Genomic DNA, 57,671 nt, shown 5'->3' with positions numbered 1-57,671 from the left:
TATCAATACTTGGATGGTTTGAATCATCAACTTGTACACGATGGGGATCGCTTTTTTATCGGGAACTTGCTATTTGAAGTCATGCATACCCCTGGCCATACACCCGAAAGTATCTCCTTCCTTTTGACAGACCTCGGGGGGAATGCAGATCGCCCAATCGGAATCTTCACGGGAGATTTCGTCTTTGTCGGCGATATCGGAAGACCGGACTTGCTCGAAAAAGCAGCGGGAATGGAGGGTACGTCCGAGTCAGGTGCAAGAGCCATGTTCCAGTCCCTCCAAAAATTCAAGCAACTGCCGGATTATATGCAGGTATGGCCAGCTCATGGCGCAGGAAGTGCTTGCGGCAAAGCACTGGGGGCCGTGCCGTCTTCTACCGTTGGTTATGAAAAGCTGTTCAACTGGGCGCTGTCACACGCCAGTGAAGAGGAATTCGTCAAGGTACTCCTGGATGGACAACCAGAGCCACCAACGTATTTTGCAGTGATGAAACGCGTGAATAAGGAAGGCCCTGCCTTGCTTAAGGAACTCCCTGTTGTTCAAGAGTTCAACTCGTTTGAACAGGTAAAGGAATCGCTGGAAAACGGACAGATTATTGATACGCGTCCTTTTCAGAAATTTGCGAAGGGGCATCTGGCGGGAACACTTCACATTCCTTTTAACAAGTCATTTGCCAACTGGGCGGGCTGGATTGTCGATTACGATCGCCCGGTTCACATCCTGGCCACCCCAGATGATAGGGACGGGATTTTGCAAGCCTTGCATTCCGTAGGGATTGATTATGTCACAGGCTTTATCGACAGTGGCAAGTTAATGGAAATGGAAATGTCTTCGCTCGAGACAATCGCAGAGGTAACACCTTTGGAGATTGCAGAACGGGTGGAAAAGGGAGAAGTACACGTAGTAGATGTACGGAATCTGGCTGAGTGGAAGGAAGGACACATTCCGGATGCACAGCACATCATGCTCGGTACGCTCGCCAAGCGGCTGGATGAGATTCCTCTCGATAAGCCGCTTCTCGTACAGTGCCGTTCCGGTGCCCGATCCGCTATTGGCGCAAGCATTCTAAAAGCAAACGGATTCAAGGATGTCATGAATTTGAGCGGCGGAATCTTGAAATGGCAACTAGACGGCTTAGCAATCGTAGAACGAGGATAAAACGAAGCGAGGTATTGCAAAGGGTGAGCGTATGACTATCGACCTTGTGATCACACTGTTTGTTATCGGTTTCGCGGGATCATTTATCTCTGGTCTCGTCGGAATCGGGGGCTCCATCATCAAGTATCCGATGCTTCTGTACATTCCGCCCGCCCTTGGATTCGTTGCTTACACAGCTCACGAAGTATCCGGAATAAGTGCAGTCCAAGTATTTTTTGCCACCCTAGCTGCTGTTTGGACTCTGCGCAAAGATAAGCTTATTCATTACCAGCTCGTTGTGTATATGGGAAGTGCCATTATTGTCGGGAGCTTACTTGGAGGGTATGGAGGAAAATTTCTTTCGGCAGATGCTATCAATATCGTTTACGCCATCTTGGCCACCATTGCTGTAATCTTGATGTTTCTGCCAAAAAAGCGGATGGACGGACGTGAACAGACCGAGGTTATCTTTCATAAACCAACAGCCGTATTATCCGCTTTGATTGTCGGAGGCGCCTCCGGAATTGTCGGGGCAGCTGGCGCTTTTATTTTGGTTCCCATCATGTTGACCATCCTCAAGATTCCGACAAGAGTTACGATTGCTTCATCTCTTGCCATCACTTTTCTCTCTTCCATCGGTTCGACGATAGGGAAATGGATGGCGGGGGACATATTGCTGTGGCCATCCGTGATCATGGTAATCGCCAGCATCATGGCAGCGCCACTCGGTACGAAGGTCAGCAAACGTTTGGGCACCCGGATTCTCCAGACCATTCTTGCCTTGTTGATCCTAGCTACCACAATTAAGATTTGGGCTGACATCCTTATATCCACACGTGTGTGAAGATTTACTTTTTCCATAAATTATAAAGAAAAATCAATTGTCATTGAACAGCATTGACATATCCGAGTAAAATGATAAGATAAAAAAGAATTTTACAGTGAAATTAAATTTCATAGAACATTCTTATCGAGAGTGGTGGAGGGGCTGGCCCGATGAAACCCGGCAACCTTGGTCTTATTGACCTTACGGTGCTAATTCCTGCGGAGTTATTCTGCGAGATGAGAAGGTGGGAACCGTGCAATCGCCCCTCTTCTTTTCGGAGAGGGGTTTTCTATATTTACAATCCTTAGTATTCATATCTTTTTACTGTGTGTTATGTAAAGGAGGAAACAACTTGCTTCATTATGCGGTCAAGCGTGGCCTTCTCATGATCGTTACGCTGTGGATCATTGTCACGGTGACGTTTGTGACCATGCACCTGATTCCGGGTGACCCGTTCGCGTCTGACGCCAAAATGCTTCCAGAAGAAGTGGTAAAGAACATGCGGGCGGAGTACAACCTGGATCAGCCAATCACGGTACAGTACCTGCTCTATCTGAAAGGATTGCTGCAATTTGACTTGGGGCCCTCTATCCAGTCAAAGACAAGGGATGTGAACACGTTGATTGCAGAAGGATTTCCCGCATCGGCTGTTCTGGGATTCCAGTCGTTTATTGTCGCGCTAGCAGGTGGAATCACACTGGGAATCGTAGCGGCACTCTATCACAATCGAACGCTGGATTTCTTGTCTATGTTTGCAGCCATCATCGGGATCTCCGTCCCCAGTTTTATTCTGGCGCCACTGTTGATCAAGTACTTGGCGGTCAAATGGGAGCTGTTTCCCGTTGCTGCGTGGGGGAGCTGGGAACACTCAATTCTTCCAACGCTTGCGCTCGCTATCGGTCCGCTCGCCATTATCGCTCGTTTCGTACGAGCCAGCATGCTTGAGGTTTGGCAACAGGAATACATAAGCACAGCGGAGGCGAAAGGGCTTGGCACCTTTTCCATTGTCGTTAGACACGGGATGCGCAATGCCATATTGCCGGTTCTTACCTTTATCGGTCCGCTGTTTGCCAACCTGATGACCGGAACCTTTGTGGTGGAAAAGATTTTTGCCATTCCCGGGCTCGGCAAATACTTCGTGGAAAGTATTTTTAACCGCGATTACCCTGTTATTTTGGGCACCACAGTATTTTACAGCTTTGTCCTCATTTTTACTTTGTACATCATCGACCTGCTGTATCGGGTGATTGACCCGCGCATCAGATTGACGAGTGGAGGGAAGTAGCGTTATGGCCAATCAGGCAACTCAACTGGATTCGCTGTTTCGACCAGTAGACCGAACCCGGCTATCCGAGGAAATTCGGGAACGTCCCAGTCTTGGGTATTGGCAGGAGGTATTGCAGCGAGTATTCCGTAACAAGCTGGCAATGCTCGGGTTCTTCCTTCTCTTGGCAGTGGTGACCCTCTCGATTATCGGGCCGATGCTCGTTCCCCACAGCTCGCATGAACAGTCATTAACGAAGGGAAATCTGCCACTGTCGGGCGAGCACTGGTTTGGAACGGATGACTTGGGTCGGGACATGTGGGCACGTACCTGGGTAGGCGGTCAAATCTCTTTATTTATTGGTGTGGCGGCAGCTGCTATCGACCTAGTGATCGGTGTATGCATCGGCGGGATATCCGGTTATATGGCAGGGAGGAACAACCTGGGCGACCGTGTGGACAACATCCTGATGCGATTGGCTGAAATTCTGTACAGCATTCCGTATCTCCTGGTGGTAATCCTGCTGATGGTGGTTCTGGAGCCTGGACTCGCAACGATCATTATTGCCCTTTCACTAACCGGCTGGGTCGGCATGGCCCGTCTGGTCAGAGGACAAATCATGCAGATCAAGCGTCAGGAGTTTGTGCTGGCTGCAGAAAAGCTGGGTACCTCTCATGCCAAAATCATCATGAAACATCTGTTGCCGAATACGATCGGCGTCATCATCGTGAACTTGACCTTTACGATACCACATGCGATTTTCGCAGAATCGTTTCTCAGTTTTCTTGGGCTGGGAGTGCAGGCACCAACCGCCAGCTGGGGAACCATGGCCAACGACGCGCTGGCGGTTATGCTGAGCGGACAGTGGTGGCGGCTGTTTTTTCCGGGATTCATGATTTCCCTTACCATGTTCGCGTGCAACGCGCTAGGGGACGGTTTGCAGGACGCACTGGACCCGCGGATCAGGAAATGAGGAGGAGTACATCGTGAAGCCATTGTTGGAAGTAGATCAGTTGCGCGTCTCCTTTCGCACGTACGGTGGAGAGGTGCAGGCGGTAAGAGGGGTTTCCTTTTCTGTGAAGGAGGGGGAGACATTGGCAATTGTCGGAGAAAGCGGCTGCGGAAAAAGTGTGACCGCCCGGGCATTGATGGGAATGATTCCTCCGCGATCCGGTCAGGTAAAAGGCGGCAGCATTCGGTTTCGCGGGCGTGAACTGACTGGGCTGACGAAGCTGGAATGGCAGCAGGTTCGCGGGTCGCAGATCGGTATGATCTTCCAAGACCCGATGACCTCGCTGAATCCAACGATGAAAATCGGCCAGCAGATTGCGGAAGGCCTGATCAAACATCGAAAGCAGACGAAGACAGAAGCAAAGGAAGAGACGCTGAAACTGCTTGCAAGGGTAGGCATTCCGGAGGCGGCGAGGCGATTTGAGCAGTATCCTCACGAACTAAGCGGAGGCATGCGGCAGCGTGTCGGAATCGCCATGGCGCTGGCCTGCCAACCGCAGTTGGTTATCGCTGACGAACCGACGACGGCGCTCGACGTGACCATTCAGGCACAGATCCTTCGTCTGATGAAAGAGTTGCAGGAACAATTGAACACGTCGATCATTTTGATCACCCATGATCTGGGCGTCGTCGCAGAGGTGGCCGACCATGTAGCGGTCATGTACGCAGGCGTAGTGGTGGAAAGCGGCCCGGTGGGAGAGATCTTTGACAATCCACGCCATCCCTACACACAAGGGCTATTGCAGTCTGTGCCACGTCTCGATGCAGGTAAAAAAGAGCGGCTGATCCCCATCGAAGGGACACCGCCGGATCTGTTTCGTCCGCCTGCCGGTTGCCCGTTCGTTGCCCGTTGCCGGTCTGCCATGGAAATTTGCCTGGAGCATATGCCGCAAGCGAATTCGTTTTTCAATCAGCATGAGGCAAGCTGCTGGCTGAACGACCCGCGTGCCATGAGAACAGAAGCGTGGATGATGGCAGGGAGGGAGACACATGATTGACAACATTGTTGGGGTGGAGAATCTCGCTAAATCGTTTGAGATTGGCGGGGGACAACAGGTAAGAGCTGTTGATCGAGTCTCTTTTGAAATCAGACGAGGGGAGACGCTCGGAATCGTTGGGGAAAGCGGCTGCGGCAAGTCTACCCTGGGCAGGACTATCGTGGGCCTGTACCCAGCTAGTGCGGGGCGCATCCTGTTTCAAGGCAAAGACATCGCCAGGATGGATAGACGTGAGCGACGGGAAGCAAACCGCCACATGCAGCTGATCTTCCAAGATCCGCAAGCCTCACTCAATCCGCGTTTACGAGTGGGCGACATTATCGCAGAAGGAATCGACTCCTATGGATTGGCAAAAGGAAAAGAGCGAGAAGAACGCGTCTATCGGCTGCTGGAGCTAGTAGGATTGCACCCAAGCCACGCAAAACGCTTTCCGCATGAATTCAGCGGCGGACAGCGGCAGCGTATCGGCATCGCCCGCGTGCTTGCGGTGGAGCCTAGTTTTATCGTGGCAGATGAGTCCATTTCTGCACTGGATGTGTCCATCCAAGCGCAAATCGTCAATCTTTTAGCCGATCTTCAGGCAGAGCGGTCTATCACCTATCTGTTTATCGCCCATGACCTGTCGATGGTGAAGCACATCAGCGACCGGATCGGCGTGATGTACTTGGGACAGATGATGGAGCTGGCACCGAGCGAGCAGTTGTTTGCCACACCGCTGCATCCGTACACGCAGGCCTTGATCTCGGCTATGCCGGTTTCCCATCCAGCCCAGCGCGCCGAGCGGGAGCAGATAGTACTGACGGGAGAACCGCCCAGCCCCATTCATCCGCCAAGTGGTTGCCCGTTTCGCACCAGATGTCCGGTTGCACAAGGTGTTTGTGCCGAAACAGCGCCGGTCTGGAAGGAGGTGAGGCACGGACACTGGATCGCTTGCCATCTTGTACAGTAGATAGAGGAGAACAAGGAGGAAATCATAATGAAAAAGGGATTACTCGCTATTGCCGCATTGCTGGTGCTCGTTGTGCCTGCGCTTTCTGCGTGCGGCAGCAATAAACAGGTTGCGTCTTCCGAACAACAGACGGGAGCAGCCGTCAAACAAGTCATTACCACTAACCTGCGGGGCGAACCGTACACATTAGACCCGGCATTCGCTTCCGATACCACTTCGTACTGGGTGATAGACCATCTGTATGAAGGATTGTACCGTTACAGCGAAAATGGAGACATCAGCGAAGGCGCAGCAGAAAAGGTGGACGTCTCCCCGGACGGAAAAACCTACACGTTTACCCTGCGCCCCGAAATGAAATGGTCGAACGGCGATCCGTTAACGGCACATGACTACGAATACTCCTGGAAGCGCGTGCTGAATCCACAGACCGCCGCCTATGAACCATCCGCACTCTACTACATACAAGGCGCGGAGGCATACAACACGGGCAAAGGCAGCGTGGATGACGTTCAGATCAAGGCAAAGGATGACCGAACACTCATCGTCGGACTGAAAGACCCGATCACCTATTTCCCGAAAATCATGATGAGTCGCGCCTATCTGCCGGTGAACAAGAAAGTCGTGGATCCAGACAAAAACTGGGCGGCCGAAGCGAAAGGCATCGTGACCAATGGCCCGTACACTGTAGAGAGCTGGGACCACAACAGTCAGCTGACAATCGCCAAAAGCCAGAGCTATTGGGAGAAAGAAAAAGTAACGATGGACACCGTCCACTTCAAGATGGTAAACGAAGCAACCACCTACTACCAGATGTTCAAAACAGGAGCGCTTGATCTGATTGACTCGCTGCCGATCGACGTGATTGAGCAGGAAAAAGAAAAAGAAGAGTACAAATCATTCCCGGACTACAGCATTTATACGTACACGTTCAACGTAGAGGAAAAGCCGTTTACTAATGCAAAAATTCGTCAGGCCTTTTCCTACGCGATCGACCGGGATATCCTGACGAAAAACGTGACCAAGGGAGGCCAGCTCCCGGCGTACGGTTATACGCCATTCGGGGTGAAAACTCCTTCGGGCAAGGACTTCCGAGAAGAAGTGGCACCTTACTATCAGTTTGATCCAGCCAAGGCGAAGCAACTTCTAGCTGAAGGCTTGAAGGAAGAAGGCTGGACAGAGCTTCCTCCAATTACACTGAAATACAGCACTGCGGAAAACCACAAGAAGATCGCCGAAGCGCTGCAAGAAATGTTCAAACAATGCCTGGGCGTCCAAGTGAAGCTGGAAAATCAGGAGTGGAAAACGTACATCGATACGTTCAAGCAGAAAAACTTCCAGATGGCCCGCATGGGTTGGGGCGGCGATTACCTAGATCCGCTCGCGATGCTGGAGCTGTACACAGGGAAAAGCTCCCGCAACTTCACCAACTGGGCCAATCCGAAGTTTGACGAGCTGATCGAAAAAGCGAAGGTCGAACAAAACGAGGAAGTACGCATGAAGCTTTTGCACGACGCTGAAACCATTTTGATACAGGACATGCCCGTCATCCCGGTTTATTTCAATAACGAAAACTACCTCAACAGCAAAAAGATCGAAGGCATCCGCTTTAGTGTAACCGGGACACCGGACCTGCGCTGGGCGAAAAGAGTCGCAGAGTAACGTAATCTACTAAAACAAGGAGCAGCTTGCCTAATGCAACTGCTCCTTGTTTTATGGACTCAATAATAGCTTTATTACGAAAGTCGTTTCCCAAATGATGAAAGTATCCTAAAATATAGAAGAACGGAGGAGATATGACGACCTATCAAAAGTGAAATCGGCAGATAATTATCAGACTATACTGAACTCTAAGGCAAAGGGGTATAAAACAAATGACAATAACCATGGATTCAAAAGAGTTCATCAATCGCCGTCAAAAACTCGCAGAAAACATGCCTGATCACAGCGTGCTTGTACTATTTTCAGGTGTTGTCAAGACACGCAGCCATGACGATAAATATCCGTTTACCCCGAACCGCAACTTCTATTATCTAACTGGCATTGCGCGCAGTAACCTCATTCTCATGATCACGAAACGCGCTGGCATCGTGACCGAAACGTTATTTCTTCAGCGCCCAAATGAACTGGAAGCGAAATGGACAGGGGCAGTTTTATCGGATCAAGAGGCGAAGGAGCAGTCTGGTATCGAACACTTCGACTATCTCGATGAGTGGCTAGAGTCATTTGGAACCTTTATGAGGCGCTGCGAAGGCAAGTACTCCCTCTATCTTGACTTGTATCGCTATCTGTGGAGCGATGAGGTGACCCCTGCAGAGACTTTTGCCGAAGACGCGCAGAAGAAATACCGGAACCTGCAGATTCACGATGCGGGACTATGGCTGAAAGAACTGCGCAAGGTGAAGAGCCCGGCTGAGATCGAAGAAATTAGACGGGCGATTGCGATCACAGATGAAGCAATCCGACGCATGTGGTTGCATGCACGTCCTGGAATCATGGAATATGAGCTAGAGGCGCACTATGATTTCGCGTTGAAATCGCATGGTGTTCGCGAGTTTCCTTATTTACCCATTATTGCTAGTGGGATCAATGCTACTATCTTGCACTATGAAGCAAATAATCAGCGTTCGGAAGATGGTGACTTGGTCCTCCTCGACCTCGGTGCAACATCGAACTACTATGCGGCTGATATTTCGCGAACGTTTCCCGTGAACGGTCGCTTTACAGAGCGTCAGAAAGCGATCTATCAACTCGTACTCGAAGCAGAAATCAAGACCATCGAAGCAGTGAAGCCTGGTGTCACACTTCCACAACTAAATGATGTCACGAAACATGTCTTGACAGATGGCCTGCTACGTCTCGGTCTCATCCAAGAGAGCAGTGAGCTGTCCAAATACTATTATCATCCCGTGTCTCATCACCTTGGACTGGATACGCACGATATCCCGGATTACAATGTTGCTTTGCAACCTGGTATGGTAATCACGATTGAACCAGGTCTGTACATAGAGGAAGAAGCGATTGGCATTCGGATTGAAGATAATGTGTTAGTAACAGAAGACGGCTGCGAGGTGCTCTCATCTCAGATCCCGAAGGAAATCGAAGAAGTGGAATTGTTGATCGGGAAAAAGGAATAGGGAACGCTTGGAGCAAATGAGTTCATCCATTACGGTCACTAGCTTCAATTCCGAACTCTCGTAGTTTCCAATTTAAGGTACTTCCCACAGTCCCAAGAATCTGTGCAGCCGCACACGCTCACATGCAAATAACCATAGCAATCTCTGTTATGGTTATTTGCATGTGAACATCCTCTTACAAAAACGATTAAAATGATAAAGAAATATTTCGTGCACCTTCCATAATAAATGATTTGATTGTAAAATAAAGGAAAAATAAGAGGGTGATCCATTATGGGGGGACTGCTAGGGACAATGCACCAGTCGCTGCGGTCAGAAATCGAACAACATCGGCGAGCGCGCGGTTATACGTTGAGCAAACTAGGGGATCTAACTGGAATTAATCCGGGAACATTGAGCGAGATTCTAAATGGAAACCCGCCTCGGGCTATCACCATTGGTCAATTAGACGCACTTGCTGCCGTGTTTGACTACGAGCCTGGCTGGTTGTATGAATTATACCCCGATGAATGTTTATATGAAGGGAAAATCTCGCGCCCCCGATTGATACCATACTTAATTCGAAGCGCCGAGAATGGACGAAAGGATTGCATGGAAGCAGTTGCCTCCCAATTGCTTGAGAATCCCAAAAATATCTCCATCCTTTTTACTGTGGCAGAGCAATTATACGAGGATGGGAAACTGGGAAAGGCGGTGCCATTCTATGAGTACGTAATTGAGAACGAGAAAGATAGCTACTCTACCCAGTTTGTGATAAGTCACTACCGGTTATTTCAGGCAATACTCGGGACAAATGCTGATGAAAATGAGAAGGCTGTTATTCGCTTTTCCCCATATCGAAAGCGATTACCAGAAACGGATCAATTAGACGCTTTACTTAATTTGGCTAAGGTTTGTTTCACTTTGCAAAAATGGAGTGAAGCGGAAACTTATGCAGATGAGCTAAGAGTGCTTTCCAAAATTATCTATCAAGATGAGCTGCAAAAACGTAGAAAAAATCGAGAGGCAGAGTTGATAAAAACAGAACGTCCGCTCGTCTACTACTATGGAATGGGTTATTTATATAAAGGCTTGGTCCTACAGATGCAAGGCGGTTATTCCCAATCCAAAGAATATGTACAAACATACGCCGATCTACATTGGTTTGAACTTCTTGACGATGAAGGGAGAAGAATCGTTGAGCGGTTTGCAGTCTTTGCGAAGGCGAATTGTTACACACTGGAAGTATTAATGGGGAATGAAGAAATCATTAAGGAATATACCGACTATCTAGCGGAACAGCCTGCTGAAATACTTCCGGGCCTCGTTACGATTATGGAAGCTGCTAATAAATATCATTTTTGCGTGGATGAAGTTTTATTACGTCTCTCTAAAGATATTGCTAGATTTCATGAACGAACATTGTTGGTTAATATGGTTCAGCACCTCCAATATCGATATCAAAAAGCAAAATATGATTTTACAAAGGGACGCATTGAAAGTGGACTCAATGAAACCCTACACTGTTTAGTTCAATCGGATTTGATGAATCGCCATTATGATGCTCTGCAATGTGTGCAGTTATTTGAAAAATATCGCCATCTTGCCTCGCCATCACACATTCTCCAATATCAAGCCATTGTAATTGGAGAGAAGAAGGCCGAAGCTACATTTATAAACTAGTTGTAGGATGATGTATCAACAATCACTAAAAAGATGATAAGTAGAGAGGATGAAAAAGAATGAAATATGTATTCCTAGCAGTTCTTCTAACGTTTGGGTTGAGCAGTGGCATCGTTTACGAACCCCAAAAGTCTGGCACACCACACGTTATTAATTATCAGCATGGTGCAGATTTTTAGAAAGAGTTGATAAGACAAACAAAAAACATCCTTTCGATAGGATGTTTTTTTCTATTCAATTTTTTCTTAGTCGGTGAATTCTTGCATATTCATTTATAGTTATTAATGTCATATTTTGTAAATCATAGGAGGTGCTTAACATAAAGGCTACCGCAAGTTCATTAGAAAGGGACGTTCTTGTGCACCCAGGAACATCCCCGAAAAGCAAGAGTAAGATCTGGGGCGCGGGAATAGAAGCAAGTCGCCACCACTTAGATCTAGAAGCAAGCATCGAACAACTACGACAGCAAATGATTGAATTGGCAGGAAAACATGGACTTTCAAGTGACGTAGTTTTGGGTGTAAGCCAGCAATTGGACAAATATATTGTAATGGCGCAAAACAACCATAAAGCGGATAGCATCTGGTGAAGGATTCACTATCGGCCTACTAAAAATGACTACAAAAGAGGAACCCTTAAGATAAATGGGTTCTTTTTTACATTCATTTTTACCGCTGGGTGGATGCTGATTGCTACCGAAGAACCACCGCAGGATGAAAAATCCAGTGCGGTGGTTCTTTTTTTCTCTCGTCTCTCATGCCATCATTATAGACGGGGGCGATGAAGGATGTTCCAGGATTTCAAGCTTGTTGGTGACCGTCCAGTCGCGATACAAGTGAAAGAATACGTCAAACGTTTAATAATCAAAGGCGCGCTTCAGGCGGATCAAAAGCTGCCCTCCACACGGGAAATGAGCAGTCTGCTAAAGCTGAGTCGCAATTCGGTGATTGCAGCCTATGAAGGCCTAGAGGATGACGGATTTGCGTATGCGATTCCCGGCAAAGGCAGCTATGTTACCGCTATGGAGGGCCATTTGGCTGTGGATAAAGGAGGAGCTGATGGCTCCGACTCCTGGCAGATCGACTGGAAGGCACGAATGAACGAATATGCTGTATCCGCTGCAGAGCTGGACATGATGAAGCAGGGCATTCGCGCCAAAAAAGGAACTATTTCGTTCACAAGCATCGCGCCGGATGAGCAGTTGTTTGATCTGGGGGATGTAAGGCGAGCCTTTATGGATCGGATGGCAATCGAAGGGCAAGTGCTGCTCAATTATGGGTATGCCAAGGGCTACAAGCCACTGATCGATTACTTGATGCGTTATATGGAGAATAAGGGCGTCGATGTAAGCGGCAAGGATATGCTGATTACAAGCGGGTTTACAGAAGGTTTTGACATAGTACTGTCGGCACTGCGCCCTTCTACTCGCCGTGGGGCAGCCATTTGTGAAAATCCGACCCACCATACAGCAATCAAGAATTTGAAGCTGCATGGATTTGAGATTACCGGCATTCCGATGGAGAGTGATGGTATAGATGTGGAGCAGCTCGAGGCAGTTTTGCACAAGCAGACAAACAGCTTCGATCTGGCCTATTTGACTCCTTCCTATCACAATCCGACAGGCATAGTCATGTCGCCAGCGAAGCGCAGTGCCGTTATGAAATTACTGATGCGCTTTCAGATTCCGGTGATCGAGGATGGATTCAATGAAGAGCTGCGCTACTCAGGAGCGCATGTTGCGCCATTAATCGCCACAGCAGGAAAAGGGAACGGAGTCATCTATATTGGTAGCTTCTCCAAGGTACTGTTCCCTGGATTACGAGTGGGCTGGGTGCTTGGAGACAGCGCACTGATCGACAACCTCGAAAGCATTAAGCGTGCACGCACCATTCATACATCTACCATCGATCAATCGATCTTATATCAATATTTGCTGAACGGAAACTTTGATAAATATGTAAAAAAAGCCCGCATGGAATATAAGCGCAAATATGAGCTGACGAAGGCATCCTGTGAAGCACATCTCCCTCTGGCGCAGCTGTCTGGCGATGGAGGCTTGCATTTGTTTCTTACCTTTCCGTCAGGCGTAAATACACGCGAGCTGCTAGAAGCTTGCACAGAACACGGTGTCATTTTTACACCGGGGGACAAATTTTTTATTCAAGAAGGAACAGGGACGAATACGTTGCGACTTGGTTTTTCACGAGTAACGGATGAAAATATCGAGCGGGGGATTCAGATCATCGGCAAACAGGCGCGTCGCTTTCTTGAGACATAACGATTACAAACCGCACAACCATTTGAAAAAAATGAGGTGTCATCATGAAGATAGGCGTTATTATGGGTGGTATTTCTTCTGAGCGTGAGGTTTCTCTGAAGACTGGCCAAGAGATGATCAATCATTTGGATCGCAGTCGCTATGAGGCAGTTCCCATTGTCGTTACGCACAGAGCGGATTTAATCACACAGGTTCAGCAGGCAGGCATCGATTTCGCGCTATTGGCGCTACATGGCCAATATGGCGAGGATGGCACGGTACAGGGAGCGCTGGAGACACTGGGTATTCCATATACAGGAAGCGGTGTCCTGGCAAGCAGCCTATGTATGAATAAGCAACTGTCCAAAATGCTGCTGAAGGAGGCAGGCATTCAAACGCCTGCAGGGCTTTATTGGAAGGACGTTTATGATCCTCAGGCGGTAGAGCAATTGAGTTACCCGGTGATTGTGAAGCCGAATACGGGAGGATCCAGCATCGGTGTCCAGCTCGTGCATTATGAGAAGGAGCTGCTGTCGGCTGTTCAGGAAGCCAGCCATTTGGATCAGGGGATCTTGATTGAGCCCTATTTGAAAGGGACGGAGATTACCTGCGCGATTCTGGATGGCGAGGTACTACCGATTATCGGCATTCGTTCCGCGCATTCAGAGTGGTTCGACTACCGAGCGAAATATGAGGACGGCTGTGCGGAGGAGAATGTGATTGAGTTTCCTCCCGTTATTCAGCAGCGTGTGCGCGAGGCGGCGATTGCTAGCTATCGACTGCTGCAGTGCAAGGTCTATGCAAGGGTCGATATGATTTTGTGTCAGGATATGCCTTACGTGCTAGAAGTAAACACCTTACCGGGGATGACCGCCAACAGCCTGTTTCCAAAGAGTGCAGCTGCAGCAGGTATGACCTTTTCACAGTTGCTGGACCGTATTATTGCGAGCTCGCTCCATGAACGGAAACAGGAATGGGGGGAACAATGCTAACGGATAAGATCTATACAAGTGTCTAACGGAAGAGAAACCCTACATGTAGTGGGGTTTCTCTTTGTTTTCATTGACTCGAGTAGTGAATGACTACGGAACACTTTACGATATGATCTCCATTGTTGCGATAAATGTGTGGCCTGTCTGCTTTAAAAATCAGAGTATCCTCAGGTTCAACGATATAAACTTGTTCATTGACAACAACCTCTAACGTGCCTTCATTTACGAGAATGAATTCCTCAACCCCAGTTGTATGCGGTTCTGCTATATGCTCGCATCCTGGTTCAAGGGTTACTGAAAAGATCTCAAACTGTTGTTCAGGATTATAGGGGACAAGTGGATACACACGATATTGTCCGTTATTTTCAATAATGGGATTTACTTCTTTCTTTTTTACGATCGTAACATTCGGCTTGTATTGACTAACGAGTGAAGAAAAGGATAAGCGCAACCCACTAGCTATTTTCCAAAGGGTTGTGATTGTTGGAGCAGACTTGCCTCTTTCAATTTGTCCTAACATCGTTTTGCTAACTCCTGTTAATTCAGAAGTTTTATCCAAGCTCAAGTTTCTTTCCTTCCGAATACGCTTTATGTTCTCTCCGATATTCGTGTGAAATTCTTCCATCAAAATGCCCTCCATAGAGTTTGGACGTTATATTGCACGTATGTACGTTATACTTTACAATTGAGCTATATATAGTTTGAAGCAGACACTATATAGTCCAAAATATACGAAAAGAGGCGCTGTGTCTATGGAGAACACGATTTTATCAGGCGTTCATCAAGCGATTGGTAACACTCCCATGGTTCATCTTTCTAGGCTAACGGAAAATCTCACTGGAAATATTTTCGCCAAATTGGAATATGTAAATCCAGGCTTTAGCAAGAAGGATAGAATCGCTTTGCAGATTATTGAAGAGGCTGAGGAGGCTGGAATACTAAAACCGAATGACACCGTTGTGGAATTAACGAGTGGCAATACAGGGACTGGGCTTGCGATTGTTTGCGGAGTCAAAGGGTATAAATTCGTTGCTGTTATGTCAAAAGGAAATTCAATGGAAAGAGCGAGGATGATGCAAGTGCTCGGAGCAGAAGTTGTTTTAGTAGACCAAGCGCCTGGTTCCCCTGTAGGGCAAGTTTCTGGTGAAGACCTTGCTAAAGTGGAAGAAGTAGCGCAGCAAATCACAAAAGAAAGAAATGCGTTTCGTGCTGACCAATTTCATCACATTGGCAATCTTCATGCTCATGAATTTCACACGGGGGAAGAAATTTGGAAACAAACGAATGGAAAAGTAGACGTTTTCCTTGATTTTGCTGGTTCTGGTGGCACTTTTACTGGTTGTGCAAAAACGTTAAAAAAGTATAATCCCAACATTCGTTGTTATTTAGTTGAACCTTACACCGCACCGTTCTACTCTGGTAAAGCTGCTACTAACCTCAATCACAAGATCCAAGGTGGGGGATATTCCATGGATTTACCTCTTCTGGATAAGAACTTCATTACAGACTACATCCATGTTACAGATGAAGAAGCGACACAAGTTGCTAGAGAACTGGCAAGAAAAGAAGGAATATTCGCAGGATTTTCTTCGGGAGCAAATGTTGCGGCTGCCTTACAGCTTTTGAAAGGGAAAGAAAAAGGGGCCAATATTGTGCTAACGATTAATGATTCAGGTCTCAAATATTTAAGCACAGATCTCTATGAATAACTTCAACCGTCCAATCATGCGAGTTTATGAAGCCAAGTGTCAACAACCACCTGGCTTTTTCATGTTCAAATTACACGACGGTGAACGCATGATCATCAGTTGGCATATTGCCTCTTGAATCTCAAGTTACTAGAGGTTTTATAATTGGCTAGGGGGTGTTGTCACGTGCACGGAAAGGCGAGGAACAGATTAGACACCACACAAAATCAACAAACTGATCGAACAATGAAGGACGTGAAGTTCTTCATCGGACAAGTGGCGAAAATGACAGGTTCTTCTGTACCCACTGTTCGTTATTATGACGAGATCGGCCTGCTTTCACCTGCTGAGATAACTTCTGGAGGTCATCGCATGTATACGGCAGAGGAAATCTGGCGGTTAAAACTGATCCTAACCCTTCGCTATATAAACTTTGGTATTGATGAGATTAAGAGAATGTTAGCTGGGGATATACCTGTTGATATGGCGATAGAATGGCAAATCGAAGCTTTGGACATCCAAATGCGTACTCTTGCCAGCATGAAATCCATTTTGGAACAAACAAAGCAGAGTAAGGGTAACAGTGATTCTTTGAGCTATATGCACGATTTAATTGAATCAATTTCTACAGATGCATTGGAACGAGAAAAGTTTGTTTTGGAAAAAATGATTTCGTCCGTTTTTCCTGAACAATTCCCGGTTGAATGGCGAGAGATATTTTTATTAGGGGTTAACGTCTCCTCGTTGCTGGAAGGAAAGCTTTCGGCAGCACAAACGGCTGCATTAGATGAGTTGGAGGAAATGTTTAATGATCCAGAGATTGTCTGGGAGATGAAGCAAGATGTTATGTCCTTCCTAGAAATAGTTCACCTGCCTAAGATCAGTGTGGAGATGTGGAGCGCCAGAATGCTTAAAAACCTTAAACAGTTGTTAAAAGCAGCTGAGCAACATGCAACTCCAGACAGTCCTGTCGTACAGGCGAATGTTCAAGAGTATGTCTTGATGTTTGCCGATGTTGACGAACTCCCTGTCTCGCAGTCATTTTTCCGTCGGTTTGCTGAAAAGATGCTTTCAAGCCAATCAGAAAATCTCGAACGTTTCAGAAGAATTTGCTCAATCCTGTATCCTAGTTTGCAATCGTATATGAAAACAAATGAATTATTCTACCAAGCATTACAGTGGAAGCTTCAACAAATGGATAAAGAGTAAAGGTACTCTTTGTTACAGCTTGCGAAGGAGGTGAAATCATCTGTCATCATCGGAAGCTCTTTCAAAAAGAAAAGGGAAGGAGGTGGCATGCTGACATATGAAGAAAAACAAGCGAAAAACGTACAGTGTCTTTTGGCGGGGATTTGTCATTCTATGTATGTTCTTGGTGGTTGGTTGCAGCACGCAAACAACTGGGCCAGCCGAGCAGCAGGAGGGTGCTGAATCCAAAACAGGCGGAACGATTACAGTAGCGTACCCCTTTGAACCGGATACGTTAGATGCTCACATGTCTGTTGCATCTGCTGGGGTCTATACCTGGTTGCTCGGTGGATCACTGCTATATAAGGATCCTGCCACAAACGAATACAAGCCCTCTCTTGCTAGTGACTATAAAATTTCTGACGATGGCAAAACGTGGACCTTCACGATTCGTTCCGGGATTACCTTTCACGATGGGACAGCTCTTACTGCAAAAAGTTTTAAGGAAACCGTCGATCGTGCTCTCAATCCGCAGACAAAAGCAAAAACAGCTGCTGAATTAATGGCTCCAATAAAAAGTGTGAAAGCGCCAGACGATCAGACTCTCGTTTTGGAACTACAAGAACCCTATGCTGCCTTTCGCGATGCGCTAGGGAATTATTTAACGCAGCCGTTATCGTTGAAAGCGATTGAAAAGGCTGGAGAGAGCTATGGCCGGAATCCTGTGGGAGTAGGGCCTTGGAAGCTTGAGAGCTGGAAAACAGGCGAAGGTGTCACCTATGTTAGAAATGAAGCCTTTCAGTGGGGAGAGCCATATTATGAAAACCTAGGTCCTCCTAGAGCCAACAAACTTATCATAAAAGCAATTGCTGACAGCCAGCTCAGAATGTCAGCGCTAGAGAGTGGTGCTATCGATGTAGCAACGGAAGTACCTGTGAAAGACGCGAATCGTTATCGGAATAATCCGAAATATCAAGTGTTGGAATACTTACGTCCTGGAGTGGGTTTAATGTTGGAAATGAATCTGACAAGACCGGAGTTCCAGGATATTCAGGTACGTAAAGCAATTCATATGCTCGTCAATAAAGAAGCCATTGTCCAAGCGGTTACGAAGGGAGAAGGCGAAGTAGCCCATACGCCGTTATCTCCATCTACGCTAGGGTATGACAAATCCTTAGAGAAGTACGGGTACCAGTATCATGTGAACGAAGCAAAGAAGCTGTTGGACGAGGCTGGTTGGAAAGTAAACGGAAGTGGTGTGAGAGAAAAGGACGGAAAAACATTTAGTCTGAATTTGCTGAGTACCGCAGATCTAGACAAAGAAGCCCAATTGCTTCAAGCCATGCTGGGAGAAGCGGGTATCAACATGAAGATTCAGAATCTAGAAATAGCAGGGTACATGCAGGAAGTCGTCAAAGGAAATTTTGATGTAACGTTGATATCGGGCGCCTATGATGACCCTGATATTTTATACTTTTATTTTCATTCCAGCGGTGCCTACAACCTGTCTGGTGTACAAGATGACAAGCTGGATGCCCTCCTTTTGAAAGGGCGTACTACCATGCAGACTGATGCCAGAAAGCAAGTGTATATGGATGTACAGAAGCATCTGATTGAGCAAGCGTATGTTGTCCCTATCTATTACGATAAGGCCTTTACTGTCATCAATTCTCGAGTAAAAGGAGTCAAGTGGACATCTGTCATGCCAACATATAATGACAGCTGGATCGAGAACTAACTACATGTCAACAAAGGAGAGAAGCGCATGCCAAATAACGGATGGATTGAGTCTTTTGAAAAATACGCTCAAAAATGGATAACAAAAGGTCAGGTTCCTGGTGTTTCTATGGGAATAGCAAAAGATGGTCAAATCTTCTATAGTAACGGATTTGGCTTCCGTGATGTGGAACGGCAGTTAGGAGTTACAGTCGATACGGTATTTGGAATTGGATCCATCACAAAATCCTTTACTTGTGTGGCGGTCATGCAATTACAAGAAGCTGGTAAGTTATCCGTACATGACCCTGTTGTCAAATACTTGCCGGAGTTTCGACTGAAAAATAATGATGTGGGACAAATCACGATTCATCATTTTATGACGAATACGAGTGGGATTCCTCCCTTGCCAACGTTTTTTGCAAGTGTGATGCGAAGTTTGGAAGAGAATGAGGCAGAAGACTATCCATTTCTGCAAAACGAGACAGATGTTACGGTACCAATCGATACGTACGAAGACCTGATGAGTGTTATCGCTACATTAGATTTAGAGCTTTTAGGGCCACCGGGTACAGAGTTCAGTTATTCCAATGATTGTTTTGCCTTGCTGGGAGCGATCATTGAACGCGTCAGCGGGAAGTCGTATGAGACTTATGTCAAGGAGCATATCATAGATCCAATCGGGATGGAGCACACGAGCTTTTTTCTGGAAGAGCTGAATGGCTATGAGAATATTACAAATCTTTATATCATGCGAGACAGAGGCGATCACAAGGAAGTGGTCCCATCTCCGAATTGGTGGGATACTCCCACTTCTCGGGCGGCAGGATTTATAAAATCAACGGTGCGGGATATGTTGCGATATACGGACATGTTCTGCAAAGGTGGGCTTACAGCAGGAGAAAATCGTATCCTGACACCTGAGAGTGTACAACTCATGATTACCCCTTACTTTCCAACTGACTTGGTACCTGGTCAATTTTACGGGTACGGCTTGCTCATAACTTCTGACTACTACGGGAAAAAGTTAGTTGAACATAGTGGTGGTATTAAAGGGGTTACGGCTCAAATGTGCTTCTTTCCCGAAACAGGACTGGCCGGAGTGGCACTGTCCAATCTAGAATTGTCGCCGATTTTGGCGGTAATGTTGGGTGCGCTAAATAGTCTGGAAAACCGCCCTCCTGAAACCTCTCATCTGGTTAGCAAGATTGATTTTCTAACCGAGGAAGCTATGAATCAATTCGTGGGGGATTATCAATCGAGTGAGTTAGGGACATTGCCGATCAGATTAGAAAATGGTCAACTGATGCTCTCCTTTTTGGGAGAAAATTACGTAATGAGACCATTTGCTGAAGATCTCTTTGTAGTACAGGCGTTTGGAACAGATTTCTCGGCACGGTTTATCAGATTGAGAAATCATGAGATTGTTCGAGTGTCTTTTGCGGGAAGACAATTTTATAAAACGAGTGGGGGAAACGAAAAATGACCCAACAAGCCAATGTAAGCGATGCGAGATGCCGCCAGCTTGATGAGCTTTTTTCTACGCTTGCCGAACAAAACAATTGGAGCGGTAACATCTTGATTTTGGAAGAAGGGAAACCTTATTATCAAAATTCCATAGGATTGGCCAATCTGGAAACGGCTGAAAGATTGTCACCAGATTCGGTATTTGAACTCGCTTCGGTTTCCAAGGCGTTTACAGCAATGGCAGTCATGATCTTGCAAGAGCAAGGGAAGCTCGACTATTCAGATAAAGTTGACGACCTCCTTCCAGATTTTCCTTATGCCGATATGACTGTAGAGAATCTACTCGTACACACATCCGGTTTGCCTGATTACATGGAGTTGTTTTCGCAATATTGGGATAAAACGCAAGTGGCTACGAATCAAGACATACTCGATCAGCTAATCAAGCATCGACCCAACGTCTTGTTTCAACCCAATGAAAAGTATGCGTACAGTAATACCGGCTATGCTTTATTAGCATCTATCGTAGAACACGTAGCTGATACACAATTTGCCGATTTCTTGCAGCAACAGATATTTCAACCACTAGGTATGCAGCATACGAAAGTGTACAACCGAAGATATTCGCCTGAGTTGATCCAGCATTACGCGTATGGATACGTGTATTCCGCTCAATCTGAAGCATTTGTGTTACCGGATGATTCAAGTGAGCACGATTTTGTCATTTATCTGGATGGCATTCAGGGAGACGGCGCGGTCAGTTCAACACTGGATGACTTGCGTAAGTGGGACAGAGCTCTTTACACAGAAAAGCTGGTAAAAAAAGAAACGCTAGAGAGAGCGTTTTCCCCCGTTCAGCTTACTGACAACAATTTATCAAATTATGGTTATGGCTGGCGGCTGCGTGAAAATCAGGTGACAGGAAAAGTCGTGCATCACAGTGGAGGCTGGCCGGGGTATCGAAGCTACTTGATACGATATATTCAAACAGATAAAACGATTATTTATCTTACAAACGTGGATCAGGAACGTGATTTGACAGAAAAGGCTGTAGAGGCAATCGAGAATATTTTATTTGAACGACCATATGACATTCCGTAGCCATTTAAAAAGAGGAGCCGCCATCGACGGTTCCTCTTTTTTCGTCCTACACAAGCATTTTTTTCACCAACTGTGTCCGGTTGCTGACATCCATCTTGTCAAAGATTGATTTCAAATGTTTTTTCACTGTGACTTCGCTCAAATACAAGCGGGCAGCGATTTCCGCATTCGTCAATCCCTCCAGCACAAGGCTGGCTACTTCCTGTTCTCGTACCGTCAGCGTACTCATTTCTATCGTTGTGACTATGCCAGGTGATGTCGGTGGAGCAGCAGCTGGAGTCGCTTCTTCTTCCAGGCGAAAATCCGCATCCAATCCGGATCGTTTAAGCAGTTTTTGCAAATAAGCGGGAAGATGCTCGCCTTGCGTATCACGGAAAAATACGAGGGTGGGTGTTACTCCGTCATAGTTGGTGTGGGTGGCGAAATCGGCTATATCAAACCCCAAACTTTCGTGGGCAGCTTTGAAAAAAGGAAATGGTGAAGGTGAACACAACAAAAACTCTCCGGAGAACATCAAACCGTGCAACATATGGCCAATAGCTGTATGTTGGGAAACATCCTCGTAATCATCTTGATGAATGGTGTGGATGAACCAGCCAGCGCGTGTGTGTTCCGGCACGCGAAACCGTTCTAGCTCTTGTTTGGATAGAGCAGTGAAATAGGAACGAGAACCGGAATGTTCCATCAGGTAAGGAAGGGTTTTTTCGTTGATGGGAACAACTGCAGCAAGTGCCGAGATCGCTCCGTTATCATTGCGCAAAACGCGAAGCACGTCGTATCCCAGCGAGAATAGACGGTTATGATCAAGCCAATTCAATGGGTACAAGGTTTGCTCCGCTGTCAGGTGAAAATCAAAATGTCGGTTCGTGTGCGGATCAAATAGCTTGATCGTTTTAGGGGAGGGACAGTGCCGCTGATTGCGGATATACTCCAGTAGTTCTTCCCGATGACCAGTGTGGATTGATTCGAACGGTTTGGGTAATGGGTCGAACCAATTTAAAAAGGCTCGGATGAGTGCGTCACCTAAAAAGAAGGTAAGCTCTAAAGCTTCTGGTGTACGGACCGAATGAGCTGACTTGGTGAACTTCTCATAATAGTAGTGAACGGCCCGCTTTTGCAAATCTGCAAAATGAAGCGGAGTCCGTGCCCGCATATCCTGGGCAATAGATTCTCTCATCAAGGAATGAATCGTCCAGCCGCTGTCCACTTTCCTTACAAACGAAAATCGGATCAATTGGAAAAACTCGGACGCGGTGATTTCCCTTTTTAATAAAAAAGACAGATTATCCTGATTAAAGTGTCGCAATACGGCTGCTGCTTCCACGAGAGGACGCAAATGCTCGCCGGGAACTTCGCGCAACCATTGGCTTACGACAAACGGAAGCGTGTCCATTTCCTCATGAAAAGCCCCGTTTCCTTCCTGATCTTTCGGCTGCAAGGTAAAGGACAGCAATGACAGGGTAAGGGGATGCCCTTTGGAGCGCCGCCACATTTCTTGGATGATAGTCGGTTCAAAAATGTGACAGTAATGCGCATACCGCTCGACAGCATCGTAAGGAAGATGGGATAAAGGGACCCTACTGATGAAGTGCCGCCAACCGGGCGAAAGAAGCCAAGCTTCAGACAGCGGATGCCTCCCTGCGATCACGATCAGGATATTCGCGCTTAATCGTTTGAAAAAATATTCGCGCAACCAATGGTCCAAGCCGTCCAAGTTCTCGTAAATGTCGAGAAAGAGCACGAGTCTTTGATCGGCCGCTTTTTCATTCAGCTTCGAAACGCATTCCTCCAACAATTGGGATGGATGCTGCTCTTTTCCCTTATGATAGACATGCAATGCCTGCAAAATATGCAGGCAAAAATCAGAGGGCGTGTGCCAAAATTGCTCGCTGTCCAAAGAGAGAGTAGCTGCTTGCCGCAGATGAGCTTGCCGCCTGAGCTCGTCGAGCAAATAGCTTTTTCCTACGCCTGCGGTTCCGAAGAGATTCATGATTTTTTTGGAGCGCCGCTCATCCGCAAGCAACTTCAAAAAATGAAGGACTTCCTCGGTTCTTCCTACCATCAGACGACTTTCCAGCTCTTCAAGGCTATCCTGATAATTCATAGCATCACCTGCTCCATCACAAGGTTTTTCCTTTTTCTTCCTACGATTTTACTACGCTTCTTTTATACTGGGTACTCATATTTATCGCACGGGTATCCTTTTGGATGTATCCTTTCGAGTAATATCGAGCCCCGTATAGTCGGTGTTAGGATGAAACAGGCGAGTCAATACGAACGGATGGAGGGAACATGTCAATGCTAAGCCGCATGGGTCACATTTCCTTATACGCGCATGATGTTCGCAGATTGGCCTCTTTTTATGAAACCGCACTTGATCTTGCAGTGGTGAACCATAGCGACGAAACGGCATGCTTGGCGATTGATCCGCAATCGGGCAGGCACGATTTGCTCATCCTGAATAATCCGCATCATGTGCATCTGGCATTTTGGGTAGATACGTTGGATCACTTCAAGGAAGTGTGGAGGAGGCTGACGGATCACGGAATTTTGGCACATGGTCCATATGTGGAGAGCGAATATGCACGTTTTTCTTTTCTTGATCCGGAAGGCAATCATGTGGAGATCATATGGGCGCATCGAGGAGAAACACCACATCCACAAAGAAGAAAAATCAGCTTTCGGGAGTTAGAGGAATTCGGCGTAAGCCAAGAATGATTCGTCCGTGCAATGGAGACTGGCTCGCACAAACTATTTCATTCATTGTGATAAGGGAGAGGAAAAAAGAATGTCAACTTCTACAAACACTTTCAATGCAGGGGGAAATACGCTCGGGATTACGACCATGGCTGTGAATCCGACAACCTTCCAAGCAGCCCCCCAAATGGTTCAGGATCGAATGACGTATCACAAAGCGGTGCTGGAGTCATTCGGAATTACATCCCTGTCTAGTCTGGGGTCGCTTAAGATCCGTGGGACGGTAGTACCTCAGTCGGGATTAACGAAACCAAGCCCAACTCTCGTCAGTGGGAATACCATGATTCAGTCTGCGTACCGAATCGACTCAGCTAAATCTTCACCAACGTTGCAAATGTTGAGTGGAAAAGCAGAACTGTTGCAAACCATTCCGTTTCCTAAAAAAATGACGGCTACATTAGCTGTACCATCTCCTGTTTCGGCCTTGAATATATCGGTGGACACTGCCTATTGGGCCGCATCGGAAATTTATATCGAGGATGGAACCAATGTTATTTTGAAATATCCGCAGCGCTACTTGATCATCATCGCCGAAAAGTTGACAGTCGGACAAAATGTTACGTTTACATGGGAGCGCCCTTACCGCTATGTTCCAGCCAAACGCCAAAAACCAATAACACCACCTGATGCACCGATGTCCTCGACGCTCTCCGGCATTCCGGGGACACCTGGAACACATGGATTGCCCGGAGACCGTGGATTCGACGGCGCTGCTGCTCCTGAACTCGAATTATGGGTCCTTAATCTGGCGGGACGTCCTCATTTTGACTTGAAAGGGCAAGATGGCACACAAGGTGGGCCTGGGCAAGACGGTGGAGATGGTGGCAGAGGAGGAAAAGGCAAGCCAGCTGAATTGGATTGGGCAGGTTTCTGCAAAGCCGGAGCGGGAGCCGGTGGAAATGGAGGGCGCGGCGGTGCAGCAGGATACGGAGGTCCGGGAGGCAATGGAGGCGCTGGTGGTCGGTTGACCCTGTACGCGCCACAAACCATCATCCAAAATTATTCGCAAGGCTTTGCGATCACAATTGAGGGGGGAAGCCCGGGGGCAGGTGGAATTCCTGGCAATCCTGGAGCAGGCGGACCGGGTGGAGCCGTGGGTGACACCAAGAATGGAAAATTCGGTACGGCATGCGGTCCAGGGCCAAGAACAGCAGGTCAACCGGGTGAACAGGGTTCATTTGCCGATGCTGGTCGTGTCGGATATGCGGGAGGCCGATTGTCTGAACCTGTCAGCTTTCGAGCCATCGACGCAGATGAATTCAGACGCAAGCTCTTGGAGCCATCGATTAGCCATGTATCTCCGCTCTATGCATTCGCAGGTGATACAGTGACGCTGGAAGGAAGTCGTTATACCAAAACCGATGTCGTGCTGATCGATGGCACGGAAACGAAAACCCAGGTAGTAAGTGATACCATGCTCCATTTTGTCTTGCCTTTCGTGACAGGGGGCTCCCGCACGCTTCAAGTACGACAATCAGATATGACTCTTTCCAACAAGGCATCCGTCTTCGTGAATCCACGAGTTATTTCCGCCCAACAAGAAAATCAAGTGAAAACACGGGTGAGGCCCGGACAAAAAGTGATTGTGAACGGAAGCGGCTTTTCCGAAGGGACACTTGTCTTGGTAAACAACCAAGAAATGCCCGATGTACGGATGTTAAGCTCGACTCAAATGGAATTTACCTTGATTCGACCGGCCGATGTTGCGAGCAATCCAGCGGGTGAGCAGGTGACCCTGAAAGTGCGGCTTTCCGATGGGACACCTTCGAATGAAATTCCACTGACCCTAGAAACTTTCCATATGCTCGTGATGGGTGATTCCGTGAGCTGGGGGCAAGGCTTGCAGGAGCATGAGAAGTTTTATTCCATCGTGGGTGCAGCCGTTCAGGCCAGAGAAGGAAATATCAAGCAATATACACAAGTACTCGCTCATTCCGGCGCCATTATTGGAGAGGGTAAGGATGATGTAGTGGCCCCCGTAGACGGCGAGGTACCTAAATCGTTCCCAACGATCCTGCAGCAATGTGCGTTCTTCAAAGGCGAGGCTGACTTGGTGGATTTGATTCTTTTGGATGGAGGTATGAACGATGTCGATGTTCGGACAGTTCTGAATCCTTTCCATCCAGCCGATTTGGGGAAATTACATTATGACTATTTCTTTGTGAGCATGAAGAAATTGCTGGTCGAGGTGACGAATAAATTTACACAAGCCAAGGTCATCGTTACCGGTTATTATCCACCTGTGTCTGAAAAGAGCGATATGGCTGTGGTAGAAGCACTATTGATTGGCGTAGGGGCCATTGTCGGAGGTGTCGGCGGCGGTGCAGCCGGAGGAATTCTGGGTGCAGCTGAGTTGGAAAAGGTATACAAACGCTGTGCCCAGCTTGAAGCAGAATCAAAGGTCTACTTGCGGAAAGTCATCGATGAGAGAAATGCGGAGCTCGATAAACCGCGTATCTTTTTCGCCGATCCGAATTTTGGTCCGGAGCATGCGGCGCTGACGGATGATCCCTATGTATTCGGCATCAATTTGGACCTGACTCCTCAAGACCTGATCGCAGCCGAGCGCCTCGTCTCCTGCACAGAAGCAGGGTGCACAGGCTTGGATTTCGAGATTTGCAAGCGTGCCTCGATCGGTCATCCCAATCAAAAGGGAGCCCAAGCGTACGCAAACGCAATCTTGCCTCTTCTGTAAGCAGTAGAATCATAAGATGATTGACACAGATACGCTGTCGGAGGAACTGATGTTCCCTGACAGCTTTTTCATGTGCCCAATCCTTCCATAAAAAAAGTTGGATTTCCATGTAGATCCGGTGATATAATGTTGCCGTAGCTGATCATAGATGGTGAGTAATGACGAATTGCTCAATCATCCTGATCTCACCCATAGATATGTTGGGACGGATAACGAGTATCATTGGATGCTTCGGAATTAGCCCACCATCAAACGATTTGCGCATGGCCATGTGTTCATGCTCAGGTTGTTTGATGGTGGGCTTTTATTATTTTCTTGGAGGTTTTAGAGGGTATGCAAAAAATTAGCTTTGAACTAAATGGAGTGAAGCATGAAGCGGAGGAAGGAACCCGTATCCTAGATTATTTACTGCAAAAGGAAATAGAGCATCCTCACATTTGCTACTCACCCATATTAGGGCCCATTCAAACTTGTGATACATGCATGTGTGAAATTGACGGGAAAATGATGCGGGCATGCTCGACTCCTATCGAGGAAGGGATGCATATCCTTACATCCTCCGAACGGGCAAAAGGTGCACAGACAGAAGCAATGGACCGGATCTTGGAAAACCACATGCTGTATTGTACCGTCTGCGACAACAACAACGGAAATTGTCGGGTTCACAATACGGCAGAGATGCTCGAAATTGAGCACCAAACACGCCCGTTCCGAGAAAAAAAGGAAGAAGTGGATATGTCGCATCCCTTTTATCGCTATGATCCCGATCAATGCATTCTCTGTGGCCGTTGCACGGAGGTTTGTCAGGATTTACAGGTAAATGAAACGCTCACCATCGATTGGGAACGAGAGATTCCTAGAGTGATCTGGGATGATAATAAATCGATTAATGAATCATCTTGTGTGTCATGCGGTCAGTGTGTGACAGTCTGTCCGTGCAATGCACTGATGGAGAAATCTATGCTCGGCGAAGCTGGCTTTCTGTCAGGGATGAAAAAAGACCTGTTGAATCCGATGGTCGATCTCATTAAAGAAGTCGAGCCTGGCTACAGCAGCATTTTTGCTATCTCTGAAGTAGAGGCGGCGATGCGGGAAACAAGGACCAAGAAAACGAAAACCGTATGTACGTTCTGTGGGGTAGGCTGTTCATTTGAGGTATGGACCAAAGGCCGCCACATTCTAAAAGTAGAACCAACGGAAGATTCTCCAGTCAACAGTGTCTCTACTTGTGTAAAAGGGAAGTTCGGTTGGGATTTTGTTAACAGTGATCAACGTTTGACTACACCTTTGATTCGAAAGGGAGACGCATTTGTGCCAGCTACGTGGGATGAGGCGCTTGCACTGATCGCCGAGCGAATGGGTTCCATCAAGCAAAACTACGGAGGCAACGCGCTTGGATTTGTAAGCTCATCCAAAACGACCAATGAAGATGCCTACCTCATGCAAAAACTGGCGCGGCAGGTATTTGAATCAAACAATATTGACAACTGCTCCAGGTACTGCCAGTCACCTGCCACCGATGGGTTGCTTGCAACGGTAGGATACGGTGGTGACTCGGGTACCATTCAAGATATCGCAAGTGCCGGATTAGTCATCATCGTCGGTGCGAATCCAACAGAGGGTCATCCCGTCTTGGCAACCCGCGTGAAACGGGCACAGAAATTATACGGTCAAAAACTGATTGTCTCAGATCTGCGCAAGCATGAAATGGCCGAACGTTCCGATCTGTACCTGCATCCAAAACAAGGGACCGATTTTGTCTGGCTGACGGCAGTTGCGAAGTACATCATCGATCAAGGCTGGCATGCCGAAGCCTTTCTCCAAAACCGGGTAAACGATTTTGATTCTTATCGGAAAATGCTTGAAAAATACACGCTGGAGTATGCTGTGGAAGTAGCCGGGCTGACAAAAGAACAGTTGATTGAAACAGCCACAATGATTCGCGAAGCAGATGGTACTTGCATTTTGTGGGGAATGGGTGTGACGCAGAATATCGCGGGTTCGCATACGTCAGCCGCTATCTCTAATCTCTTGCTGGTAACAGGAAACTACGGTCGATCAGGTGCAGGAGCCTATCCATTGCGTGGACACAACAACGTACAAGGCGCTTGCGACATGGGGACACTCCCTACCTGGCTGCCAGGGTATCAGCCAATTACGGATGATCAGGCGAGGGCCAAATTTGAAAAGGCGTATGGCGTAACGATCTCGAACAAATCAGGCTTAACCAATATTGAAATGCTGGAAGCGGTGGAGAAAGGCGAACTGAAAGCCATGTACCTGATGGGGGAAGACATGGCTTGGGTCGACTCCAACGCCAACCACGTGCATGATACGCTCAGCAAGCTTGATTTCTTTGTCGTACAAGACATATTCCTGACCAAGACGGCTCAATTTGCCGATGTCGTTTTACCTGCGTCTCCATCCCTGGAAAAAGAGGGTACCTTTGTGAATACGGAAAGACGCATCCAACGGTTGTATCAAGTAATGGAACCACTGGGAGAATCAAAACCTGACTGGTCGATCATCCAACTAATCGCACAACGAATGGGCGCAAACTGGAGTTACCAACACCCTGGAGAGATCATGGACGAAATTGCGAGCCTGGCACCGATTTATGCTGGAGTCTCTTACGATCGTTTAGAAGGATGGAGCAGCTTGCTTTGGCCAGTGCAACAAGATGGTACCCACGAGCCGCTTCTGTACAAAGATCAATTCAACTTCCCAGACGGAAAAGCAAGACTTTCGCTCGTTGAATATGTTCCGCCTATGGAGTATCCATCGGAATTTGATCTTACTTTAAATAATGGACGACTACTGGAGCATTTCCATGAAGGAAATATGACGAATAAATCAAAAGGCATCCAATATAAGCTACCGGAAGTATTTGTGGAGGTTTCCCCTGAGCTTGCCCGCGATCGGGGGCTAAAAGACGGTTCGTTGGTTCGGCTCGTCTCTTCATACGGAGCCATTAAGCTTCGTGTTCTCGTGACAGATCGAGTCAGCGGTAAAGAATTGTATGTACCTATGCACTCTGTTAGCCATGAAAATGCCATTAACCTTTTAACCGGCAGCGTCGGGGACGTTCGCACGCAAACCCCTGCCTACAAGCAAGCAAAGGTACGTATGGAGTTTCTCAAAGAAAAAGGAATGACTCCACTGCCCATGTACAATCCCCGCTATGCGAAGCGAAACCCTCAGATGGGTGTCCAAGTAGAGCGCAAATGGGCGAGAGACGATTACGAACCGATTGCAGATGTAAACATGGTGGGAGGTAAAAAATAATGGCAAGACCGATTTCAAAAGTGGCAGAACCTGTTCTTACTGAAAGAGAAAAACAAGATCAATCGGTAGAAAGTGTCATACAAGCGCTCGCCAAAAATCCGGAAGGGATCCAGGCAACGATCAAGCTGCTCCAGGAACTCCATGAAAGGGAACCTGACAAATGTTGAAAAATTTATGATTCTGTCTGATGAAGGCAAACGAATGGTACACGATGCACGCACGAAGCTCGTGAAGAACATTTATAACGACCCTGCGGTAGTATCAAAACTCGAAGATATCATCCACGCAAAGGTCTTGCGGATTTTTTCAGATATTAGCATTGAAGAGGATATTGCCATGACCGTCTATGTTTTAGATAGATCAATTTCTTGATCAGGATGGGAGGGAAGGAGAAAAACTCTCGTGATTCAACCGATGTGCGTTTTATCACATGTCCTGCATGATGAATATGGTACTTTGAAGGAAGTGGAAGATTCCATCGTGACAGAATCACCGCTCGAAGTCAGCTCCTACTGAATTGGCTCTTCGTCTGGAGCAGGATCTTGGCATTTCCACTGTTGGTTTTATTCGAAATCAGAAGTTTAATGTGTACACGTGGCCCGAACGAATTGCAGAGGTTGAAAGGGGGAAGTCCAGTGATTCCAAGTGAATTGGTGGACGCTTTTGGTCGTGTCCATGACTATCTACGCATATCGGTAACGGATCGTTGCAACTTGCGGTGTGTTTACTGCATGCCTGCTGATGGGATGGAATTTGAACCTGATGAAAATATCTTGTCTTTGAACGAAATAACCGAGGTTGTGAGGGTTTTGGCCGAAATGGGGGTCAAAAAAGTAAGGCTGACAGGTGGAGAACCATTGGTCCGCAAAGGCATTGAACATTTGGTATCCGCGATAGCGGGAATTCCAGGAATCGAAGATATCGCTTTGACTACCAATGGGATTTTCTTGGCGAGAAAGGCCCAACAATTAAAAGAAGCCGGCTTGAACCGTGTGAATATCAGTCTGGATACATTGAAAGCGGATCGTTTCTCGTTGATTACCCGCGGTGGAGATGTCCATCGAGTTCTGGATAGCATAGCTGCATGCCAACAAGTAGGGATAGATCCAATTAAGTTGAACGTCGTCCTTATGAAGGGGATCAACGATGATGAAATAGAAGATTTTCTTCAGCTTACGATCGATAGTCATTTACAAGTTCGATTTATAGAGTACATGCCCATCGGCCACAACGACATGAGATGGAAGCAATCCTATCTGCCATTGTCCACCGTATTGGAACGCTGTCATCATTTGGGCTGGAAAGTGGCTGAGAGTCATGAAGTGCGAGGCAACGGACCTGCACAAACGTTTCGGATAGAAGGCGCCAAGGGGAGTTTTGGGCTTATTCATCCCGTGAGCGATCATTTCTGCGAAACTTGTAATCGGCTTCGTTTGACAGCGGATGGAAATATAAAGCCATGCCTATATTGGTCGGATGAGTTTAATGTTCGTAAGTGCATTGGAGATGATGAAGCGGTACGCGACCTCTTTTTTCGAGCATTGCATATCAAACCACTGAATCACGAAATGGCCAAAGCTTTAGTTGATGAGAGTCAGTCGTATGTACCAACAGGTAGGCGCATGTCTCAAATTGGAGGGTAGTGTAAACGACATGGATAGAGTAGATTGCGTGAATCGATTTCATCGAAATGCGGTTCAAGTTGTGGAAGCACAGCGCAGAATTGAGCAACATCTGAACCGTCTGGATGTGGAAGAAGTCTCATTGGAAAATGCCTACAGTCGTACGTTGGCGGAGGATATCATTGCGCCAGACAATATGCCTCATTTCCGGCGTTCCGGGATGGATGGTTTTGCGATCATGTCCAGTTCTACTCGAAGGACATCATCTGAATCTCCTGTCCTTTTGGAAGTGATCGACAATATTCCGTGTGGAGCTCAACCTACAAAAGCATTATCGCAAAGAACGGCCTCCCGAATCATGACGGGAGCCATGGTACCTGAAAATGCAGACGCAGTCATCATGCTGGAAATGACAGACGACTTTGAGGAGCAGGGCAAAACATACATTTCCATTAAAAAAGAAGTCCATCCTGGGCAGAACCTGACTCCGATTGGCCACGAAATCACAATGGGCCATTGTGTTCTGCAAAAAGGTATAGAAATCCTCGCTGGTGAGACCGCATTGTTGGCTACATTCGGTTTCTCCCGCGTCAAAGTATATAAGCGCCCAACCATCGCAATTTTTGCAACAGGTTCAGAGCTTTTACCTGTAGATGCGCCACTTTGCGCAGGTAAAATTCGAAACAGTAACTCTTACATGCTGGCGGCACTTATTCGGGGGGCAGGAGGGATTCCATTACTGATGGGTTCCATCCCAGACGAAGCGGATCAGGCACAAACTCGTATTCTTGAAGCATTTTCCGTTGCGGATTTCGTGATCACAACAGGTGGAGTATCGGTAGGCGACTACGACATTCTCGTAGATATTTTTGAAAAATGGAAAGGGAAGGTCCTGTTTAACAAAGTAGCGATGCGACCTGGAAGTCCTACATCCGCAGGGGTTTGGAATGATCAATTTTTGTTTGCTTTGTCAGGCAATCCGGGAGCATGCTTTGTTGGTTTTGAGCTCTTCGTTCGTCCTGTGATTTTGGGTATGCAGGGTATTCAAAATAGATACATGAGAGACTTTACTGCTTTTCTAGGCGAAGACTTTACAAAGGTAAATGCGTATCCTCGGTATGTTCGCGGAAAGTTTTATGTAATCGATGGCAAGGTGTTCGTAAAACCTGTTGGGATGGATCAATCAAGCGTTACGGTATCCATTAAAGATTCCGATTGCTTGATCAAGATTCCACCTGGAGGAAAGGGAATGCTACAAGGTGAACTTGTCTGTGCCTTGATGCTTAGAGGATAATACTCACCTTGCGGGCGCTTTGGTGAAAGTAACGGCTGTCCATTGGAAATAATAGGTAGGCGGAGTGCTTGGTTGTAAGCGAGAACTGCCAGAAGCGAAGATATCCTTCTGAATGGTACAATGTAAATATAAGTAGAAATGAATACTATCGGAAGGATGTTTGGCATGAGCGAATCTAATCAGGAGTATATCGTAATCTCCGGTGCGAGGGAAAACAATCTCAAGAACGTATCCTTACGCATTCCCAAGCGGAAGATTACGATCTTCACCGGTGTATCTGGCTCCGGCAAGTCATCGATCGTCTTCGATACGATCGCCGCAGAATCCACGCGATTGCTGAATGAGAACTTCAGCATGTTCGTGCGCAATTTCTTGCCCCGCTATCCGCAGCCGGATACGGACGCGATCGAGAACCTGAGTATGGCGGTTATCGTGGACCAGAAGCGACTGGGGGGCGGCTCCCATTCCACGATGGGCACAATTACCGATATTTCTCCCATTCTTCGCCTGCTCTTCTCCCGAATAGGTCAGCCCAATGTTGGACAAGCGCATATGTTCTCCTTTAATGACCCCCAAGGCATGTGTCCCGAATGCAACGGGATCGGTCGCAGTCTGAGCGTTGACATGAGCAAGGCGCTGGACATGTCAAAGTCGTTGAATGAAGGGGCAATCATGCTGCCGGACTATAAGGTAGACGGCATGGAATGGAATATGCTCGTGCAGACGGGCTTCGATCCTGACAAGAAGCTGATCGATTATGCGGATGAGGAGCTAGAGCAGCTGTTGTACGCCAAGGCGAGGAAAGTGGAGATGCAATTCGCCGGGAAAGCCGTGAATATTACAGTAGAAGGCGTCATGGAGAAGTTCACCAACAAATACATCAAGCAGGATCTAAAGACGAAATCTGAGCGTACACAAAAAGCGGTTGCGCCGTTCATCTCCGAAGGTTCTTGCTCTAGCTGTCATGGTGCGAGACTCAATCAGGCCGCACTGAACTGCAAAATTAATGGCCTCAACATTGCAGAGATGTCTTCCATGGAGGTCGGTCGGCTCATCCGCATCATTCAGGAGATTGACGATTCGGTCGCCGCACCGATGGTCAAGTCGTTGACGGAAAGGTTGCAGCATCTAGTGGATATCGGACTAGACTACTTGACGCTGGATCGTGAGACGGATACCTTGTCCGGCGGCGAGTCGCAGCGTGTCAAGATGGTGAAGCATCTGAGCGGCAGTCTGGTGGATGTTACTTACATTTTTGATGAGCCCAGCGTTGGTTTACATCCCCGTGATGTACACCGGTTAAATGAATTGCTTCAGAAGCTGCGCGACAAGGGCAATACCGTCATTGTCGTCGAGCATGATCCTGATGTGATCAAGGTGGCAGATCATATCGTCGACGTCGGGCCTCACGCCGGTAGTCACGGCGGTACCATCGTGTATGAAGGCAGCTTTGGAGGGCTGCTGGAGTCAGGGACACTGACAGGTACCCATATGAAGCGGCCGATCCAACTGAAGCAAGATTCCAGGAAGCCGTCCGGCAAGTTATCCATTGTGGATGCTACACTGCACAACCTGCGGAACGTGAGTGTTGATATTCCAACCGGAGTGCTGACCGTAGTTACGGGTGTCGCCGGCTCAGGTAAGAGTACGCTGATAAACGAAGTATTCCTCAGCAACCATTCGGATGCGATCGTCATCGACCAATCGGCGGTAGGCGTGTCAACACGCTCGAATCCCGCGACCTACACAGGGATCATGGATGATGTGCGCAAGGCCTTTGCTTCGGCGAACAAGGTCAACCAAGGCTTGTTCAGCTTCAACTCCAAGGGGGCTTGCGAGAACTGCCAAGGTCTAGGGGTTGTGTATACAGACCTTGCATTCCTCGAAAGCGTCAAGCTGCCGTGCGAAGTCTGCGGAGGAAGACGGTTCAAGGAAGAGGTGCTCGCATACAAGCTGAACGGCAAGTCAATTGCAGAAGTGCTGGAGATGACGGTGGAGCAGGCATTGGAATTTTTTGAGCTAAAAGAAGTTGTGCGCAAGCTCCAGGCGATGAGTGATGTGGGGCTAAACTATATTACACTCGGCCAGCCACTTAGCACGCTCTCCGGCGGGGAATGCCAGCGCATCAAACTAGCAAGCGAGCTGCACAAGAAGGGCAGCATCTACGTGATGGACGAGCCGACAACTGGCCTACATATGTCAGATATCGGTCACCTTCTGGAGATCATGAACCGCCTCGTGGATACAGGCAATACGGTAATCGTCATCGAGCACAACCTCGATGTGATCAGCCAAGCGGATTGGATTATCGATATGGGACCGGACGGAGGCAGCAACGGCGGTCAGGTGGTCTTCGAGGGCACGCCTCCGCAGATCATCCATGCGGAGCAGTCGATCACGGGAAGATATTTAAAGTAATGCATCTAATCTACTTTCGTAATGTATGGGAGCCCAATGAAAAAGCTGCTATGGCATAACGAATTCAGATCTCCTCATGGGAAACCGGAGGAGATTTTTGTTATGTCAAAGAAAATATCAGAAAATAACAAATGATCTTGACATTAAACCAGGTGGTTAGTAAAGTGGTGATTACAAGCAACCTATCGATCGATCGATCGACTCGAGTTTTCTGCAATCATCAGTAGAAAGGAGCGCGCTTTTTTGACGAAAGAAAAAATATTTCAAGCAGCATTACGACTATTCGCAAGAAAAGGATTTGAAGCAACCAGCATACGTGATATCGCTCTAGAAGCAGAGGTAACCTCTTCCACCCTCTATCATTACATGAAAACAAAAGAGGATCTGCTCGTTGCCATCATGCAAGAAGGGTTACAGACCCTACTTGGAAATGCAAAGGAAGTGCTCGCTGAGCTTGAAGCGCCTGAACAACAATTGGCAGCGTTTGTACAGCTTCATGTTACCAGCCATGCCATTGACAAGCTAACAGCATTAGTAGTAGATACCGAGTTCCGTGCGCTGACAGGAAATACGCGCGTAGAAATTGTCAGGTTGCGCAGTGAATATGAGCTGCTATGGCAGCGTATTTTAACGGGCGGATTAGAGGGGGGCGTATTTACGATAGAAAATACAAAGCTTGCCGTCCTGGCTTTGCTTCAAATGTGCACGGGTGTCGCCCATTGGTACTCACCCGATGGCCCAAATTCATTGGAAGAAATCAGCTTGAATTTTTCCGATATGGCGCTTGCACTCGTTCAGGCAAAGCGAAACGGTAAGCAACTGACTGTCTCTGATTTGGATCTGCCTGAACCCGCTCGTTTTTTTATGAAACCATGGCTGGGGGCTGCTGCGCATGAACATTCTTGATGCCCGTGTCCGCTTGCCACAGCAGTTCCGTGAGGCACGCATCGGTGAAATGCGAAATGAGTACGTCGCTCAATATGATGCGGTGTTACAAGTAAGATCGACTATCGCGAAAACGCTCGACGATTTGATTCAAGAAATGAAAGAATCAGGAGTACATCATGCCATTATGCATGCAGAATACGAATTCGGCGAGGATGGGGATGCGCTGAATGAAGCATTGGCAAAAGTCATATCCGCTCACCCTGAACTCTTCTCAGGATTCGGTACGATTTCAATGGAGCATTTCAGACCGATGCGCGCTGTCCAACAAGTGAGCCGCATCAGAGAGCTGGGCTTTCTGGGAGTAAACATCCAGCCTGCATTTTTTGAGATGCCGATCGATGATCGCAAATTATATCCCGTATACGCAAAGGCTGCCGAGTTAGGCTTGGCAGTTGCCATTCATACGGGAATTAATTATTCGATGATTCATCCAATCCGGAATGAACACCCGCTGTTGCTAGATCAAGTCGCCTGTGATTTCCCAGAATTAACATTGATCGCGTGTCATGGGGGGTGGCCCTGGGTGCCTGAAATGGTTGCCGTAGCGCGCAAGCACCCCAATGTTCTGATGGATTTGGGCGGGCTTTCTCCAAGGTATTTGGGGGTGCAAGGAGCAGGGTGGGAGATGATGTACAGGTTAGTAAACAACCTCTTGCAAGATCAAATCCTCTTTGCAACAGACTGGCCTGTATTTCCTCTGAAACGCGCGATTGCAGAATGGAAGGAATTAAGCATAAAGCCCGAGGTGCTAGAGAAGGTACTCGGTTCGAATGCAAGAGCATTGTTTTCCAAAATAAAGGCGGAGGTAAAAAAGAATGACAACACGTAAGGCGGTGGTAGAGTGTGAGATCCATCAAGAGATAGGCTGGATTCACCTGAATCGCCCCGAGCGGTTAAATGCGGTGATTCCACAATTGGTAGAGGAGCTGTATGGATCGCTCGATAAGTTGGAACGGGAAGGAGTAAGGGCAGCAATACTGGCTGGCCGCGGGAATGCTTTTTGTGCAGGACATGATTTGCGTCATGAAGAAAAGCCTGCAAATGAGACTGAGATACGCCTTAATCTACAGAAAATTCAGGATATAACACGAAAGATTCAGCGCGTTCCTTTTCCGGTGATCGCTGCGGTCCATGGTTATGCATTAGGAGCAGGGTGTGAGTTTGCACTCGGATGCGATTTGATCATCGCCGCTCAAGATGCCGAATTCGGCTTTCCGGAAGTGAGTGTCGGACTTAGTGTTACCGGAGGAATCTCGCATATCCTTCCCATCGCGATCGGACTGGTCCGGGCGAAAGAATTGCTGTTTTCGGGCGAAAGGTTTGGTGCATCGCAAGCACTGCATCTAGGACTCATCAACAAGGTAGTGGATCATAAAGTGTTAGCTGAAGAAGCTGACAAGTGGGCGAAACGGTTAGCTGAGCTCCCGCAAGTAGCGCTTGCAAAAGCCAAATTTGCGCTAAATCGCGGGGCACAATGCGATCTGGAGGCAGCTTTTGAATTGGAGATCGAGCATGCGCTGGCAACCGTGCAAACGATCGAATCCAAGCAGGCGGCTGAAGGGTTCCGAAAAAAAGGATCGGTATAAAGAAGGAGGGCTGAAACCTTTTGGACTTGCAAGAAATCAAGTCTTTGACGGCGCGGGCTGCCAAACGATGGGGAGAAAAAATCGGGCTTGTCTTTGATGAATGGAATGAACAACTATCATTTAAGGAGATAGAAGACCGTTCCAACCAGATCGCCAACATGCTCCAAGTGCTGGGCGTAGGCTATGGGGATCGGGTAGCCGTCATGCTGAGGAACCAGCCGGAATTCCCGCTTACTTGGCTGGCGTTGGCAAAACTGGGCGCGACTATCGTGCCGATAAATGTAAATTACAAAGAGTACGATGCACAGTATATCCTCCACCACTCCGAAGCAATCGTTATCGTAACTTCACGGGAGTTTTTATCCCTGCTACAGAAGATCAGACCTTCCTTAGAAACCCTCAAAACAATCCTCTCAGTAGACCAATCAGACGATCCCAACGCTGTCGATTTCAGAACGATGTGTGAAACAGCGCCCACGACACCAACAGCGCTTACCGTTTTTCCTGAAACTTTAGTCAACATTCAATATACATCCGGCACGACAGGCTTCCCCAAGGGGTGTATGCTTTCCCATGAATATTGGCTCACCATAGCTAAAAAGATGATCGAGCAGCATCCTAATTTGACCACTTCAGATGTACTGTTAACGGCGCAGCCCTTTTACTATATGGACCCGCAATGGAATTTGCTGGGTGCGATCGCTGTGGGGGCAAAGCTTGTGGTTCTCGATCGATTTCATCCTTCTACATTTTGGAAGAAAGTACGGCAATATGGCGTTACCTTTTTCTACTGCCTGGGGATCATGCCCACGCTAATGGTCAAAACACCACGCTCGCCCTTAGACAGGGAAAATAACGTTCGCACCATCTTTTGCTCGGCCATTCCCCCGCATCTGCACCGCGAATTGGAAGAGCGATGGGGCGCGCCATGGTATGAGGTTTTTGGCATGACAGAGACAGGTGGAGATATTTCGGTAAAACCACACGATCATGACCGATTGCTCGGAACAGGCTGCATCGGAAAACCGGATAAAGACCGGACCGTCCGCATCGTTGATATTCACAACCGACCCGTTTCGAGAGGCGAGGTTGGCGAGCTCCTCCTACGGGGCTTGGGGATGATGGATGGCTACTATAAAGACCCTGATGCGACTTGCGCTGCCTTTCAGGGCGGCTGGTTCCACACCGGAGATTTGGTCCGAATGGACGAAGGCGGATACATCTATTATGTCGGCAGAAAAAAGGAGATGATTCGCCGGAGCGGGGAAAATATTTCGGCTGCTGAGGTTGAGGAAGTCATGAAAATGCATCCGGCCGTGCAATATGCTGCCTGTCTTCCAGTGAAAGATGAAATACGTGGGGAAGAAATCAAGGCATACGTGGTAGTGAAAGCGAGCCAAACAGTGCCTCCTCATGAGTTGATCTCTTATTGCGCCGAGCATCTTGCTTACTACAAGGTTCCACGATATTGGGAATACCGAAGTGAATTGCCTCGTACCCCATCTGAGCGTATAGCCAAGCATGTACTGGCGAACGAAAAAGCAGATCTTCGCATCGGTTCCTATGATCGCATGGATGATAGCTGGAGATAACATGCAAATGGAGAGGAAGATAGGGATGAATAGTTGGGTAAAGGTACTGAAAGAGCTGACAGAGGCTTCCGGAGTTCCCGGACAAGAACAGGAAGTGCGAGAATTAATGCACACGTACTTGGAACCGCTTACAGAAGAAGTGTTCACAGATAATCTGGGAAGCATAATCGGGCAGAAAACAGGCCTGGCCAATGGACCCAAAATCATGATGATGGGCCATATGGATGAAGTGGGGTTCATGGTAACGCGTGTCATGAAGGATGGATTCATCGCCTTCCAGCCGCTTGGTGGCTGGTGGTCGCAGGTGATGCTGGCACAGCGCGTGAACATTAAAACATGCAAAGGGGATATTGTCGGCGTAATCGGGTCAAAACCGCCGCATCTGCTGTCTTCGGAAGAACGAAAGAAAGTGGTTGAAATCGAGCGGATGTTCATCGATATCGGAGCATCCAGTGCAGAACAGGCAAAGGAGCTTGGAATTCGCCCAGGTGATCCGATTGTGCCGATCTGCCCTTTCACGGTGATGGCGAATGACAAGATGTATATGGCAAAAGCGCTCGATAATCGCGGCGGTTGCCTGACAGCCATTGAAGTAATGAAACAGTTACAAGAAACGGATCACCCCAACATCGTATTTAGCGGCGCTACTGCACAAGAAGAAGTGGGATGCCGTGGTGCATTCACGAGCACGTATATGGTGCAGCCAGATATATTCATTGCATTGGAGACGGGGATAACGTTTGACACGCCAGGAAGCGCCGACTCTCCTAATTTGCCTGATATCAAGTGCGGTGGCGGGCCTACCATTGGTCTATTCGACGGCTCGCTCGTGCCCAATCGGAAATTGCGGGAACTGTTATTTGATACGGCTGAAGAGGAAGGCATCCCGTATCAATATGGTGCTATTGCAGGTGCGGGTACGGACGCAGGAGCTGCACATATGGTTGGCAAAGGGGCTCCATCAGTTGTTATTGCAATCCCTGCGCGCTACATTCACAGTCACGCTTCCATTCTTCATCATGATGATGTGGAAAATACGGTGAAATTGCTGACGGCTCTCGTCAAAAAGCTGGATCAAAAAACGGTTGATTGGCTCAAATCGTAGGAGGCAAGGATATGTCCCAAACAAGGGAGAGTGGTGTCATTCATGGGGATAAGAAAGCGGGAAACCACCACGTTTGTGAGCATTGTCCTTTCCTGTTTCGTATTGTTGGCAAGCGTGGTCGGCTGCGGGACGCTTGCCACGAAACCAGATACGGATGAAGGAAAAAAAGATGCCAATATATCCGAGAAAAAGGGCGGTACGATCACCGTTGCGATCGGCAGTGAACCAGATACACTGGATGTCCACAAATCGACAGCGTTAAGCACGGAGGGGGTCGCGCTCAATCTAGGGGGGGCTCTCCTTTACAGAGATCCCCAAACAAATGAGGTCAAGCCCCATCTGGCCGAATCGTACTCCATTTCGGAAGATGGGAAGACATGGACATTTCGCATTCGCCAAGGCGTGACCTTTCATGATGGGACACTGCTTACTGCACAGGCGTACAAGCGAACGTTTGAGCGGGCCATGTCTCCGGAAATCGCTCCGAAAGGCGTAGGGATGGTTCTTGGCATCATCAAATCGATCAAAACACCAGATGATCAGACCCTTATTTTGGAGTTGAATGAACCATCTGCCACGCTCCTCACCTATTTCACTTCCGCGAGCTGGATGCAGCCGCTCTCGGTGGACGCGGTGCAAAAGTTTGGGGATCAATACGGAAGGAATCCGGTCGGTGTCGGTCCATGGAAGATAGATAGCTGGAAATCAGGAGACTCTATCACGCTGATTCAAAATGATGCGTATCGCTGGGCACCGCCCTTCTTTAAAAATCAAGGACCACCGAGGCCGGACAAATTAGTTCTGAAATTGATTCGAAATCCGCAAACGGCTGTCGCTGCTTTGGAGAGTGGAACCATCGACATCGCTGATCTGCCTGCGAAAGACGCGAAGAAATTCAAGAACAACAATCGATTTACGGTACTTGAGCAGACAAAGCGCGGCTTGGGGCTGTTTGTCGAGCTGAACTTGAATAACGAGATTTTACAAGATAAAAATGTACGCAAAGCGTTGCAAATGGCAGTAAAGAAAGAGGCTATCGTGCAGTCGCATCTGCAAGGCGAAGGAATTGTTGCAGATGGTCCGCTGCCAGCAAATTTGTTCGGATACGATCAATCCATTGCCCAATATGCATACAAATACAACCCCGAGGAAGCAGTGAAACTCCTGGAAGAAGCCGGATGGAAACTGAATGCACAAGGGATAAGGGAGAAAGCAGGAAAACCGCTTCAACTCGAATTGTTGAGTATGGAAGTATGGTCTCAACCTGCCCAGTTGATGCAAGGAATGTTCAAAGCGATTGGGGTAGACGTGAAAATCATTACTCTGGAAGGCAGCGCAGTCGACCAGTTAACTGCTGCCGGCACATTTGACTTGGCGCTGGATGGATACGTCGCTGATGACCCTGATATCTTGTTTCCGTTCATGCATTCAACTCAGATCGGTGGGATGAATCGTTCAGCCATCCATGACAAAACGATCGATTCCTTGCTGGAAAAGGGACAGGTGACGATGAAGAGCGACGATAGAGCGAAAATTTATGAAGATCTTCAGAAGCGCGCTGTGGAGGAGGCGTTTTGGATTCCCATTTACACGGAAAAACGGTTTGTCGTAGTAAACAACCGTGTTCAGGGACTGATGCTTGATCCATCCGGACTGAAATTGTATCAGGACGTGTGGGTTAAGTAAACGAGGAAACAAAAAACAAGGAGAACAGGTCATGAACAATCAGGAATGGATCGTGAGTTATGAGGAGTTTGTCCGGGAAACAATGATGGGAAGCAAGGTGCCTGGGGCTGCAATTGGAGTGGCCAAAAACGGACAGCTCGTTTATGCCAAAGGCTTCGGCTATCGTGATACCGAGCAAGACCAGGTAGCGACAGTTGATACTTTGTTCGGAATCGCTTCGATTACGAAATCGTTCACCGCTATTGCGATCATGCAGCTACAGGAAGCCGGAAAATTGACGGTTGCCGATCCTGTTTCCCGTTTTTTGCCAGAGTTTCATGTAAAAACGGGAAGTGGAACGGAAGCAATCACCATTCACAACTTTCTAACCCATTCCTCCGGTTTGCCGCCATTATCTTGCGTCGATGAAGCACTCAAACGTGGGATGAACACCTATGAGGAATTAATGACCTATATGGCACAACTGGAATTTACTTTATTGGGCGCACCAGGAACGGAGTTCAGTTATTCCAATGATTGCTATACGCTACTGGGAGCAATTGTTGAGCGGGCAAGCGGCAAGCCATATTCGACGTATGTGAAGGAGCATATTCTCCAACCAGCGGGAATGCAGCATAGTTGCTTTTCTTTGGAAGAGTTGCACGGGTACGAGGATAGGACACCGCTATTTGAGACACCGCCGTTTCAATCATCCGGCGGATTAAAATCAACGCTCACCGACATGATGAGATACACCGAGCTGTTTCGCACGAAAGGTTTGATTGGCAAGGAACGAATTCTTCGCACGGAAAGTGTGCAGCAGATGACCACCCCTTATTTCCGATGCGAACAACACCAATATTACGGGTATGGTGTAGCGATTACACCCAATTTCTACGGATCTGTGATGCTGGGTCATAGCGGCAGAGAGAAAGGGATCCAAGCCTACATGAGCATCATCCCCGAGAACGGGTTGGCTGCCGTGGCGCTCACCAATCTCAGCGGTTCGCCGGCTGCCGCATTGGCACATGGCACGTTTCACTGCATCGAGAATCGTCCTGCGAAATCAACGCATGTCACGTATAAGGAATATGACCTCCCGACAGATCGTCTGCTTGAATATGCGGGCGAGTACGGATCTATGGAAGGAATTCATCTTCAGGTAAGCGTGGATGCAGGTACGCTGATCGTAACGGTCGATCATTCAGACTCATTCTCTTTAAAAGCTATCGACGAAGACGTTTTTCTCACGAACGTTGAAGGTTCGGATCAAACCGTACGCTTTATACGAGACGGAAGTCAAACGGTAATTCGCATGATGGGCTCCTATCGCCAAATTCCCAAGCGAGTTTAGCCGTAAGCAATGAATACGCATTCTTGGAAGAGAGGAGTGAACGAATCATGAAACAGTATTTGTTGAATCGGATGCTATCAGGAGTGATTGTCCTCCTCGGCATTTCCATCTTTTCGTTTGCGCTCGTTCATTTTATTCCTGGAGATCCGGTACGGATCATGTTAGGGGAAAAGGCTACAAAAGCACAAGTGGAACAGTTACGTGAGCAAATGGGGCTAAATCAGCCCCTTCCTCATCAGTACCTGACCTACATGGAAAAAGCCATCCAAGGGGATTTCGGGACTTCCTTACAAACAGAAAGACCTGTCATCGTGGAAATAATGGAACGGTTTCCGGCAACGGCCAAGCTAGCCTTCGCTGGGATTGGCATCGCGGTCGTGATTGGCTTAACGATGGGAATAATCGCTGCGAAATACAAAAATACGCTCTTGGACTTTATGCTGATGGCAGCAGCTTCGATCGGATTATCGCTGCCGAGCTTCTGGCTGGGGTTAATCGTAATCATGTTATTTTCCGTTCAATTAGGCTGGTTTCCCATCGCGGGCGGTACGGGATGGAAGGATCTTATTTTGCCTGCTTGTACCTTGGGCGTTTTGTCTTCCGCGATGATCAGCCGACTGACGCGTTCAGGTATGGTCGAAGTGCTTTCCCATGATTACATTCGAACGGCACGGGCCAAGGGATTGAGGGAGTCGATAATCCTATTTCGACACGCCTTGTGCAATGTCATGATTCCTGTTGTTACGGTGGTAGGCTTGCAAATCGCGACTCTGCTGGGTGGGGCGGTTATCATCGAACAAGTGTTCAACTGGCCTGGTATCGGCGCATTGGCTATCCGTGCGATTTCAGCCCGTGATTTTCCGATGATTCAGGGCATTGTGCTGCTTATGGGCTTCGTCTATGTTGTGGTAAATATGATGGTCGACCTCCTCTATGGTTTGATTGATCCGCGTGTCGACCTCATTACGGAAAAGGAGGGGCGGTAACTTGAATGAGGTGAGCAAAACTGTCGCACATGGGGCGACGCATGCCAATTCCCCGATTTTCCCCAAGCTTGCCTTTTGGGAAAAAATCAAGAAACAGCGAGCAGCAAAACTAAGCTTGGTGGTGCTTTTACTCATTTCTGCGATCGGCATCGTCGGGCCTTGGATCGCTCCTTATGACCCTACTGAAAGTAATTACGAAGCCTTTTTGCAAGGCCCGTCTGCCAAGCATGTTCTCGGAACGGATGCGATCGGCCGCGATTTGTTTTCCCGTATTTTATACGGAACGCGCGTAACGCTTGTGGTTGCTGTCATGGCGGTCGGCATCACCGTATCGGCAGGAACGATGATTGGTGTCATCAGTGCGTATATGGGAGGATTTATTGATCACCTGCTCATGCGGATTATGGATATTTTGCTCGCCTTGCCGGGGATCATTTTGGCCTTGGCCATTGTCGCGGCGCTTGGACCGAGTCAAACTAATGCGATGATCGCAATCGGCATTTCTTCGATTCCCAGCTTTGCGCGTCTGATCAGGGCAGCGACGCTCGTCATCATGTCGTCTGGATATGTGGAAGCCAGCAGATCGATCGGGACGCCGAGCTGGTGGATCATTCTTTTCCAGGTTCTCCCCAATATTACGAATGTATTGTTCGTTTACATGACACTGTTCGTCGGGGGAGCGATTCTCGATACGGCTGCATTGGGCTTTATCGGCTTGGGCGCGCAGCCGCCGACTCCCGAATGGGGGACCATGTTGAATGAAGGAAAAGATTATTTGTCCGATGCCTGGTGGCTTGCGACATACCCAGGATTGGCCATCACCATTGTCGTGTTGGCAGTAAACCGGCTGGGAGATGCCTTGCGTGATATTTTTGATCCTCGTACGCAAAAGTAAATGGGCAATAAGCGGATTGGAGAGGGGGACTCCATTTATGGACAATGTATTGGAAGTGACAGGGCTGACAACCCGGTTCTCGAAAGAGTCGGGTACGGTTACGGTTGTTGATCAGCTTGATTTACATGTGAAAAAAGGGGAGACGCTGGGAATTGTCGGAGAGTCGGGGTGCGGCAAGAGCGTCACTTCGCTCTCGCTCATGCGACTGTTGGACGATAATGCCACTTTGACTGGAAGCATTCGATTCAACGGGAAAGAAGTACTTGCGCTGAGTGAAGCGGAGATGCGCAGTCTCAGAGGCAAGGAAATGGCGATGATTTTTCAGGAACCGATGCATTCGTTAAATCCGGTGTTGACGATCGGCCGACAAATCAGTGAGGTACTGCACGAGCATGAGGATGAAAGCAAAGCGGCGGTAAAGCAACGGGTACTGGATTTGCTTACCGTGGTGGGCATCTCCCGAGCGGAAGAGATTTACAGGGATTACCCGCACCGTTTGTCAGGAGGAATGAGGCAGCGGGTGATGATTGCCATGGCGATCGCATGTAATCCGTCATTATTGATCGCTGATGAACCGACGACCGCATTGGATGTGACAATTCAAGCGCAAATCTTGAATCTGATCAAAAAAATCAGAAGGGACATCGGCATGTCAGTGATCATGATTACGCATGATTTAGGGGTGGTAGCTGAAGTATGCGACCGCGTCATAGTGATGTATGCGGGACAAGCGATTGAAACAGCCGACGTACGGTCGTTGCTGCGCAATCCGAAGCACCCATACACCGTAGGTTTGCTCCAATCGACACCAAGGCAACGCACAAAGAGGCTTCACAGCATAAAAGGCAGTGTGCCGACACCGGAAAACAAACCAAATGGGTGCCGGTTTGCCCCGCGATGCGATAGAGCGATGGCGATATGTTGGGAGCGAAATCCTGTGCTCCGTCCAGTGGATCAGCATTCTTCTTGTCGATGCTGGTTATTTACCCAAGACAAGGATCATGAACAGGAAAGCTCGGTGATAGGTGGATGACGACTCCAATCCTGGAAGTGAAAGGGCTGCGCAAGCTGTTTCGCATGAAAAAAGGGTGGTTACAACAACCGCATGATGTTCATGCTTTAAACGGGATTGATGTGAGCGTCTATGAAGGAGAAACGCTGGGGATTGTCGGGGAGTCAGGCTGCGGAAAGTCTACATTGGGAAAATGTATTCTGCGTTTGCTGGAGCCGGTCCAAGGCGAAATTCGTTTCCAAGGTAAAGAAATAGGAAAAATGAACAAAAACGAAATGCGTGCAGTAAGGCGAAATATGCAAATGGTTTTTCAAAATCCATTTGAAACATTGAACCCGAAACTAACGATCGGGCACATCTTGACAGAGCCGCTGATTTCGCACGGTATTCCTCGAGAGCAGAGACAAGCGCTACTGGAAGAAACGATTGAGATTGTCGGCATGAGCAAGCAGCATCTATCTCGCTATCCTCACGAATTTTCCGGAGGGCAAAGACAACGAATTGGCATCGCCCGCGCCCTGATTCTTCGACCAAAGCTGATTATCGCAGATGAGCCTGTCTCCGCACTGGATGTGTCGATTCAATCGCAAATCCTTAATTTGCTGCAGGATTTGCAAGAACAATTTTCCTTGACCTATGTTTTCATTTCGCATGATTTGAGCGTAGTTGAGCACATTGCCGATAAAGTGGCGGTCATGTATTTAGGTGAAATCATCGAGTATGCTGAGAAAGAGAAGCTGTTTGGACGACCGCTGCATCCCTATACACAAGCATTGCTTTCAGCCAAACCCATCACCGATCCTGATGATACGCGAGAGCAAATTGTGTTGTCCGGAGATCTCCCGTCTCCGTCTAATCCGCCGAAGGGATGTAAATTCCATCCGCGCTGCCGGTCCAGCATGGAAATATGCAAAGTCGAGTTGCCAAAGCTGAGTGAAATAGAAGGGCAATCGGTCGCTTGTCATCTCTATCAATCATTTCCCGCAATCGATCCTTCTTAAAGCAAGGTGACTGCTCCATAATTCTGGAACCTTTAGTTTGCACGGTACATCGGATAAAAGGAGGAGAGAAATGTTTGATCTTGGGATCCCGTTTAAAAAAATGAATGGCTGTGGCAACGACTTTATTGTAGTAGACAATCGCGATGGCCTGTTGAACGAGGTTGCGCTTTCAGCCTTTGTCCAAAATGTATGCAGGCGAGGCACTTCAATCGGTGCGGATGGGTTCATGCTGCTGGAGAACTCCAACATCGCCGATTTTAAGATGAGGTATTTTAACGCAGATGGCAGTGAAGGAGAAATGTGCGGCAACGGTGCAAGGTGCATGTCGCGCTTTGCGTACCACATCGGGGCAGCCAAGACGAAGATGAGTTTCGAAACGATGGCCGGCATCTATCAGGCAGAGCTCAATCAGAACGGCGTAAATGTCAAGTTTCCCGACGTTCAATTGCAGGCGCTGAAGCTGAATCAACCATATAAGTGGGACGGACCGAGCGGCGTCTACCACTACGGTGTTGTCGGAGTTCCCCACACGGTCTGGTTTGTCGAAAATGTTATCGCGATAGCGGACGACCAGCTCAGAGAATGGGGACGAATGATCAGAAATGATCAGCAGCAGTTTCCCAATGGTACTAATGTAAATTTTGTGGAACTGATTGATAGGCAAACGCTTAGCATCAGAACCTATGAGCGCGGAGTAGAGGCAGAGACCTACGCGTGCGGTTCCGGATCGACTGCTGCAGCAATCATTGCCGGTATTTTAGGACATGTAGACACCTCTGTGAACGTGCTTACTCGAGGGGGACCACTTAAAATTTCTTACCATCTCACAGATTATGCTGCCGAATCCGTTTACTTGGAAGGCAACTCAAAACTGGTAGCAGAAGGACATTTGTTGCCCGATGCATGGACATGAGAACGCCCCATAGTGATAAACCCTTCTGTTACAAATAAGACACAAGGTGACATATTTAAAGGTCTAAAATGGAAGTAGATGATCAACGAAAGGAGTAACTATTTATGAAACGAAGAATCATTTTAGATCTAGCCGTTACCTTAGATGGTTTTATTGAAGGGAAGAATGGGGAAGTTGATTGGTGCATAATGGACGCTGAAATGGGGTTTGTTCATTTCTTACATCAAATTGACACGATTCTATATGGAAGAAAAAGTTATGATTTATGGGGACAATTTTCTCCAGAAATGGAACATACAGATACGGAAAAAGAGATTTGGGGATTGGTTCAAAGTAAAGAAAAATATGTGTTTTCCAAGACACAAAAAGGGACTGATCATAAAGCAATATTCATCAACGATCATATTCTTGAAGTAGTCAATCAATTAAAGAATAAGCCTGGTAAAGACATCTGGCTATATGGTGGAGCTAGTCTTATTACAACTTTTATCCATTTAGAGCTTGTAGATGAATTTCGATTATCTGTTCACCCTGTTATTTTGGGAGAAGGAAAACCGCTGTTTATGGATATAAAGCAGAGGGTGAATTTGAGTTTGGTGAATACAAAAACTTTCTCCTCTGGCGTTGTGCAACTCATCTATCATTTGAATGGGAAATAATATTCAGGATCGTATGTCACTTCTTCAACGAACGAGGTTAGCTATTTCAATCATCACAGCGGTGAGCCAAAGACTGTATTTTCAGGTCATGGGTCGCCGCTGTTTTATTATTCAAAGTCAGTTCAAAATCAACTTTTATGAAAATGGAGATTACTTCGTTGGTTTCATCACTTTACAGTTATATAACCAGGTGGCAGCACGTCAATATGGCGTACGGATTGAAGAATCGATGGGGATCGTGGTAGAATTTGTCACGAGATGGCCTCTTTCTTGAATAGGTTTGACGAATTGTATTGGAGCTGAGATAAACCATGAAAACGGAGATCATAAATAGATTCATCTCTTACGCACAAGTTGATACACAATCCGATGAGAACAGCGAAACTTGCCCCTCAACACCAGGGCAGCTAGTGTTGGCCCAAATGCTCGTGGACGAGCTGCAAGCCATAGGTATGCAGGAAGTGACGATGGATTCGAACGGCTATGTAATGGCAACCCTACCATCCAATACAGACAAAGAGATTCCAACAATCGGTTTTCTTGCTCATATGGATACAGCCACCGATTTTACCGGCGCTGGCGTGAAGCCGCAAGTCATCGAAAATTATAATGGACAAGACATAGTCTTGAATGAAGCACTTACTATTGTCCTTTCGCCGCGCGATTTTTCAGAGCTGACTGGCTACAAAGGACACACGTTAATAACGACAGACGGTACCACATTACTTGGCGCTGACGATAAAGCCGGTATTGCCGAAATCATGACCGCTATGGCTTATCTGATTCGACATCCAGAACTAAAACACGGGAAAGTGAGAGTAGCTTTCACTCCGGACGAGGAAATCGGCAGAGGCCCAGACAAATTTGATGTGTCCGCCTTCGACGCGGTATATGCCTATACGATGGATGGCGGTCCTCTTGGCGGGATCGAGTACGAGAGCTTTAACGCTGCATCAGCTATCATTACTTGCAAAGGAAAGAACGTTCACCCTGGCTCGGCCAAAGGTAAAATGGTTAACGCTGCTAAAATAGCCATGGAGCTGCATGGAAGGCTGCCGATTAATGAAACTCCTGAGGAGACGGAAGGCTACGAAGGCTTCTATCATCTGTCTTCCATACAAGGTGACGTCGAGCAAACTCAGCTGCGTTATTTGATCCGGGACCACGATCGTAATCGGTTTCAGGCGAGAAAGTCCCAACTAGCTCGTATCGTAGAAGAACTACAAAAAAAATACGGAGAGAAGCGAATTGAGCTCGAAATCAAAGACGAATACTTCAATATGCGGGAAAAGATTGAGCCTGTAATGGAAGTAGTGGACATCGCTACACAAGCACTAGAAAACCTCGGAATCGTGCCGATTATTCAGCCGATACGCGGTGGTACAGATGGCTCTCAGCTATCCTACATGGGTTTGCCAACACCGAATATTTTTACAGGCGGGGAAAACTACCACGGGCGGTTCGAGTATGTTTCCGTTGACAACATGATGCACGCTGTAAACACCATCATCGAAATCGTTAAGCTGTATGAGCAAAGATCCTGATCACGGGGTATCCTTAATAAAACTCATCTTCCTATCAAAAAGACTTGAGATAACCCGGGTAGAATTTGCTTAAGGGATGTTGTCAGGAGGGAGCGCTTATGAAGAAGAATCAAAAAATTGTAGTGGTTGGTGCAGGTATTGTTGGTACATCCATGGCCTACTACTTATCCAAGCAGAATCAGAATGTCACTTTAATAGAGACGAATTCAACTGCTGCATGTGAAGCCACTAATAAGTCTTTCGGTTGGATTCATTCATCGTATCAGGTATCAGAAAATTTTCGACATTTGTATGATGCATCGATAGGCGAATATCATGAATTAAAAAAAGAGATACCTGATCTAGAAATAAAATGGGATGGAGCACTGACTTGGGAAGTCCCCATAGATTATGAGGAGTCTCGTAAACAACCATTAAATCGGCAGCAACTCATAGAATTAGAACCGAATCTAAAGGAATACCCCGAGGAAGCTTATTATGCGTACGAAGAAGGCGCACTAGATCCAATTTTGACTGCAAAACTTTTGGTGAAAAGAGCAGAAGAAAATGGAGCGAGCGTACTGTTTGATACAAAGGCGATGCAAATAATCACAGAGGGTTCTAAGGTTGTTGGGGTAAACACCTCCAATGGTTTTCTAGAAGCAGATGTTATTGTAGTAGCCACTGGCGCAGCTATACCCGAACTCTGTAAGCCATTAGGCTTTGATGTTCCTGTCTCTCCTTCACCTTCTATACTGATCCGAATGAAATCGAAAGAAAAGTTGATCCGCACCTTAGTTTCAAATTCTAAATTTGAAGCGAGACAACTAACCGATGATCTGTTACTAGCAGCGGAAGATTATATCGATGAGTCTGAACAAAATGGACCCGAGGCAGTTGGAAAGCGGGCGTTTGAAATTCTACGGCACAATCTAAAAGGCGGAGAGAAATTGGAGCTGGAAAGCATCCAGGTAGGCTTGAGACCCATGCCTGAAGACGGTTACCCTATTGTTGGATTTCATGACGAAATAAAGGGTCTTTATCTGACCGTTATGCATTCAGCTGTTACACTAGCTCCTATTATCAGCCGTTTAGCTGCGAATGAGATAATAAACAACGTACAAATGAAAGAATTAGAGAGCTGCCGACTAATCAGATTTTTATGTGAAGTAGATTAGGGGGAAAAGGCGATACTTTCGAAAGGGCGGATGTCTAGTAGAGACGATTCGCCCTTTGTCATGATTCATTTCAATCTCTTCACCATGTAACTCCATTTTTTCTCTTTAAATAAAAGATGTGATAGGAAGCTGCTTTCTCGCAAATGCGTATGGAACGATAATCGCTGGTAAAGCTGCTCAGCCCGGGGGTTTTTACCTGCGACGTACAAGCTTAACTTGTCTAGGCTTGGCTGCGCTTGTGCGAAATTGTGCGCCCAATGCAATAGCAGGTTTCCAACTCCTTTGCCTTGATGATTCGGATGGACAACAACATCTGTAATATAACATTCTCCAGCCTGTGGTTTATGGTCTAGGAAAGATAACCCGATGAACATTTTCAGGAGATTCCATCTGCCAAAACGGTAGAAGTTCTTCCATGCAGGAAATATTTGCCTACTATCAAATTCAGTTTTCCACTTGATGGATATCGTCCCGATAACTTCTCCCTCTTGTAGCGCGACCATTCGTTGACTCGCACGATCTGTAGGAACATGATCAAATAATTTTTCGAAAAAGAGGGCGAGCTCGCCATCATTGAGCTTCGTAAGAGTTTGGAATTTCCCACGAAACCCGTGAACAAGAAGTTGACCAATCTGTTGATTGTACGTGGAATGCATCGGTTCTATTGTAATTGGTGATCCAGTCATGATCGGTTTCCCCTTTCGGAATGGGTAGTCGGTTCGATCAAAGCTTGTAGTTCATAGTGCAGTTGTTTTTGACTAAATAGGGATAAGTAAGATCTTTCAATGAGGATCAAGGGTCCCTGTATAACATGAGACTGTGCTGCGGCATAGGAGTAAAACTGTTCAATCACTTGTTCAAGCTCATCCTCTTCATGGATCAGCCTCTGGGTAGACAGATAGTTGCCGCTGGGCAATGAAAAATCGCCAGGCGCTTCTGTTTCCGTGTATAACGTAATGGTTCTGGAATTATCCTCGATAAAATGAAGGTCCGATTCGAACAAGTTCGGGACAGACTTGGCCTGTTCAGTCAACAGTTTCGCGTTTAGCGTTATTTGTGAATCCATTTCTATCCAACGTGCCAAATAGGTGGTTTCACGCCACTTTATTTGGTAGTCATTGGAGTGCGAAATAAAATTCTTTTGTTCATGCAATACCCTGTTTATGAAATGCTGAAGTTCTTGAAGGCGAAGTATCTCTGCATTTATTTCTTTCAAAGAATGATTGAGTAGCTGCCCGTATTGATCAGTAGAATAGGATGTCATGCATTCTTTAATCGACTGGACAGGCACCCCCAATTTGCGCAGCAACAGAATATGGGATAGCTGGTAAACTTGATCCATGCTGTACATCCTGTACTGATTGTTATCTAGGTAAGCAGGTAGAAGAACCCCTTTCTCTTCAAAATAACGAATCTGATGAACAGACACATTCATAAGCCTAGCTAATTCGCTAATGGTAATTTCACTCTTCATAACCGTTACTCCCTATGGATGTTGTGGAATATCTCAACCATAAACCTTAGGTCAGACCTAAGGTCAAGATGTACGTTCAAAGAAAGGCTCTTTTGTAGATGCTCTCGATACCACGCGATATTGACACATCCATGCATTTGGAGATATTGTAGATATAATAAATCTATAATGGATTTTCATGACAGGAGGCCGGTGAGTATGGCGAATATTTGGAATGAGCGCTTTCATTCGGAAGAATATTATTATGGGGAAGAACCTAACGTTTTTATTCAACAACAGGCTTATCGGATAGAACAAGGACAAAAAGTGATCGCGTTTGCAGAGGGTGAAGGCCGGAATGCAGTTTTTTTAGCAAAAAGAAATCTTGAAGTGACAGCCATTGACTATGCGGAGAGCGGATTGCAAAAAACGCAAATACTGGCTCAGAAGCATTTGGTTGACGTACGTACCCAAAAAATTGACCTTTTGGAAGAGGATGTGCCGAGCGAAGAATATGATGTCGCGATTATGGTATATGGCCATTTTCATAAAGATGCGCAGATCTCCGTTCTTCATAAAATGAAAAAGGCGATAAAGCCCAAAGGAATTCTCATGCTTGAGGTCTTCTCCAAGGAACAAGTAAAGTATGGTACGGGCGGGCCTCCAGAACTTGAAATGCTATATGATCCCAAAGATATCCTTGCTTGGTGCGAAGGTCATGAAGTGATCCATTTCTTCTATGGTGAACAAGAGCGTGTGGCAGGTAAGGCCCACAATGGATTAGCCCATGTTATTCAGCTTGTATTACGAAAATGATGCGGAAGCTACTGGGGCTTCCGCATCTCGATCAATTTCATGATCCACCATATTTTCAAAAGAATCAGAGATGTAAATAACCTTTACTATAATACGCAATAAATCCCATCGACTTTATGAAAGGAAGTGTACATAATGACAGATCAAGTAAGTAGTGTACCTGTATTTTCACAAACGATCACTGACTTTTGGCAGGAGCAATTTTTGAACGGTGACGTCTTCTATAGCGATGAATCCTTTACTGTTGCCATAAATCCTACACTTGACGAAGTAAGTCGGGTCATGATGCTGGAAACCTCCGACGGGCGTGTTATGGCGGTCTTGACACCTGCGCTGGCTGATAAGATAGGTCTCTTTCAACAACAATCCTTGTCTGAGTCGACCTTTCGCCAGAAATTGAATGAAGCGGGCATCACACTGCATGGCGCAGATTATCTTTTTTATTTTTCAAAAGCGGATAAGAACGTATTGCTGCATGAAAATCTGGAAGGTAACTTGCGCCGGCTTACCGAGCAAGATGAGGCTGTTTTCTCCGAGTTCACATCTTCCGCATCGGAACAAGACTTGGACGACGCTTATGTAGAATTGGATCACTGGGCGGTGTTCGGCTCTTTTGAGCAAAATTGCCTAGCTAGTGCTGCCAGTATGTATCCATGGGAAGTGGATCTGCAAATTGCGGATCTCGGCGTACTGACGCTGACGTCCTTTAGAGGAAAAGGGCACGCCCGCCAAGTGGTGCGTTCCATCTGTAAATACGCCTATGGTCAGGGATACGAACCACAGTACCGATGCCAACTCGATAACCATGCGTCTACTGCCTTGGCGAAGGCAGCGGGTTTCACACTGTTTGGAAAATGGGAAGTGATTTCTCCGGATTCTACTGACTGAGAATCCCATGTCATGTCATAGTGCTCGAACCATTCTTTTTGATCACATGGTAGGAAGACATGATCAACATAAACAAGGATGCGAAGTTGAAACGATTACGCACAAAAAGCCCACACATTCCGTGAAGAGGAGAATAGTGGGCTTTTTGTGATGGAAGAGAGGCTATCGAGCTGGTGACAAGATCATAATCTAGCCGGTCCCTGCATACGTTAGAATCAGCCATTCGGAAATGAAAGAGTTCATATATTTTATCGTGTTCTTACGATTCCCTCTCTGCCTGCAATACGATGCCAATTACTACTGTCCATAAATCCTTAAGAAGAAAAAAGCAAAAAGATGTTGATTTCTATTGTTAACTGCTATATAAATTAATTAGAAGTATTATTATTTAATACTTAATTTAAATGACGGGAGAGGGACAAATGGACTCTATGGCAACAGCTAACACTGGAAAGTGCCCGTTTTCGCACGGTAGCACTACGAATCACAACCCAAGTGCTACGTCGAATAAACACTGGTGGCCCAACCAGTTGAACTTGAACATCTTGCATCAGCATGACAGAAAATCTAACCCTATGGGCGAAGACTTCAATTATGCAGAAGAGTTCAAAAAGTTGGACTACCAGGCTCTCAAGCAGGATCTTTATGATCTAATGACAAACAGCCAAGAGTGGTGGCCTGCCGACTACGGACATTACGGGCCATTATTTATCCGTATGGCTTGGCACTCCGCTGGTACATATCGTACAGGTGACGGACGTGGAGGTGCTGGAACTGGCACACAGCGTTTTGCTCCACTTAACAGCTGGCCAGACAATGCCAACCTTGATAAAGCTCGTCGACTGCTATGGCCGATCAAGCAAAAATATGGCAACAAGATCTCTTGGGCCGACTTGTACATTCTAGCAGGTAATGCTGCTATTGAATCCATGGGTGGGAAGACAAGGGGTTTTGGAGGCGGACGCGCGGACGTTTGGCATCCAGAAGAAGATATTTACTGGGGCGCTGAAAAGGAATGGCTAGGCGATAAGCGTTACTCCGGCGATCGTGATCTCGAGAATCCGCTTGCTGCTGTTCAGATGGGTCTTATTTATGTGAACCCGGAAGGTCCGAATGGGAATCCAGATCCGCTTGCAAGCGCTCGCGACATTCGCGAAACCTTCAAACGCATGGGAATGAACGATGAAGAAACCGTTGCACTCGTGGCAGGTGGCCATACGTTCGGTAAGGCTCACGGCGCAGGAGATGCTGCTCTTGTTGGACCAGAACCGGAAGCTGCTCCTGTGGAAGCAATGGGCTTAGGATGGCAGAGCACACACGGTTCCGGTAAAGGTCGCGATACCATCAGTAGCGGTATTGAAGGTGCCTGGACTGCGAATCCAACTCAATGGGATAATGGTTTCTTTGAACTACTGTTCGGCTATGAATGGGAGCTGACCAAGAGCCCTGCAGGTGCACACCAGTGGGTTGCAGTAAATCCTGCTGCTGAGCATCTTGCACCAGATGCAGAAGACGCATCCGTTCGTGTTCCTACCATGATGACCACTGCGGATATGGCCTTGCGTATGGATCCAGCATACGAAAAGATTTCTCGTCGTTACTATGAGAATCCAGAGGAGTTTGCAGATGCATTTGCAAGTGCATGGTTCAAACTCACACACCGTGACATGGGGCCTCGTACAAGATATTTAGGTCCAGAAGTTCCAGCAGAAGATTTTATTTGGCAAGATCCTGTACCTGCAGCTGAGTATGAGTTAACCGATGCAGATGTAGCTGAGCTGAAGACACAGATATTAGACTCGGGCCTTACCGTCAGCGAGCTGGTAACAACGGCTTGGGCTTCCGCTTGTACCTTCCGCGGCTCGGATATGCGTGGCGGCGCAAATGGTGCTCGCATCCGTCTTGCTCCACAGAAGGAGTGGGAAGTAAATGAGCCTAAAAAACTTGAAAAAGTACTTACGATCCTGGGAGTCATTCAAGAGGACTTCGGCAAGAAAGTCAGCTTGGCCGATTTGATTGTACTCGGCGGTAGTGCCGCAGTCGAAAAAGCTGCACAAGATGCTGGCTTTGATGTAACGGTTCCTTTTGCTCCTGGACGTGGTGATGCAACCCAAGAGCAGACAGATGCAGAAAGCTTTGCCGTGCTCGAGCCAATCGCTGATGGTTTCCGAAACTATCAGAAGAAGCAGTACCGTGTAAGCCCTGCAGAGCTCCTGGTAGACAAGGCACAGCTACTAAATCTTTCGGCACCAGAAATGACTGCACTCGTTGGAGGTATGCGTGTTATTGGTACAAACCACGATGGCACACAACACGGTGTATTCACGGATCGTGTAGGTACACTCACAAACGACTTCTTTGTTCACTTGCTAGACATGGGCGTACAGTGGAAACCTGTAGACGGAGGCGTATTTGAAGGACGTGATGGCCAAACAGGTGAAGTCGTGCGTACAGCGACTGCAGTTGACCTCGTATTCGGTTCAAACTCTGTTCTGCGTGCCGTTGCAGAAGTTTATGCGCAAGACGATAACAAAGAAAAGTTTGTGCGTGACTTTATAGCGGCATGGGTGAAGGTAATGAATGCAGATCGTTTCGATCTTAAAGAAGCATAATTTGAAAATATAAAGCAAAGAACA

Annotated in this window: 47 protein-coding genes, 1 pseudogene and 1 riboswitch (1 of these 49 running past the window's edge); of the genes and pseudogenes, 44 read left to right on the top strand and 4 right to left on the bottom strand. The window is 47.3% G+C overall.

Annotated elements, in window-relative coordinates; genetic code table 11:
• The 12 genes from C7R92_RS13545 to C7R92_RS13490 form a co-directional block, all read left to right on the top strand.
• Nucleotides 1-1,158: the 3' portion of an MBL fold metallo-hydrolase gene (locus C7R92_RS13545; protein WP_106834622.1), read on the top strand. 261 nt of this gene lie to the left of the window's left edge; only the last 1,158 of its 1,419 coding nucleotides appear in the window; its start codon lies off the left edge, out of view; the stop codon is at nt 1,156-1,158.
• Between the two features lie 31 nt (nt 1,159-1,189).
• Entirely contained in the window at nt 1,190-1,981 is a 792-nt protein-coding gene (locus C7R92_RS13540; protein ID WP_106834621.1) for a sulfite exporter TauE/SafE family protein, read from the top strand.
• A 120-nt stretch (nt 1,982-2,101) separates the two neighbouring features.
• Nucleotides 2,102-2,206, top strand: a riboswitch (SAM riboswitch).
• Nucleotides 2,207-2,315: 109 nt separating this feature from the next.
• Nucleotides 2,316-3,248 (top strand): ABC transporter permease, encoded by a 933-nt coding sequence (locus C7R92_RS13535; RefSeq protein ID WP_106834620.1) that lies wholly within the window; start codon nt 2,316-2,318, stop codon nt 3,246-3,248.
• A gap of 4 nt (nt 3,249-3,252) precedes the next feature.
• Complete coding sequence (locus tag C7R92_RS13530; RefSeq protein WP_106834619.1) at nt 3,253-4,200, top strand: ABC transporter permease; 948 nt, start codon at nt 3,253-3,255, stop codon at nt 4,198-4,200.
• Nucleotides 4,201-4,213: 13 nt separating this feature from the next.
• Complete coding sequence (locus C7R92_RS13525; RefSeq protein WP_106834618.1) at nt 4,214-5,236, top strand: ABC transporter ATP-binding protein; 1,023 nt, start codon at nt 4,214-4,216, stop codon at nt 5,234-5,236.
• Entirely contained in the window at nt 5,229-6,185 is a 957-nt protein-coding gene (locus C7R92_RS13520) for an ABC transporter ATP-binding protein (protein WP_106834617.1), read from the top strand. The genes C7R92_RS13525 and C7R92_RS13520 overlap by 8 nt, the downstream gene beginning before the upstream one ends.
• A 27-nt stretch (nt 6,186-6,212) precedes the next feature.
• Entirely contained in the window at nt 6,213-7,844 is a 1,632-nt protein-coding gene (locus C7R92_RS13515; RefSeq protein ID WP_106834616.1) for a peptide ABC transporter substrate-binding protein, read from the top strand.
• 212 nt (nt 7,845-8,056) lie between these two features.
• A complete protein-coding gene (locus C7R92_RS13510) occupies nt 8,057-9,319 on the top strand; it encodes an aminopeptidase P family protein (RefSeq protein WP_106834615.1) in 1,263 nt (420 codons plus the stop codon).
• A 273-nt stretch (nt 9,320-9,592) separates the two neighbouring features.
• A complete protein-coding gene (locus tag C7R92_RS13505) occupies nt 9,593-10,981 on the top strand; it encodes a helix-turn-helix domain-containing protein (protein ID WP_106834614.1) in 1,389 nt (462 codons plus the stop codon).
• Nucleotides 10,982-11,339: 358 nt separating this feature from the next.
• Entirely contained in the window at nt 11,340-11,570 is a 231-nt protein-coding gene (locus tag C7R92_RS13500; protein ID WP_106834613.1) for an aspartyl-phosphate phosphatase Spo0E family protein, read from the top strand.
• Between the two features lie 198 nt (nt 11,571-11,768).
• Nucleotides 11,769-13,259: an aminotransferase-like domain-containing protein gene (locus C7R92_RS13495; RefSeq protein WP_106834612.1), complete on the top strand. Its 1,491-nt coding sequence runs from the start codon at nt 11,769-11,771 to the stop codon at nt 13,257-13,259.
• 44 nt (nt 13,260-13,303) lie between these two features.
• A complete protein-coding gene (locus C7R92_RS13490; protein ID WP_106834611.1) occupies nt 13,304-14,230 on the top strand; it encodes a D-alanine--D-alanine ligase in 927 nt (308 codons plus the stop codon).
• Nucleotides 14,231-14,297: 67 nt separating this feature from the next.
• Here the strand turns inward: C7R92_RS13490 and C7R92_RS13485 are convergent, their stop codons facing one another.
• On the bottom strand, nt 14,298-14,855 hold the full coding sequence (locus tag C7R92_RS13485; RefSeq protein WP_106834610.1) for a helix-turn-helix domain-containing protein: 558 nt from the start codon (nt 14,853-14,855) through the stop codon (nt 14,298-14,300).
• A 127-nt stretch (nt 14,856-14,982) separates the two neighbouring features.
• On the opposite strand from C7R92_RS13485, the gene C7R92_RS13480 reads away from it, so the two are divergent.
• The 5 genes from C7R92_RS13480 (at nt 14,983) to C7R92_RS13460 (ending at nt 21,390) form a co-directional block, all read left to right on the top strand.
• Complete coding sequence (locus C7R92_RS13480; protein ID WP_106834609.1) at nt 14,983-15,939, top strand: PLP-dependent cysteine synthase family protein; 957 nt, start codon at nt 14,983-14,985, stop codon at nt 15,937-15,939.
• 165 nt (nt 15,940-16,104) lie between these two features.
• Nucleotides 16,105-17,127, top strand: coding sequence for a MerR family transcriptional regulator (locus C7R92_RS13475; RefSeq protein WP_106834608.1), 1,023 nt, complete (start codon nt 16,105-16,107; stop codon nt 17,125-17,127).
• A gap of 97 nt (nt 17,128-17,224) precedes the next feature.
• Nucleotides 17,225-18,844, top strand: a complete 1,620-nt coding sequence (locus tag C7R92_RS13470) for an ABC transporter substrate-binding protein (protein WP_106834607.1) — start codon at nt 17,225-17,227, stop codon at nt 18,842-18,844.
• A 27-nt stretch (nt 18,845-18,871) separates the two neighbouring features.
• The gene (locus C7R92_RS13465) at nt 18,872-20,308 is read left to right on the top strand and encodes a serine hydrolase domain-containing protein (protein ID WP_106834606.1); all 1,437 of its coding nucleotides are present in this window, start codon (nt 18,872-18,874) and stop codon (nt 20,306-20,308) included.
• Nucleotides 20,305-21,390 carry a serine hydrolase domain-containing protein gene (locus C7R92_RS13460; RefSeq protein ID WP_106834605.1) on the top strand — a complete coding sequence of 362 codons (1,086 nt, stop codon included), beginning with the start codon at nt 20,305-20,307 and terminating at the stop codon, nt 21,388-21,390. The genes C7R92_RS13465 and C7R92_RS13460 overlap by 4 nt, the downstream gene beginning before the upstream one ends.
• Nucleotides 21,391-21,436: 46 nt before the next feature.
• Here C7R92_RS13460 and C7R92_RS13455 read toward each other — a convergent pair whose 3' ends face one another.
• Nucleotides 21,437-23,494 carry a LuxR C-terminal-related transcriptional regulator gene (locus tag C7R92_RS13455; RefSeq protein ID WP_106834604.1) on the bottom strand — a complete coding sequence of 686 codons (2,058 nt, stop codon included), beginning with the start codon at nt 23,492-23,494 and terminating at the stop codon, nt 21,437-21,439.
• Nucleotides 23,495-23,682: 188 nt separating this feature from the next.
• Here C7R92_RS13455 and C7R92_RS13450 point away from each other — a divergent pair, with 188 nt between their 5' ends.
• The 24 genes and pseudogenes from C7R92_RS13450 to C7R92_RS13340 all read left to right on the top strand — a co-directional run bounded on the left by C7R92_RS13450 (nt 23,683) and on the right by C7R92_RS13340 (nt 51,878).
• Complete coding sequence (locus tag C7R92_RS13450; RefSeq protein WP_069845001.1) at nt 23,683-24,108, top strand: VOC family protein; 426 nt, start codon at nt 23,683-23,685, stop codon at nt 24,106-24,108.
• A 70-nt stretch (nt 24,109-24,178) separates the two neighbouring features.
• Nucleotides 24,179-26,842, top strand: coding sequence for an IPT/TIG domain-containing protein (locus tag C7R92_RS13445; protein WP_106834603.1), 2,664 nt, complete (start codon nt 24,179-24,181; stop codon nt 26,840-26,842).
• A 333-nt stretch (nt 26,843-27,175) separates the two neighbouring features.
• The gene (fdhF, locus tag C7R92_RS13440) at nt 27,176-30,127 is read left to right on the top strand and encodes a formate dehydrogenase subunit alpha (protein ID WP_106834602.1); all 2,952 of its coding nucleotides are present in this window, start codon (nt 27,176-27,178) and stop codon (nt 30,125-30,127) included.
• Nucleotides 30,127-30,294: a hypothetical protein gene (locus tag C7R92_RS31885; RefSeq protein ID WP_208636206.1), complete on the top strand. Its 168-nt coding sequence runs from the start codon at nt 30,127-30,129 to the stop codon at nt 30,292-30,294. The genes fdhF and C7R92_RS31885 overlap by 1 nt, the downstream gene beginning before the upstream one ends.
• Nucleotides 30,269-30,499 (top strand): Na-translocating system protein MpsC family protein, encoded by a 231-nt coding sequence (locus tag C7R92_RS13435; RefSeq protein ID WP_146147615.1) that lies wholly within the window; start codon nt 30,269-30,271, stop codon nt 30,497-30,499. The genes C7R92_RS31885 and C7R92_RS13435 overlap by 26 nt, the downstream gene beginning before the upstream one ends.
• Nucleotides 30,500-30,623: 124 nt before the next feature.
• Nucleotides 30,624-30,776: pseudogene (locus C7R92_RS13430) on the top strand (formate dehydrogenase accessory sulfurtransferase FdhD); the annotation flags it as partial.
• The gene (moaA, locus tag C7R92_RS13425) at nt 30,763-31,770 is read left to right on the top strand and encodes a GTP 3',8-cyclase MoaA (RefSeq protein WP_106834601.1); all 1,008 of its coding nucleotides are present in this window, start codon (nt 30,763-30,765) and stop codon (nt 31,768-31,770) included. The pseudogene C7R92_RS13430 and the gene moaA, both read left to right, overlap by 14 nt.
• 10 nt (nt 31,771-31,780) lie before the next feature.
• A complete protein-coding gene (locus C7R92_RS13420) occupies nt 31,781-33,043 on the top strand; it encodes a molybdopterin molybdotransferase MoeA (protein ID WP_328139094.1) in 1,263 nt (420 codons plus the stop codon).
• 165 nt (nt 33,044-33,208) lie between these two features.
• Nucleotides 33,209-35,461 (top strand): ATP-binding cassette domain-containing protein, encoded by a 2,253-nt coding sequence (locus tag C7R92_RS13415; RefSeq protein ID WP_106834599.1) that lies wholly within the window; start codon nt 33,209-33,211, stop codon nt 35,459-35,461.
• Between the two features lie 243 nt (nt 35,462-35,704).
• Nucleotides 35,705-36,367 carry a TetR/AcrR family transcriptional regulator gene (locus tag C7R92_RS13410; protein WP_106834598.1) on the top strand — a complete coding sequence of 221 codons (663 nt, stop codon included), beginning with the start codon at nt 35,705-35,707 and terminating at the stop codon, nt 36,365-36,367.
• A complete protein-coding gene (locus C7R92_RS13405; RefSeq protein WP_106834597.1) occupies nt 36,354-37,238 on the top strand; it encodes an amidohydrolase family protein in 885 nt (294 codons plus the stop codon). The genes C7R92_RS13410 and C7R92_RS13405 overlap by 14 nt, the downstream gene beginning before the upstream one ends.
• On the top strand, nt 37,225-37,995 hold the full coding sequence (locus C7R92_RS13400) for an enoyl-CoA hydratase/isomerase family protein (protein ID WP_106834596.1): 771 nt from the start codon (nt 37,225-37,227) through the stop codon (nt 37,993-37,995). The genes C7R92_RS13405 and C7R92_RS13400 overlap by 14 nt, the downstream gene beginning before the upstream one ends.
• Before the next feature lie 20 nt (nt 37,996-38,015).
• Nucleotides 38,016-39,587, top strand: coding sequence for an AMP-binding protein (locus tag C7R92_RS13395; protein ID WP_106834595.1), 1,572 nt, complete (start codon nt 38,016-38,018; stop codon nt 39,585-39,587).
• A 25-nt stretch (nt 39,588-39,612) separates the two neighbouring features.
• The gene (locus C7R92_RS13390) at nt 39,613-40,692 is read left to right on the top strand and encodes a M42 family metallopeptidase (protein WP_106834635.1); all 1,080 of its coding nucleotides are present in this window, start codon (nt 39,613-39,615) and stop codon (nt 40,690-40,692) included.
• 42 nt (nt 40,693-40,734) lie between these two features.
• A complete protein-coding gene (locus C7R92_RS13385; protein ID WP_106834594.1) occupies nt 40,735-42,378 on the top strand; it encodes an ABC transporter substrate-binding protein in 1,644 nt (547 codons plus the stop codon).
• A 31-nt stretch (nt 42,379-42,409) separates the two neighbouring features.
• Nucleotides 42,410-43,711, top strand: coding sequence for a serine hydrolase domain-containing protein (locus C7R92_RS13380; protein WP_106834593.1), 1,302 nt, complete (start codon nt 42,410-42,412; stop codon nt 43,709-43,711).
• A 47-nt stretch (nt 43,712-43,758) separates the two neighbouring features.
• Nucleotides 43,759-44,697: a nickel ABC transporter permease gene (nikB, locus tag C7R92_RS13375; RefSeq protein ID WP_106834592.1), complete on the top strand. Its 939-nt coding sequence runs from the start codon at nt 43,759-43,761 to the stop codon at nt 44,695-44,697.
• Between the two features lies 1 nt (nt 44,698).
• A complete protein-coding gene (locus tag C7R92_RS13370; protein ID WP_106834591.1) occupies nt 44,699-45,592 on the top strand; it encodes an ABC transporter permease in 894 nt (297 codons plus the stop codon).
• 37 nt (nt 45,593-45,629) lie between these two features.
• Complete coding sequence (locus C7R92_RS13365) at nt 45,630-46,625, top strand: ABC transporter ATP-binding protein (protein WP_106834590.1); 996 nt, start codon at nt 45,630-45,632, stop codon at nt 46,623-46,625.
• Nucleotides 46,622-47,605 carry an ABC transporter ATP-binding protein gene (locus tag C7R92_RS13360; RefSeq protein ID WP_106834589.1) on the top strand — a complete coding sequence of 328 codons (984 nt, stop codon included), beginning with the start codon at nt 46,622-46,624 and terminating at the stop codon, nt 47,603-47,605. Before C7R92_RS13365 ends, C7R92_RS13360 begins: the two co-directional genes overlap by 4 nt.
• A 70-nt stretch (nt 47,606-47,675) precedes the next feature.
• On the top strand, nt 47,676-48,518 hold the full coding sequence (gene dapF / locus C7R92_RS13355) for a diaminopimelate epimerase (protein ID WP_106834588.1): 843 nt from the start codon (nt 47,676-47,678) through the stop codon (nt 48,516-48,518).
• A gap of 104 nt (nt 48,519-48,622) precedes the next feature.
• A complete protein-coding gene (locus C7R92_RS13350; RefSeq protein ID WP_106834587.1) occupies nt 48,623-49,177 on the top strand; it encodes a dihydrofolate reductase family protein in 555 nt (184 codons plus the stop codon).
• 311 nt (nt 49,178-49,488) lie between these two features.
• Nucleotides 49,489-50,721: a peptidase T gene (pepT, locus tag C7R92_RS13345; protein WP_106834586.1), complete on the top strand. Its 1,233-nt coding sequence runs from the start codon at nt 49,489-49,491 to the stop codon at nt 50,719-50,721.
• A 98-nt stretch (nt 50,722-50,819) separates the two neighbouring features.
• A complete protein-coding gene (locus C7R92_RS13340) occupies nt 50,820-51,878 on the top strand; it encodes an NAD(P)/FAD-dependent oxidoreductase (RefSeq protein WP_106834585.1) in 1,059 nt (352 codons plus the stop codon).
• Between the two features lie 65 nt (nt 51,879-51,943).
• On the opposite strand, the gene C7R92_RS13335 is transcribed toward C7R92_RS13340, so the two are convergent.
• Nucleotides 51,944-52,564, bottom strand: a complete 621-nt coding sequence (locus C7R92_RS13335) for a GNAT family N-acetyltransferase (RefSeq protein WP_106834584.1) — start codon at nt 52,562-52,564, stop codon at nt 51,944-51,946.
• A complete protein-coding gene (locus tag C7R92_RS13330; RefSeq protein ID WP_069844976.1) occupies nt 52,561-53,352 on the bottom strand; it encodes a MerR family transcriptional regulator in 792 nt (263 codons plus the stop codon). The genes C7R92_RS13335 and C7R92_RS13330 overlap by 4 nt, the downstream gene beginning before the upstream one ends.
• A gap of 198 nt (nt 53,353-53,550) precedes the next feature.
• Here C7R92_RS13330 and C7R92_RS13325 point away from each other — a divergent pair, with 198 nt between their 5' ends.
• The 3 genes from C7R92_RS13325 (at nt 53,551) to katG (ending at nt 57,647) form a co-directional block, all read left to right on the top strand.
• Nucleotides 53,551-54,147: a class I SAM-dependent methyltransferase gene (locus tag C7R92_RS13325; protein WP_106834583.1), complete on the top strand. Its 597-nt coding sequence runs from the start codon at nt 53,551-53,553 to the stop codon at nt 54,145-54,147.
• 135 nt (nt 54,148-54,282) lie between these two features.
• On the top strand, nt 54,283-55,035 hold the full coding sequence (locus C7R92_RS13320) for a GNAT family N-acetyltransferase (protein ID WP_106834582.1): 753 nt from the start codon (nt 54,283-54,285) through the stop codon (nt 55,033-55,035).
• A 422-nt stretch (nt 55,036-55,457) separates the two neighbouring features.
• Nucleotides 55,458-57,647 carry a catalase/peroxidase HPI gene (gene katG / locus C7R92_RS13315; protein WP_106834581.1) on the top strand — a complete coding sequence of 730 codons (2,190 nt, stop codon included), beginning with the start codon at nt 55,458-55,460 and terminating at the stop codon, nt 57,645-57,647.
• The last annotated feature ends 24 nt before the right edge of the window (nt 57,648-57,671 follow it).

Origin of the sequence: Brevibacillus porteri (assembly GCF_003013475.1) — a bacterium.
Lineage (GTDB): Bacteria > Bacillota > Bacilli > Brevibacillales > Brevibacillaceae > Brevibacillus > Brevibacillus porteri.
Note: the sequence above shows the minus strand (reverse complement) of the source record. Positions and strands in the feature narration are given on the sequence as shown.

Coding starts and splice junctions, on each gene's coding strand:
- C7R92_RS13465 (WP_106834606.1), top strand. CDS start 18,872: ATGCCAAATAACGGATGGATTGAGTCTTTTGAAAAATACGCTCAAAAA.
- C7R92_RS13460 (WP_106834605.1), top strand. CDS start 20,305: ATGACCCAACAAGCCAATGTAAGCGATGCGAGATGCCGCCAGCTTGAT.
- C7R92_RS13330 (WP_069844976.1), bottom strand. CDS start 53,352: ATGAAGAGTGAAATTACCATTAGCGAATTAGCTAGGCTTATGAATGTG.
- C7R92_RS13380 (WP_106834593.1), top strand. CDS start 42,410: ATGAACAATCAGGAATGGATCGTGAGTTATGAGGAGTTTGTCCGGGAA.
- C7R92_RS13340 (WP_106834585.1), top strand. CDS start 50,820: ATGAAGAAGAATCAAAAAATTGTAGTGGTTGGTGCAGGTATTGTTGGT.
- C7R92_RS13530 (WP_106834619.1), top strand. CDS start 3,253: ATGGCCAATCAGGCAACTCAACTGGATTCGCTGTTTCGACCAGTAGAC.
- C7R92_RS13445 (WP_106834603.1), top strand. CDS start 24,179: ATGTCAACTTCTACAAACACTTTCAATGCAGGGGGAAATACGCTCGGG.
- C7R92_RS13390 (WP_106834635.1), top strand. CDS start 39,613: ATGAATAGTTGGGTAAAGGTACTGAAAGAGCTGACAGAGGCTTCCGGA.
- C7R92_RS13540 (WP_106834621.1), top strand. CDS start 1,190: ATGACTATCGACCTTGTGATCACACTGTTTGTTATCGGTTTCGCGGGA.
- C7R92_RS13385 (WP_106834594.1), top strand. CDS start 40,735: ATGGGGATAAGAAAGCGGGAAACCACCACGTTTGTGAGCATTGTCCTT.
- C7R92_RS13325 (WP_106834583.1), top strand. CDS start 53,551: ATGGCGAATATTTGGAATGAGCGCTTTCATTCGGAAGAATATTATTAT.
- C7R92_RS13495 (WP_106834612.1), top strand. CDS start 11,769: ATGTTCCAGGATTTCAAGCTTGTTGGTGACCGTCCAGTCGCGATACAA.
- C7R92_RS13405 (WP_106834597.1), top strand. CDS start 36,354: ATGAACATTCTTGATGCCCGTGTCCGCTTGCCACAGCAGTTCCGTGAG.
- dapF (WP_106834588.1), top strand. CDS start 47,676: ATGTTTGATCTTGGGATCCCGTTTAAAAAAATGAATGGCTGTGGCAAC.
- nikB (WP_106834592.1), top strand. CDS start 43,759: ATGAAACAGTATTTGTTGAATCGGATGCTATCAGGAGTGATTGTCCTC.
- C7R92_RS13520 (WP_106834617.1), top strand. CDS start 5,229: ATGATTGACAACATTGTTGGGGTGGAGAATCTCGCTAAATCGTTTGAG.
- C7R92_RS13335 (WP_106834584.1), bottom strand. CDS start 52,564: ATGACTGGATCACCAATTACAATAGAACCGATGCATTCCACGTACAAT.
- C7R92_RS13415 (WP_106834599.1), top strand. CDS start 33,209: ATGAGCGAATCTAATCAGGAGTATATCGTAATCTCCGGTGCGAGGGAA.
- katG (WP_106834581.1), top strand. CDS start 55,458: ATGGACTCTATGGCAACAGCTAACACTGGAAAGTGCCCGTTTTCGCAC.
- fdhF (WP_106834602.1), top strand. CDS start 27,176: ATGCAAAAAATTAGCTTTGAACTAAATGGAGTGAAGCATGAAGCGGAG.
- pepT (WP_106834586.1), top strand. CDS start 49,489: ATGAAAACGGAGATCATAAATAGATTCATCTCTTACGCACAAGTTGAT.
- C7R92_RS13360 (WP_106834589.1), top strand. CDS start 46,622: ATGACGACTCCAATCCTGGAAGTGAAAGGGCTGCGCAAGCTGTTTCGC.
- C7R92_RS13515 (WP_106834616.1), top strand. CDS start 6,213: ATGAAAAAGGGATTACTCGCTATTGCCGCATTGCTGGTGCTCGTTGTG.
- C7R92_RS13320 (WP_106834582.1), top strand. CDS start 54,283: ATGACAGATCAAGTAAGTAGTGTACCTGTATTTTCACAAACGATCACT.
- C7R92_RS31885 (WP_208636206.1), top strand. CDS start 30,127: ATGGCAAGACCGATTTCAAAAGTGGCAGAACCTGTTCTTACTGAAAGA.
- C7R92_RS13480 (WP_106834609.1), top strand. CDS start 14,983: ATGGAGAACACGATTTTATCAGGCGTTCATCAAGCGATTGGTAACACT.
- C7R92_RS13435 (WP_146147615.1), top strand. CDS start 30,269: ATGAAAGGGAACCTGACAAATGTTGAAAAATTTATGATTCTGTCTGAT.
- C7R92_RS13470 (WP_106834607.1), top strand. CDS start 17,225: ATGAAGAAAAACAAGCGAAAAACGTACAGTGTCTTTTGGCGGGGATTT.
- C7R92_RS13450 (WP_069845001.1), top strand. CDS start 23,683: ATGTCAATGCTAAGCCGCATGGGTCACATTTCCTTATACGCGCATGAT.
- C7R92_RS13510 (WP_106834615.1), top strand. CDS start 8,057: ATGACAATAACCATGGATTCAAAAGAGTTCATCAATCGCCGTCAAAAA.
- C7R92_RS13400 (WP_106834596.1), top strand. CDS start 37,225: ATGACAACACGTAAGGCGGTGGTAGAGTGTGAGATCCATCAAGAGATA.
- C7R92_RS13420 (WP_328139094.1), top strand. CDS start 31,781: ATGGATAGAGTAGATTGCGTGAATCGATTTCATCGAAATGCGGTTCAA.
- C7R92_RS13350 (WP_106834587.1), top strand. CDS start 48,623: ATGAAACGAAGAATCATTTTAGATCTAGCCGTTACCTTAGATGGTTTT.
- C7R92_RS13455 (WP_106834604.1), bottom strand. CDS start 23,494: ATGAATTATCAGGATAGCCTTGAAGAGCTGGAAAGTCGTCTGATGGTA.
- C7R92_RS13505 (WP_106834614.1), top strand. CDS start 9,593: ATGGGGGGACTGCTAGGGACAATGCACCAGTCGCTGCGGTCAGAAATC.
- C7R92_RS13490 (WP_106834611.1), top strand. CDS start 13,304: ATGAAGATAGGCGTTATTATGGGTGGTATTTCTTCTGAGCGTGAGGTT.
- C7R92_RS13365 (WP_106834590.1), top strand. CDS start 45,630: ATGGACAATGTATTGGAAGTGACAGGGCTGACAACCCGGTTCTCGAAA.
- C7R92_RS13485 (WP_106834610.1), bottom strand. CDS start 14,855: ATGGAAGAATTTCACACGAATATCGGAGAGAACATAAAGCGTATTCGG.